Here is a 56,842-nt window from a genome sequence, read left to right as displayed (position 1 = left end):
GGTTTTATCGGCATAGCAAAGGCTGTATGCTTCAAGGCATTCTTGCCGCCATGCTGCGAAATCAGGATGTTCGGCAGTCATGCCGACGCCGATTTTCAACAGGCCGGCTACGCCGTGGCTGGCATACGGGCGGATTTCCGCGATGCTTTTTTCGGGCAGGTTGTGGCGGCGCAATACGGTGTTGAGTGCGCCGCCGAGGTCTAGGGCGGTGTCGGCGAGCGTGCCGTCGAGGTCGAACAATACGGCTTGTATCATGTGTTTTCCTTTGGTGGAGGCCGTCTGAAAGGTTTTCAGACGGCCTTGTTGGTTTAATGGCTGTGGCTGTGATGTGCTTCTGCGTAGGGCGAACACAAAATCTCGTTTTTGTGCGGGTGGCGTTCGCTTTCGATTTGGATGGTGCAGTGCCCGATGTTTTTGTGGGACAACTCGTGTTCGATGCGGTAGGCGATTTGTTCGGATTCGGCAACGGTCATGCCGCCGTCCACAACGATGTGGCAGGATAGGACGTTGATATTGCTGGTAATCGTCCAGACATGTAAGTCGTGGACGGATTTGACGCCGTCGGTGTTGCGGATGACGGCGAGCAGGTCGTCGGTGTGGATGTTTTCGGGCGCGCCTTCCATGAGGATGTGCAGCGTTTGTTTGAGCAGGCTCCAGCCGCTGCGTCCGACCAGTGCGGCAACGAACACGCTGGCGAGCGGGTCCGCCCATTTCCAGCCAAACGCCATCATGAGCACGGCGGCGGCAATCGCGCCGATTGAGCCGACAAGGTCGCTCAAAACGTGCAGATACGCGCCGCGCATGTTGACGTTGGCTTCGGTGTCGCTGTTTTTCAGCATATAAACCGCCACGCCGATGTTGACCAGCAGGCCGACGACGCTGATGACGAGCATCCCCAGCGTGGCAATTTCGGGCGGATAAAGCAGGCGTTTGACGGCTTCGTAGAAAATCAGCACGGCGATGACCACCAGCGACAAGCCGTTGAACATGGCGGTGAGGATTTCAAAACGTTTGTAGCCGAAGGTCTTTTGCAGCGTGGTTTCTTTTTCGCCGAGTTTGAATGCCCACAACGCCACGCCCAAGGAAAATGCGTCGCTGAACATATGCCCCGCGTCGGAAAGCAGCGCGAGCGAGTGGGTCAGCCAGCCGCCGACCGCCTCCAGCAGCATAAAGGCGGCGATGATGACGAACGACACGCGCAATACTTTTTTGTTGGCGGTATGCGTGTGGGCGTGTGCGTGATGATGGTGTTCGTGATGGTGAGACATAACGTTCCTCAACAGAGGTCGTCTGAAAATCCGGATTCAGGGTTTTCAGACGACCTTTTTGCCTTGTTTCAAACTCTGCTCGAAATCTTCCAACATATCCAATTCAAAGCGGCTGAAGCCCGCTTTTTCGCGCGCTTCGATGTTCACATAGCCGCGGAAGATAAACATATCGTAACGGGCAATCAGACTGCGGAACAGGGCGACAGGTTCCAAACCGCGTTCGCGGCAAAGGTGTTGATACCAATGGTTGCCGATGGCGACATGGCCTACTTCGTCGCGATAAATGATGTCCAACACGCCGCAGGTTTCCGAATCGCCGCGCTGTTCCACCTTCGCGCGTATCCCCGGCGTAACGTCCAGCCCGCGCGCTTCCAATACGCGCGGCACCAACGCCATGCGCAACAGCGGGTCGTAGGCGGTTTTATACGCCATGTCCCACAAATGGTTGTGCGCCTCGAAATCGCCGTAATCAAAGCCGAAAGCGCGCAGCCTTTCGCGCATCAGGCGGAAATGGTACACCTCTTCTTTCGCCACCTGCACCCAGTCGCGCACAAACTGAAACGGCAGCGTGCGGAAACGGTATGCCGCGTCCAAAGCCAGATTGATGGCGTTGAACTCGATATGCGCAATCGCGTGCAGCATCGCCGCATAGCCTTCGGTCGTGTTCATCTTGCGCGGCGTCAGTTGCGACGGCGCGACCAAAACAGGCTTCGGCGGCCGTCCCGCGTGGCGGAAGTCCAGCGGCGCAGCGTTTGTTTCAGCACCGTCCATGTTTTGAACAGCGGCAAACGCCTCATCTGTCAGCCGTCCTTTTTCATCGGGGTCGTCTGAAAGCAGGGCAAGTTCCAGCAAGGCATAGATATCAGGTTTCATTCCAAGTCCGCCGTTTTTCAGAAAACAAATATTATAGCGTTTAAAAAAAACAATATAAGGAATATAATCTTTACAATTTGGCGTTGTGCGTCAAAAACCATTAAATACCACAGTTTGCGCAGTCGGCATACATTAAAGAATTGTGAAACCCGATTGTCTTTTCCGCAGGAAAAAATCCCGCAGCTTCAAAAAATTAGCCCCCGGGAAACACTGTTTGCAAAATGTAAACCGCCCATAAGCAGCTTGCATTGTTATTTTGTAACATCGATACTGGGCGCCACACCCCTTCCAACAAGGAAAAATAATGATGAAACAACACAACCTGTTCAAATTCCTCGCCGCTTGTTCCCTGACCGCGACCATCGGTTTCGCACAGGCAGGCGCAGTGGATGCACTCAAGAAATTCAACAACGACGCCGACGGTATCAGCGGCAGCTTCACCCAAACCGTTCAAGGCAAAAAGAAAACCCAAACCGCACACGGTACTTTCAAAATCCTGCGTCCGGGCCTCTTCAAATGGGAATACACCAAACCCTACAAACAAACCATCGTAGGCGACGGTCAAACCATTTGGCTCTACGACGTTGATTTGGCACAAGTGACCAAGTCCGCCCAAGACCAAACCATCGGCGACAGCCCCGCCGCCATCCTCTCCAACAAAAACGCCCTTGACAGCAGCTACTCCCTCAAAGAAGACGGCTCGTCCAACGGCATCGACTACGTCTTGGCAACACCCAAGAAAAACAACGCCGGCTACCAATACATCCGCATCGGCTTCAAAGGCGACAACCTCGCCGCCATGCAGTTGAAAGACAGCTTCGGCAACCAAACCTCCATTACCTTCGGCGGCTTGAATACCAAGCCCAACCTCTCGCGCGGCGCATTCAAGTTCACCCCGCCCAAAGGCGTGGATGTGTTGAGCAACTGATGGTTTGATCATAAAAAGGTCGTCTGAAAGGTTTCAGACGACCTTTTTGTTTTTGGGCTGTTAGTGATGGTGCGTTGGGTGTCAGTTGCCCGCAGTCAACACGATTCAGCTTTTGAAGTGTAACTCGGATGACTGGTGGGCAATATTGGAGACTCTATAAGAAAGCGGATACCAAAAGGTCGTCTGAAAACCTTTCAGACGACCCCGTTCGTTTATGCCTCAGGCTTTTTCGCCAATATGGTAACAAACTTAAACTGTATCGGATTGCCCGCCGCATCTTTCGCGTGCATCGCGCCGAGTTCTTCCTTGTATTCGGCAATCTCCCAGCCGCGGTAGTATTCGCGCAACTCGCCTTCTTTAAATTTAAACGGGAAAGGCATAGGGCAAGGGAAGTCTTCAGTGTCCATCGCCGAAACGATCAGGTTGTAGCCGCCCGGGTTGGTGTGCGCCTGCATATCGGCAATCACTTGCGGCACGAAACGCGGATACAGGAACATAAACACAACCGTCGCCACGATATAGTCGAAATGATCTTGAAGGTTGGCGGCATTCAAATCATATTCTACTGCCCGCACGTCCAAGCCCTCGATGCGCGCCAACTCGTTGACGTTTTGCACCGCCTGCGGATTGTTGTCCACGGCGGTTACGTCAAATCCTTTCAAACCTAAAAACAGCGCATTACGCCCCTGACCGCAGCCCATATCCAAAGCTTTGCCCGCAGGAACGATGTTTTCAGCCGCCACTACCGCCGAATGGGTCGCGCTCATGCCGTATTTCTTATTGAAATAATCCTTTGCCGCGCAATAAAGCGAGAGCTTGATTTCCGTGTCGTCCGTCAAAGGCTCGACCGTAAACTGTTGTTGTGGCGCAATCATGTGATCGCCGTCTTCGGCAGTCAGCTCGACAGAAGCATTATCAGCTTCCGTCAATTTCAGACGACCTTGCAATACGTTCAGGCAAGCCCATTCCCCTTCGTCAAACGCATGACCCGCCCGCAGAGCGTCGGGAATCTCGTCTGCCTGCCAAACCGGCAGTTCTTGATAGCAAAAAAGCGCCATTTGTCCGTCCATTGTCGGTTCCTTCTAATCTGTTTTCGATAAGGTGCATATTATATGCCTGTTTCGATCGGGGCATTGAATTATCGGTTTGCCTGCTGACGCATTTGAAGAATCAGGTCGCTGCAAACTGCTTATTTTCAGTTTGCGTACTGCCCGTCTAACCTGATTTTCAGGCGAGGATGGCAGACCGTCGGATTGGTTTTCAAGAATTTGGTTTTTCGCGGGAAGACTAGTATAAAATCCCACTTTATTTTTTTCTCCCCGTCCTTATCCCATGCGCCTGACCCACATCAAACTCTCCGGCTTCAAATCTTTTACCGATCCGACCACGATTCATGTTCCGGGACAGCTTGTTGCGGTTATCGGGCCGAACGGCTGCGGCAAGTCGAATGTGATTGACGCGGTGCGCTGGGTGTTGGGCGAGGCTTCGGCGAAGCAGCTTCGCGGCGAGAGTATGCAGGACGTGATTTTTAACGGTGCGGCGACGCGCCGTCCTGCGCCGAGGGCTTCGGTGGAGCTGGTGTTTGACAATAGCGACCACAGTTTGCAGGGAGCGTGGGGGCAGTATGCCGAGGTGAGCATCAAGCGGCAGCTGACGCGTCAGGGCGAATCGACGTATTTCATCAATAATCAGACCGTGCGCCGCCGCGACATTACCGATTTGTTTCTGGGGACGGGCGTGGGCGCGCGCGGTTATGCCGTCATCGAGCAGGGGATGATTTCGCGCATCATCGAAGCGCGGCCGGAGGAGTTACGCGCCTATATTGAGGAAGCGGCGGGCGTGTCCAAATATAAGGAACGCCGCAAGGAGACGGAAGGTCGTCTGAAAGACACGCGCGAGCATTTGCAGCGTTTGGGCGATTTGCAGAACGAGTTGGCGCGTCAGGTGGAAAAGCTGGAAAAACAAGCCGAAACCGCCGAACGCTACAAATCCCTGACCGCGCAGTTGAACCAACAACAGGATTTGCTCGATTACGCCCAATGGCAGCAATCGCTTGCCGCCGCCGACAAGGCAACCGCGCAGCATCAGTCTTTGCAGGCGCAGCAGGACGAAACCGCCGCGCAGGTTCAGGCGTTAAACGACGAAGTACACGCCTTGCAGACCGCCGAACAGTCGCAGCAGCAGGCAGTACACGAATTGAGCAACAAACGCGGTGTGTTGCGCGAGCAGATTGCCCGTTTGGAAGAGCAAATCCGTCATCAGCAAAACCTGCACCAACGCATCGAACGCGACAAGCAGGCGGCGCAGGCGCAGATGCAGCGCATCCATCAGGAGCAGCAGCAAATCCGCGTGCAGCTTGAAGAAAACGAGTTGCAGGCCGAAGAAAAGCAAACCGAGTTGGCGGAGTGGGCGATGCAGGTTGCCGAACACGAAGAGCGTCTGCCCGAATTGGAAGAAGCCCAAGCCACGCTCAACGCCGCCTTCCAAACCCAGCAGGACGAGGCAAACCGCATCCGCCGCGAACTGGCGTTGAAGCAGCAGCAGCTTGCCCATGCCGAACAAACCGTTGCCAAGCACGAAGAGCGCAAAGGTCGTCTGAAACAGGAAAACCAAGCCCTGAACCTGCCCGACGAAGCGGAAACCGCCGCCGCGCAGGAAGCTGCCGCCTTGTTGCAAAGCCAGCAAGAGCATTACGAAGAACAAATCATTGCCGCCGAAGAAGCCTTACACGCCGCCCGCGAGGCGTTTCAGACGGCCTCAAACCGCTTCCAAAACCTGAAGCAGCAACACATCACCTTGCAGGCGCAGCAGCAGGCGTTGTCTCAAATCCTGTCGCAACAGCAGGAAGCCGCCGACTTCTGGCAGGCAACCGGCCACGCCGCCGCGCCGCAACTGTGGCAACACATCACCGCGCCCGCCGAGTGGCAACACGCCTTGTCCGTCATCCTTGCCGAACGCCTGCATGCCCGCGCCGTGCCGTCTGGCTTTGTCCCGCCCGCGCCGTTGCCGCAGGGGCAGGCGGCATGGCTTTCAGACGACCTCTCCGGCGGCATCAAAAAATCCCTGCCCGTACAGGCATTGTTGAACCAAATCCAAGCGCAGCCGCCGTTTCAGACGGCATTGCACCACTGGCTCGACGGCGTATTGTGCGCGCCCGATTTGAGCTACGCCCTCGTGCATCAAAGCGATTTGGGCGCACACCAAATCTGGCTCACGCCCGAAGGCCATCAGGTCGACAAAGTCAGCGTCCTGCTCTATGCAAAACCTGCGCAGGAAAGCCTGATTGCCCAAAAAGCGCGCCTTGACGGCATTACGTCCGAGCTGGAAAACCTCGCCCCCGAACTCTCCGCCGCCGAAGCTGCGTTCAAACAGGCGGAGGCTGCCGTGCGCTCGTCCGAAGTGCAGCACAAAAACCTGATGCAGCAGCAACAGAAGCACACGCGCCAATACAGCCAGGCGCAGCAACGCACCGCCGAACTCTTGGCGCGCACCAACCAAGGGCAAATCCGCCGCGAACACATCGAGCGCGAACTGGCGCAGTTGGCGGAAGAACAGACCGTGTTGCAACACACGTCCGACGGGCTTTCAGACGACATCGCTACTTTGCAGGAAGCCGCCGCCGAACTCGAATACCAACAGCAAACCACCGCACACAACCGCCAAGAGCAGCAAGGCCGTCTGAAACAGGCGCAGCTTGCCCTGTTGGAAGCCAACCGCCAATACGGGCTTGCCGAAGTCGCCGTCCACAAGCTCAACCAGCAAAAACAAAACTACCAACAGCAAATCGCCCGACTCGAACAGCAAACCCTCGACTGGCAGGAACGCCAGCAAGAGCTTGCCCTCGCCTATGAAACCGAGTTCCAAAACGACGAGCAGCACATCAAGCTCGATGAGCTGACCGAAGCCGTGCACACGCTGGACGAAGAATACATCGCCGTGCAGGAAAAACTCGCGCAGATTCAGGAGCAGGGCAGGGAACAATACGCCCGCGTACAAGCCCTGCAAACCAAGCTGCCGCAGCTTCAGGCCGCCACCCAAACCGCCCTGTTGCAGCAGCAGGAAGCCCTGATTAACGCCAAACGCTACCATCAAAACCTGACCGAACGCGCCGCCGATTTGGACGCGCTCGAAGCGTTGGCGAAAGAATCGCCGAAAGTATTGAACAGCAGCATCGGCAGCCTCACCCAGCAAATCGAAGCCCTCGGCGCCGTCAACCTCGCCGCCTTGCAAGAACTCGAAGAAGCGCGCGAACGCGACGGCTACTACCGCAGCCAAAGCGAAGACGTGCAGGCCGCCATCACCCTTTTGGAAAAAGCCATCGCCCAAATCGACGACAAAACCAAAGCGCGTTTCAAAGAAACCTTCGATGCCGTCAACGGCAAAGTCCAAACCTTCTTCCCGACCCTGTTCGGCGGTGGCGAAGCCACACTCAAAATGATAGGCGACGACCTCCTGACCGCCGGCGTGTCCATCATGGCGCGCCCGCCCGGCAAGAAAAACAGCACCATCCACCTCCTCTCCGGCGGCGAAAAAGCCCTCACCGCCATGAGCCTCGTGTTTGCCCTGTTCAGCCTCAACCCCGCCCCCTTCTGCCTTTTGGACGAAGTTGATGCCCCGCTGGACGACGCCAACACCTCGCGTTTCTGCAACCTGGTCAAAGAAATGTCGGCGCAAACCCAGTTCCTCTACATCTCCCACAACCGCCTGACCATGGAAATGGCAGAGCAGCTGGTCGGCGTAACCATGCAGGAAAAAGGCGTCTCGCGCGTCGTTGCCGTGGACATCAAGCAGGCGTTGGAAATGGCGGAGCCGTGATGAGGTGGGGGAATTTTGATTGAGTTTGATACGGAAAGGTCGTCTGAAAAACTAAATTAGGTTTCAGACGACCTTTCCGTGAATTGAAATAGGGCGTTGGATTCAGATTTCAAACTGCTATTGTTTGGGGGATTAAATTCGTCTCAATACAAAGATTCAAAAATTGCACCAACCGAGCCAGATTTTATAGGGGTAAAACATGAACGAAACCGAACAAGTTTGTTTTAATGAAAAACGCAGGCAGCATTTTTTGAGTGAGGAAAGATTTAATAAATTTAATAATTATTTTCTGGAAGCTATTCCTGAATATAATAAATGGAAACTCTCAGATGATTTGGCATTAAGATTTTTATCTAGGCAACAAGCAGAAACCTACTGGGATTATTTGAAAATTATATATACAGCAGGTAAACCGATAGAGGATTTAATTCCTATTCTAGAAAAATTTTTAGCTTCAGAGGAAGAGATAACCAAATTCTGGCAGCAAAACAAAGTGAAATTAAACGATATCGGCTACTATACCAGCCCAATGCCGTGGTGTGATGGTGAGCATTACCTTAAAACGCTGCACCTTATCGCGCTTTGCTACCTCCTGCAACGTGAAGACCTGCTCCCGCGCCTGCTCGAAGTCATCCTTGCCAATGCAGAAGATGATTTAGAATCTGACTCCACTATCGAAGACTTTTTGGACTACCATTTTAAAAATCGTCCCGATCCAGATTACGTCCAAATGGGCAAACACGCCATTTTATTCGGCGAAGCGATGCGTGGCGAAACCAAAGAAGAACAATTGGAAGAACTCAATGCCTACCTCAAAGACTGGTATCGCGAAATGGTCGGCATGAGCGACCTTGAATACCAATCCCACCTCGATCCAGAACAGAACGGTTATTGCGGTTACTGGGCATTCGAAGTCGCCGCCATCGCTTATCTTGACGATTTGGACGATACCGAATTGCGCAAATCCCCTTATTATCCTAAAGATATGGTTGACTGGGCGAGGGAACAGAAGCGCAAATGTGAAGACAAAGGTAAAGCTGATTAGTTTGGAAAAGTTTGAAGATTATAGTGGATTAACTTTAAACCAGTACGGCGTTGCCTCGCCTTAGCTCAAAGAGAACGATTCTCTAAGGTGCTGAAGCAGTTCCGTACTATCTGTACTGTCTGCGGCTTCGTCGCCTTGTCCTGATTTAAATTTAATCCACTATAAAAAGGTCGTCTGAAAATCTGTTTTCAGACGACCTTTTTTGTTTGCAGCTAAAGCTCAGCCCGTAAATTTGAAAATCTTGGCGCTCAATCCAGAGTTCTCTTTTTGAACCTTGAATGTACCAAGGAATAAAAGGGATGGGGTTTGTAGTGGGGAGGTTTGCAGTCGGGGAAGGGATTCAATTGGGTATTTGGGTCTTTCCGATGCTTGCAATCTGAACAAGCGGTCTTATATAGTAGGAGCTGCGGTGTCAGCTTCTTTATTTCCAACCTTCAAAGGTTTCTTAATTTACATGAATAAAATTATTCTGCCTGCGCTTTGCGCCCTGCTTCTTGCTTCCTGCGGTAACGATACCGACAAAATCGGACGTGCCAGCACGGTTTTTCATATGCTGGGGAAAAATGACCGTATTGAAGTCGAGGGGTTTGATGATCCTGATGTGCAAGGGGTTGCCTGTTATATTTCTTATGCGAAAAAAGGCGGTTTGAAAGAGACGGTGAATTTGGAGGAAGATGCGAGCGATGCTTCCGTGTCGTGCGTGCAGACGGCGGAGGTCATCCGTTACAACGAGCAAGCCGTCGTTAAGCCGCGGGAGGTGTTTAAGCGCAGCGCGAGCTTGGCGTTCAAGAGCCAGCAGATTATCCGTTATTACGATCCTAAACGTAAGGCGTTTGCGTATTTGGTTTACAGCGACAAAATCGTTCAGGGTTCGCCGAAGAACTCTTTGAGCGCGGTGTCGTGCTTTGGCGGTGCTAAAGCGGATGCGCAGCAAGTTGCCGGCGGTATGGAAGGCAAACAGATTTACGGTGCGTGCGTCGTGGATGCGCCTGTGCCGAACAAGTAAAAGATGAGCGATATGAACCTAACCGACCATTTCCTGATTGCTATGCCCGATATGGACGACCCGTTTTTCGAAAATTCGGTGATTTATGTGTGCGAACACAACGAAGAGGGCGCGTTGGGCATCATCATCAACAAACCGTCGCCGATTACGATGGACATGATTTTTGCGGCGACCGACCGCAATATCCCTTTGCGGATGCAGCACGAACACGTCATGATGGGCGGACCGGTACAGATCGACCGCGGCTATGTCGTGCATACGCCCGTGGGCAACTGGCAAAACAGTATGATTGTTTCAGACGACATTGCGCTGACGTCTTCGCGCGATGTGATTGAAAACTTATCGCGTCAGGGCGCGGTGGACAAGATTTTAATCAGCATAGGCTATTCGAGCTGGAGCAAAGGGCAGCTTGAACGCGAGCTGGCGGACAATGTCTGGCTGACGGTGAAGGCGGATGAGCATATTTTGTTCGATATGCCTTACGAACACCGCTACGCCGCCGCATTCGCCAAGCTGGGTATTCAGCCCGATGCGCTTGTCTGTGGAGCCGGTCATGCATAAAGCACCGGTAGGGACGGTTTTGGCGTTTGATTTCGGCGAGGCGCGTATCGGCGTGGCGCAGGGCGATGCGGAACTTGGCTTGTCGCATCCTTTGGCGACTGTGACCGGCAACAGCAACGACGAGAAATTCAACGCCATCGCCAAGCTGATACGGGAATGGCAGCCCAAGCATCTGGTCGTCGGACTGCCGACCCACGCCGACGGTACGGAACACGAGTTGACCCGCCTCAGCCGCAAATTCGGCCGCCGCCTGCACGGGCGTTTCAACCTGCCCATATATTGGGTGGACGAACGGATGTCCTCGCTATATGCGGAAAGCCTGCTTGCCGAAGCGCAGGTATTCGGGCGCAAACAGAAGGCGGTACTCGACCAAGTGGCTGCTCAGGCGATTTTGCAGGGCTTTTTCGACGGCGGCGCGGTAGAGTATTTCAACGGTAGGGAAGAAGGTTCGGAAGAATAATTTGTTTGAGATAGTTTGAAAAAAGGTCGTCTGAAAGCTGTATTGACGGGATTGAGTCCGGCAACAGGCTTTCAGACGACCTTTTCGCATCAGAACAAGGCTTCAATCCTTAACAGCGCACCGACGCGGTGTTTTTGGTTTTCCTTGCGGTTGTTGTAGTAGTTGACTTCGGTTTGGGTAAACAGCCAGTTGCGCCAAATCGGTTGGCGGTAGGTGGTAAACGGACCGTAGGTATTGAGGGCGGCTTTGCGTTTTTCGATATTGCCGCCGGTGTACACGCCGTAGTTGACGTGGCGGTGTTTGCCGAGGTTGTGTTGGCGGAAGAGGCTGTTGCCCCATGTCCAGTCTTCGGTTTTATCGTGTTCGTATTGCAGGTGTGCCTGATTGGCGATAAAGCTTTTTTCGCTGGGGATGTAGCGCGTTTCCCAGTTGGTACGGACATGGTGTTTGCTCTTGATGCCGTAACGGTAGATTTGCTCCAAACTGGTGTCGATGTTGTCGGTCAGTTGCCAATTGCTCGAGCTTTTGGCGCGGGCGTACAGGTCGCTGCCGGAGCGGATACCGATATCGAAGTCGGTATCGGTGCGCTGTTTGGCGAATACTTCAGACCAGCGTACGGCAAGGGAAGCATTGTTGTCGCGGCTTTGGGATGCGTCGAATATCCTGCCGTTGGTATTGGTACGGTTGCGGTAGGCGTTGGCTTCGTGTTTCAGCTCGTCGTCCAAAGAGTCGTCACCGAAAATCACATGGACTTTTTTCTCCAAGGTCGGCAGTTTCAGACGACCCCGTACGCGGGGCGTCACGGTAAACTTGTCGTCAGGGTTCCATTCGGTATCGAGCATGACGCGCAGGTTGGCGTCGGCAGGGTGGTCTGGATCGGGTTCGCCAAACCAGTCGTCGATGCGGTTGGACCATTTGTCCAAGCGTTTGGAAACGACTTCGTGGCGGTGGTCCACCCAAGTGTCGCCGTCGGCAGGCGGTTCGTCGTTCGCGGCGGCAATCGTCGGAAAGAGGGTGAGCAGGGTGAGTAGGGATAACGTTGTGGTTCGGATAGTCATTGTTTTTCCTTGCTTAATGCATAAAGCTATTATGGACGGTATCTTAGGGATAATGCAAGTCGTCTGAAAAAGGCTGTGATAAAATCTTGCGCGCCCGGTTTGCCGCCGTTCTGTTGTGCAGAAAAGCAGTCAGGCGGGCGCATACCAATACATTAAGGAAAACAGAATGAGTATTTTGTCGAAAATTTTTGGGAACAAGCCGTCCGGCGAAACGGCAGAAGAGCCGCGCAGACTTTCCGCACAGGAAAAAAGCGAAGGCGCGGCGCGGGCGATTTATGCGAAAGATAAAGTGTATGTGCCGCTTTCTGCCATGCAGGCGGATGTATCGGAAGGGACGGGCATCCCTTATATAGGTCGTCTGAAAGACGGGCGGACGGTTTTATATGTGTTTGAAAACTATGAAGCGGCGCGGGCTTTTTCAGACGGACAGGACGGCGCTTTAGACGGCATCGCTTTGGTCGGCGCGTTGGATAAGGCAGACCAGTTCAATAATTTGAGTAATGTTCTGCGTGTCGCGCACTCGCTGGGCATTCAACTGATGGAATACCGAGGACAGGACGGCGAACATTTCGAATGCGCGCTTTCGTGGCTGATGCGTGTGAACGGCGCGGATGGCATGGCGGCTTCCCGAGAAAAAATGGAGGCGTTGTCCATCGGCACCGATGCCAAGCTGCCGCTGCAATTTCATCCGATAGCCATCGTCGGTTTTTCCAATCCCTATAAGGTTACACCCGCGCGGGCGGAGGAGTTGTTCAAGCAGTTTACAAATGTCGAAGATGACGAATTGCTGAGTTTTTTTGCCGGCAACACGCCGCAGGAGAATGTGTTGCTGATCGGGTTGGTGGAAAAATATTCGGCTGATTTGGCGAAATCCGTGAAATATATTGTTTGGAACCAATTGGCGGAGCAGCCGCTTTTTGTCGGGATAAACCGCAAAGACGGCGGGCTTTACGCGCGGGACGGTTATTTATATGTCTTTTACACCGACCGCTTCCAATACATGGGACCTGCCCGCTGCCATCCCGTTTCCGGCAAGGAAGCAGCGTTGGACTTGGTTCGCCGCCACGAACTGAAAGGCATCGCCCTGACCGACGGGCTGCACAATATGGCGCGGTTTGAAAACGACGTGATTTTCCAAGACGGGGAATAGCGGCAACCTCTCTTCCGCCACTTGAGCGAAACGGTTTGCCTGAGCCGCATATTTAAAATACAAAGGTCGTCTGAAAAGGGCTGTGATAAAATCTTTGCGTTTTCACCATCCCTTTCAGACGACCTTTTTATGTTGAACCCATCCCGAAAACTCGCCGAACTTGTCCGTATTTTGGAAGAGGGCGGCTATATTTTTGCCGGCGATCCCGTGCAGGCGACGGAGGCGTTGCGTCATGTCGAGGGCGGCGTGGAAGGAAAAATCATCCACCGCGCGGAGATGATAGACAGAGACCGCCGGCTTCGGCATACCTTGGAACAAGTACGGACCGGGTCGTTTTGGCTGTGGATCGTGGCGGCGACGATGATGTTTAGCGGCGGATTTTCCAGCACTTACCTTCTGATGGACAGCCAAGGGCTGAATTTTTTCCTGATTTTGGCGGGCGTGTTGGGTATGAATACGCTGATGTTGGCGGTATGGCTGGCAACGTTGTTCCTGCGCGTGAAAGTGGGGCGGTTTTTTAGCAGTCCCGCGACGTGGTTTCGGGGTAAAGACCCCGTCAATCAGGCGGTGTTTCGGCTGTATGCGGACGAATGGCGGCAGCCTTCGGCGCGTTGGATCGCCGGCGCGACTTCACACAGTCTATGGCTCTGCACACTGAGCGGGATGTTGGTGTCGGTCTTACTGCTGCTTTTGGTGCGTCAATATACGTTCAACTGGGAAAGCACGCTGTTGAGCAATGCCGCTTCGGTGCGCGCGGTGGAGATGCTGGCATGGCTGCCGTCGAAACTCGGTTTCCCTGCGCCCGACGCGCGGGCGGTGGTCGAAGGTCGTCTGAACGGCAACATCGCCGATGCGCGCGCGTGGTCGGGCTTGTTGGTCGGCAGCATTGCCTGCTACGGCATCCTGCCGCGCCTGCTGGCTTGGGCGGTGTGCAAAATCTTTTTAAAAACAAGCCAAAGCAAGCTGGATTTGGAGAAGCCTTATTATCAGGCGGTCATCCGCCGTTGGCGGAACAAAATCGTCGATGCGGATACGCGTCGGGAAACCGTGTCCACCGTTTCTCCGAAAATCACCTTAAACGACGCGCCCAAGTGGGCAGTCATGCTGGAAACCGAATGGCACGAAGGCACATGGTTTGCGGGCAGGCTGGCACAGGAATGGCTGGATAAAGGCGTGGCGGCGAATCGGGAAGAAGTTGCCGCTTTGGAAGCGGAGTTGAAACAGAAACCTGCCCAGCTCCTCATCGGCGTGCGCGCGGAAGCTGTCCCCGACCGCGGCGTGTTGCGGCAAATTGTCCGGCTTTCGGAAGCAGCGCAGGGCGGGGCGGTGGTACAGCTTTTGACGGAACGGGCGCTTTCAGACGACCTGTCCGAAACATTGGACCACTGGCGCAATGCGCTGGCAGAGTGCGACGTGGCATGGCTGGAACCTGACAAAGCGGCGCAGGAAGGTCGTCTGAAAAACCAATAAACGTACTTGAAATGCCCTGTTAAGCCGCCATCCTGAAAAAGGTCGTCTGAAAATCCATTCTCTCAAAATATGATGAACAACCAACCCCTTTCCCTCGCCGTCGTCGGGCACACCAATACCGGCAAAACTTCGCTCCTGCGCACCCTGTTGCGCGACAGCGGGTTCGGCGAAGTCAAAAACGCCCCGTCCACCACGCGCCATGTCGAAGAAGCCGCGATTACCGACGGCGCCGACACGCTGCTGTACCTGTACGATACGCCCGGACTCGAAGATGCCGGCGGCGTTTTGGATTGGCTGGAAACCCATACGGATGCCCGCGCCGACGGCATCGAGCGGCTGCAACAGTTCCTCGACAGCCACGGCGCGCATCACGATTTCAACCAAGAAGCCAAAGTGCTGCGGCAGCTTTTGCAAAGCGACATGGCGTTGTACGTCATCGACGCGCGCGAACCCGTCCTCGACAAATATCGGGATGAATTGACCATTCTTTCATGGTGCGCCAAGCCGGTCATGCCCGTGTTCAACTTTACCGGCGGACAACTTCCCGAAGCGTGGACGACCATGCTGGCGCGTCGCAACCTGCACGTTTTCGCGGGGTTCGACACCGTCGCTTTCGATTTTGAAGGCGAATTGAACCTCTGGAACAAGCTCGCCACCATGCTGCCGCAACACGACATCATCGACCGCCTGACCGCCTCCCGCCGCCGCGAATGGACGCGTCTGGACAAAGAAGCGCGCCACGAAATCGCAGGTTTCCTGCTCGATGTGGCAGCCTTCACGCAGGAAATCGACGAAAACGACGACCCCGCGCCCGTCCTGCAAACCATGCAGGCAGAAATCCGCCAGCTCGAACGGCAGATGCAGCAGCGGCTGTTTGCCATCTACCGCTTCTACCACAGCGAAATCGACGGCGGCGACTGGGTGCCCAAAGCCTTCCATCAAGACCCGTTCGACAGCGAATTGCTCAAGCAATACGGCATCCGTACCGGCACCGGCGCGGCAACTGGCGCACTCATCGGCTTGGGGCTGGACATCGCCACGCTCGGCGGTTCGCTCGGATTGGGTACGGCAATCGGCGGCTTTTTGGGCGGCATCCTGCCCAATACCCGCACCATTTCCGACAAGCTCACCGGTCGCCAAACCCTGCACACCGACCCCGAAACCCTGACCCTGCTCGCCGCCCGCGCCCTCGATTTGCTCCACATCCTGCAAACGCGCGGCCATGCGGCGCAATCGCAAGTCGAGTTGCACAGCCGCAAAGCGCCCTGGACACCGGACAAACTCCCGTCCGAACTCAACAAAGCGCGCAGCAGGTGGAAATGGTCGTCGCTCAACACCCACCTCCCCGAAACCAGCCGCGCCGAACGCGAGGAATATACGGAAAGTTTGAGTAGGAAATTGGGCGGGTAAGCAGGCGGCGGGCAGTCGGTTCCCAAATTTCCAAAATACGTCAGGACGAAGATGCCCAAACTTTATATGTTCTATCTCGGCGGTAACGCAGGCCGCTCCAATATCGAAGTGCACGACATCCAATTTGCCGTGTGCGACGACTACCGCGAAGCCATCCCCGCGCTTAAAGCTGCATGGTTCGGCGATGCGGACAAAATCCACATCGACGGCTGGCTGGTTGTCGAATGGGTGGACGGTTACGATGTCGATGTATCCGACCACGCCGAGCCGAAGGGGTCGTCTGAAAACGTCCCGCACCTGTATTTCGTCAATGTCGGCGGTTATCGCGCGGGGCAGCTTGCCGAGGCGCACGCTTTCGGACTGTTCGTTGCTGCTACGCCCGCCGAAGCCAAACAAAAAGCCCTGCAAACCCTGTTGACCGACCATATCCAGCAGCATAAAGACAACTTAAAAGACGTGGACAACCTGCTCCGGCTCGACCGCATCGGCAATCACACCATCCGCCTGACCCCGAATCCGCACGGCAAGCCTGCCGAAATCGGCTTTCAGGGCTATTTACCGATTTAAAGTACCCACCATGAAAATTACCAAGATATTCACCTTCGACTCCTCGCACATGCTCGACGGGCATGACGGTAAATGCCAAAACCTGCACGGGCATACCTACAAACTCGAAATCACCGTTTCAGACGACCCCATACGGGGTGGCGCGAAAGACGGCATGGTGATGGATTTCACCGACCTCAAAGCCATTGTGAAAAAACACATTACCGACCCTTTCGACCACGCGTTTATCTACCACGGCGGCAACGGCCGCGAATGCCAAATCGCCGCGCTCTTGGAGGGCTGGAACATGAAAACCCTGTGCCTGCCCTGCCGCACCACTGCCGAAAATATGGCGGTCGAAATGTATGATCGTTTGAAAAACGCGGGGCTGAAAGTGTGCAGCGTGAAATTGTGGGAAACGCCGACATCGTGTGCAGAGTATGAAGGGGAGTAGGGAATATCTTGCACGTATCCGTAGAGTAAATTCAAATAAGGTATGCCCAACTGCGTCATTCCCGCGCAGGCGGGAATCCAGAGATTTGGAATTACTGCAATTTTTAAATATTTCTGAAAAACCAAAGTCTGGATTCCCGCCTGCGCGGGAATGACGGTGTGGGGCGTCCTTATTTGCTTACCGTAAAATGGTTTTTTCTTCTGTACGGATTCCCCGTTTTTTCAGACGGCCTTTCATACCAACACACCCATTAAAAGGAACACCCATGAAACTCCTCTCCACCCTCTTAGTCCTCCTCGTCGCCGCCGAACATTTCTACATCGCCTGGCTTGAAATGACGCAGATTCCCAGCGAAAAAGCGGCGGAAATTTTCAAGCTGCCTTATGAATTTATGGAACAAAAGCGCGTGCAGACCCTGTTCAGCAACCAAGGGCTGTATAACGGCTTTCTCGGCATCGGGCTGGTTTGGTCGCGGTTTGCCGCGCCGGACAATGCCGTTTACGGGGCAACGATTCTGTTTCTCGGCTTCGTATTGATTGCCGCCGCATGGGCGCGTTCTCTTCCGGCAATAAAGGCATACTCGTCAAGCAAGGCCTGCCCGCGATGCTGGCGGCGGCAGCGGTGTTGGCGGTATGAAAAAATCAGTGTCGCCCCCGAAAATCCGCAATACCGCATCGTTGAAATCTTCGAGAGCCTGCAAGGCGAGGGCTGGAACACGGGCATGCCTGCCGTTTTCGTCCGCTTGGGCAAATGCAATCTGGCGTGCGGCTGGTGTGATACCGATTATTTGAAATTCGGCATGATGAGCCTGTCCGACATCTTAGGCCGTCTGAAAACCTACACCGCGCGCAATATCATCATCACCGGCGGCGAGCCGACCATACAGCCGCATCTCGATACGCTGCTGGACGCGCTCAAGGCGGAAGGCTATTTCCTCTGTATCGAAACCAACGGACTCAAGCCCGCACCGCCGCAAATCGACTATGTCGCCACCAGCCCCAAAGCCTGCTACGCCGCCAAATATGAAAATGGCTGTATCTCCGAAGCCGACGAAGTACGCATCGTGGCGGACGGCGATGTCGTTGCGTTCTGCCAAAACATGGAACGCAAAATCCGCGCGCGTCGTTACTACCTTTCGCCCTGCGAACAAAACGGCGTGATGAACATCTACGACACCATCCGCCAAATCGGTCTCTTAAACAGCCGCCCCGATGCGCCCGTGCATTGGCAGTTGAGCGTGCAGACGCACAAATGGGCGGGGATAGAGTAGGTTTCAGACGACATATTGATGTAAGGTTGGGGAGTTAAAAGGTCGTCTGAAAAGATAAAAGGGCCGGGTATGGATATCTGGCCCTTTTGATATGGCAAATGCAAAAAATAAAGCCGATACACAGTATAATCGCCTTATTTTGCCTGACTCTATAAAAACATCATGAAACGTTTCTGGAAATACTTGCTTTGGACGCTGGTCATCCTGCTGCTTGTCATAGCGGTCGTCCTCTACATCGTTCCCTATTATCTGAAACAGCGCGAAATCCAAGCCGCGCAGGAGGATTTGGCGCTGCTCTCCATTCAGTCCACCCCGTCACCGTCTTTGAAAAACGGCATAGATGCCTTGTGGCTGCTGGAATTCAGCACGAAAAATGATGCCGACCGTGCCGATTTGATGAAGCGTTTCGGAAGCGACCTCCAAAGCAATAACAACCAAGATATCCTTAAGCAGAATCAGGAATTGCAAGGCAGGCGGCTTATTGTCCCTGAGTACGATGATAAATCATTGGACTGTGGTACAACGGCGCAAGAGTGCTTGGCTGAAGTGCGTGCCGACTTGCCGAAATCGAAAGCTGGGGTGGAAAAATACGCCGAACTGTTAGCCAATGTAGACAGGCTTGCCGACTACGATATTTTTGTTTCAAGAGATTGGCCTAATGATGATTATGGTATTGCTAATAAACCGCTTCCAAAACTGCAATTCGTGACATACGGTAGAAAACCTGCCGCACTTGATTGGGCGGAAGGGCGGGAAGCCGAGGCATGGAAGCGCGTTTGCCGCAACATCAAGACAGGGCGCAGTATGCTGAATAATGATCCTGAGTTGATTTACGCCATGATAGGGAATGCCGTTATCCGAAGGAATACCGACCTTGCCGCGCAAATGCTGTACGAAAAACCCGAGTGGGCGAACCGTCTGCCTGCCGAATGTGATGGGATGTTTGATGTTCTGACAGCAGAGGAACAAAATATTTGTTTGGCAGTTCAAGAAGAGTTTCGGTTAAGTGCCAATTCACTACGGCGATGGGAATTTGAACAGCAAAGATTATGGTTCTTACAGAAGTGGTACATGAATGTGAATGGATTTTATGAGTTGCTGACATTAATGAACGGAGAAATACAGTATACCGACATAATGTTTTCTCTTCTATTGCGTCCTAATGTGGATGCAGAACATACATTAGCCCACATCTCGCCTTACTTCGCCGCCTACTGCAAACCGGAAAAAATGGCTATTTTGAAAAATGACACTAAGGCGAAATGGATGCCTCCGGAAGATATGAACCAAACATTCGCTAAAAAATGGGCGTGTATGGGCAATAGTGTTGGCTGTATCACTTACGCTATTACTCTTCCTGCCTACGACTCCAACGTCCATCGCCTGCAAGATACCGCCATGCAGCAACGCGCATTCCAAGCCGCTTTAGAGTTATACCGACTGCCTGCCGGTAAACGCCGTGCTGCTTTAGAAAGCGTTTTGGCAAAACATTCCAGCCCTTCCCGTAGATTGCGCTGGAATGAAGAACAGAAGGCTTTGGATTTTGAAATCTATCAGCAAAATGCCTCACCGCTGCTACTTAAATTGAATTTGGAAAATTGATACAACGGTTTTATTTTTCGCATAAATCAGCCAAAGGTCGTCTGAAACTTTTCAGACGACCTTTTTTGCGGCTGTCGGATTTTTTAAAATTGATTGGGTAATCAGAAAATGCCATACTAAATCGTCTGTTATCTGAAACAGTGTAAAATCCAAATTATGCAGAGAGTTGCACATTTTGTTTACAGTATCGTATTTGCCAATAAAGCTTGGGGCAAAAGCTTCAAGTAAGGCTGTTTTAACCTAAAATTAAAGATTTGAAATCATGAGCCACGTTAAATTTCCTTATCATCCGAATATTTATCAACTGGAATTTGGTCCAATTGAGCGCAATCAAGACGGTCTTGTTTGTCAGGTTTGCGGCTGTGTTCCTGATCTTTATTTGGATAGTATGTATGCGACAGAGGAGATTGATTGTCTTTGTTTGGAGTGTGTAGCCAGTGGAGCTGCGGCAGATAAGTTTGATGGTGATTATATTCAAGATGCAGAATCTGAAATGGTCAGCGATCCGGATCGGGTTAAAAACTTTTTCCGTACCACGCCGGGTTATAGCAGCTGGCAGGGGGAATATTGGTTAGCTTGTTGTGATGATTTCTGTAATTTCATTGATCATGTGGGAATGGATGAACTGAACCAGATGCCGGAAAAAGAAGCTATCTTGGCAGATTATGAACTTTCGGATGGATTTGACCGTGATATTTTGGAGGAATGTCTCAGTCGAGATGGCGACATGGCAGGTTATCTTTTTCAATGTCGTCATTGTGGCAAGTATAGACTCCATGTGGATGAAAGTTAGGATTGGATGATAGAAAACTGTCGATTTTGAAACCTATCAGCAAAATGCCTCACCGCTGCCACTTAAGTTGAATTTGGAAAATTGATACAACAGATTTATCTTTCACATAAATCAGCCAAAGGTCGTCTGAAACTTTTCAGACGACTTTTTTGCGGCTGTCAGATTTGTTTGATTGAGAATGAAAGATGGTCATGCAGATGAAAATGATGTATCGGGGACTGTGTAAATTATTTGATTCATGCCCGTCAGTTTCCTATACTCCGACCGTTTTATTTCATCCCATTACAGAAATTTGATAAAAATTCTTATTTAATGCATAAAAAGCCGTTTGCTGCCGAATGGTGCAAGGAGGTTTGGAACTCCGCTGCCGTTCGGACGGCTAAATAATTAGGAGACACCATGCCATTATCTAAATTTCGTCCTGCGCGTTTGCCGGTTGCTGTTGCTGCGGCACTTTTGTCTGCTTACTCCTTAGGTGCAGGGGATGGGGTTGAGCAGGTTGATTTGCCTACTGTCCAAGTACGGGGCATCGGCAAACAGACAACCTCAAACTACACCATTCCGACTTCTTCCGCCGCCACAGGCATCCGCCTGACCCAGCGCGAAACGCCGCAGTCTTTGTCCGTCGTTACCGAAAAACAAATGGACGACCAAGGTTTGGATACCTTGCAGGACGTGTTGAAACAAACACCGGGCGTGTTCCACAGCAAAATGGGCAACAATGTCTCCGGCCACAGCGAGTTTATTTCGCGCAGTCAGGCGATTGACAGCATTTCCGTAGACGGCGCGCCCAAATTCCTTTACGACGGTAAAGCTATACGTCGCGGCACCAATAATCTGGACAGCGCATTGTACGAACAAGTCGTCGTCGTGCGCGGCGCAAGCGGTTTGTCCAACGGCGGTATGGGCGAACCGGGCGGTACGGTTGCTTTGGAACGCAAAAAACCGACTGCCAAACCTGCCGTCAGCGTGGAAGCCGGTGTGGGGTCTTGGAAACACTACCGCTTCGTCCTTGATGCCAATCATCCTCTGAATGCCGATAATACCTTGCGCGGCCGCGCCATTTTGGTCAGCGACCACGGCGGCGATTACTTGCCGAACACTTCGCGCCACAATCACACTTTCTACGGCATTCTGTCCTACGACCTCACGCCGCAAACCCACTGGCGCCTCGGTACGGAAATACACCGTTTCCGCAATACCGGCAGTTCGCCTTTCAGCTATCTGACCGTAGCGGGAAACCCTAGAAACAATCAACCTTTCAAACCGTTTGCAGCCTCACCGCGCAGTAATTCCTCGGCAAAATGGGCTTACGGTAAAGAAAACAGTGCGGAAATCTTCACCTCTATCAATCATGAGTTTGAAAACGGTTGGGCTCTGAACGGCAACTACAGCCATACTTATGGGAAAAGTGATGCAGTTTCCGGCATGGCTGGTCCTTTTACCATTTATCCGGACTATTCCGCTGTATTTGTTGCCGAGCGCGACCAAGCCAAGTACACCGACCAAGATTTTTCTCTGAATTTGGACGGCGATTACCCGCTTTGGGGACGCAAACATGAATTCAATGCCGGCATCAGCTATCAGTACAATAAGGAAACTCCTTCATATTACGAAGAAAATGAAGATGGGATTGTCCCTGATTTGCGCCGTTTTGACGGAAATTTCACAAAACCGGCCATACCCTACATTCGCGACGGCTTTGCCCATATGAAAAACCTCTCTGTTTACGGTTCGACCCGTTTCAAACTGACCGACAGGCTGGCATTGATAGGCGGCGGACGGTTTGTCGATTGGCAATACCGCTACAGTTCCGATCGCAACCATTTTGCCGACAGCAGGCATAAAAACAAGGTATTTATCCCCTATTTGGGCGCAAGTTATGATTTAAACGACAATCTGACAGCCTACACCTCCTATACCACCATATTCCGCCCGCAACCGCGCTATTTGGATCGAAACGGCAAACCGCTCGAACCGCAACGCGGCAAAACATATGAACTCGGCTTAAAAGCCTCGTGGTTTGAAGACCGTTTGAACGCTTCTGCGGCTGCATTTATCAATAAACGCGACCATTTGGGGAAAGAAATTCGCGATGATGAACATCAACGTATTTACTATGAATCTGTTAACAACACAACGACCAAAGGTGTGGAATTGTCCGTCGGCGGACGCTTGAGCGACAAATGGCTGATCAATGCTTCTTATGCGTACTCCAAACTCAAAAACGATGCGGGCAATTTGGTCAACCCTTCTTATCCTATCCACCTTTTCAAACTCTTTACTGCGTATGACGTTACCGACCGCCTAAACTTGGGTGCAAACGTCAACTGGCAAAGCGGTACAAACGCAGTATCTGATGAATACCAGCCCCTCACCGCTGCCGGTAAAGAAGCCTTGACCCAACGCCCATACGCCACGCTAGACTTGACCGCGCATTACAAAATCGGCAAATCCACCCGCATCGGTTTGGATTTTGAAAACGTGTTCAACAAACGCTACCGCCCCATGCCCGACATCCACGTTTACGGCACGCCGCGCAGCCTGACCGCTACGTTGAAACACACGTTCTAAAGCAGGCAGAAGAAAAGGTCGTCTGAAAATCTCGATTTGAGGTTTTTAGACGACCTTTTGGTTTGTATGGCGTGTATCGGGGAGGAAGCGGGTAGATGATTTTCTCTAAAACGGCAATGCTATTGGGACGGGGCGCATTCTTGCAGCAGCAGGTTGTCCGTCATGTTGTCAGGTGTTTCTTCCGAGGCTTCATGATGAACCAGAAAACCGCCGTCTTCCTTGTAGAAATCGGTTTCCGTAAAGTTGCCGATTGTCCAAGTGTATTGACCGTCGCTAAAGGCGTTCAAATCTTCGTTGCTCATTTCGGGGCTGAAAGGTGCGACAAATTCGGCACCTTTAAAGCGTACTTGCGCCGCGGCGCCGTCCTCTGTTTTGAAATAGCGGACTGATACGCTGCCGTTGTCTTTGCAGCGGTAGGTTTGCCATTTTGCCTGATCCAAACCGGTCAGATTTTGTGTGGCGGAAGGCGCGGAGGCTGATGCTGCCTCGGAAGCGGCGGCTTGTGCCGGGGCTTGGGAGGCTGCGGCTGCCGACGCATTTGAAGCTCCGGATGCGCTGGCTTCTGCCGCTTCGTTGCCGGCGCTGCAGGCGCATAGCAATGCAGTCAATGTGGAACACAAAAGGAGCAAAGGTTTGGAAGACATATTTATCACACCTCAAAGATAATCAAAACCTGACGGATTGGAACGGGAATGCCGGTAAAGGTTCATCCGCTCCTTGTCGGATCGGGCGGTTGGCTGCCCGAAATCCTAAAGCAATTTCGGTCATTCCGCTATTGCCGATATGGCAACGGATTATACCCGTGCGGGGGCGAAGGGGGCATTCTAACAGCGTAAACGAAAGACGGGGTCGCACCTGACTTTGTGGCATGAAATATTGGATAAAAGGTATTTTTGTGGGATGATGGGTGCGAAGTTTGTTATTTTGTTAAGATTGCATTTTCAGACGACCCAATAGGGGATGACAGCCGTCAGGACAAGGCGCAGCGAAGCCGTCCGATGAAAGTTGTCCACTCTATCTCTTTTCATTTCTTTAATTGATTCCTAACCCGAAAGCAAAACTATGAGCAAAACCGTCCGTTATCTGAAAGATTACCAAACGCCTGCCTACCGCATCCTCGAAACCGACCTGCATTTTGACATTGCCGAACCGCAAACCGTCGTGAAGTCGCGTTTGACGGTCGAGCCGCAGAGGGTGGGGGAACCGCTGGTGTTGGACGGTTCGGCGAAACTTTTGTCCGTCAAAATCAACGGGGCGGCGGCGGATTATGTGTTGGAAGGCGAGACGCTGACGATTGCGGGCGTGCCGTCCGAACGCTTCACTGTCGAAGTGGAAACCGAAATCCTGCCGGCGGAAAACAAATCGCTGATGGGGCTGTATGCTTCCGGCGGCAATCTGTTTACCCAGTGCGAGCCGGAGGGCTTCCGCAAAATCACGTTCTACATCGACCGTCCGGATGTGATGTCCAAATTCACAACCACCATCGTCGCGGACAAAAAACGCTATCCCGTATTGCTCTCCAACGGCAACAAAATCGACGGCGGCGAGTTTTCAGACGGCCGCCATTGGGTGAAATGGGAAGACCCGTTTGCCAAACCGAGCTATCTGTTTGCTTTGGTCGCGGGCGATTTGGCGGTAACGGAAGACCGTTTCACCACCATGAGCGGCAGAAACGTCAAAATCGAGTTTTACACCACCGAAGCGGACAAGCCCAAGGTCGGCTTTGCCGTGGAATCGTTGAAAAACGCGATGAAGTGGGACGAAACGCGCTTCGGTTTGGAATACGACTTGGATATTTTCATGGTCGTCGCCGTGGGCGATTTCAATATGGGCGCGATGGAAAACAAGGGTTTGAACATCTTTAACACCAAGTTCGTCCTTGCCGACAGCCGTACCGCCACCGATACCGATTTCGAAGGCATCGAATCCGTGGTCGGACACGAATATTTCCACAACTGGACGGGCAACCGCGTGACCTGCCGCGACTGGTTCCAGCTTTCGCTGAAGGAAGGGCTGACCGTGTTCCGCGACCAAGAGTTTTCCGGCGACCGCGCCAGCCGCGCCGTGCGCCGCATTGAAAATATCCGCCTGCTGCGCCAGCACCAGTTCCCCGAAGACGCAGGCCCGACCGCGCATCCGGTGCGCCCCGCCAGCTATGAGGAGATGAACAATTTCTACACCATGACTGTTTATGAAAAAGGCGCGGAAGTGGTGCGGATGTATCACACCCTGCTCGGCGAAGAGGGCTTCCAAAAAGGCATGAAGCTCTATTTCCAACGCCACGACGGACAGGCCGTTACCTGCGACGATTTCCGCGCGGCGATGGCGGACGCGAACGGCATCAATCTCGACCAGTTCGCCTTATGGTACAGCCAGGCGGGCACGCCCGTTTTGGAAGCGGAAGGTCGTCTGAAAAACAATGTTTTCGAGTTGACCATTAAACAAACCGTGCCGCCCACGCCCGATATGGCGGACAAACAGCCGATGATGATTCCGGTCAAAATCGGGCTGTTGAACCGCAACGGCGAAGCGGTGGCATTCGACTATCAGGGCAAACGCGCAACCGAAGCCGTGTTGCTGCTGACCGAAGCCGAACAGACCTTCCCGCTCGAAGGCGTAACCGAAGCCGTCGTTCCCTCGCTGCTGCGCGGGTTCAGCGCGCCGGTGCATCTGAACTATCCGTACAGCGACGACGACCTGCTGCTCCTGCTTGCCCACGACAGCGACGCCTTCACGCGCTGGGAAGCCGCCCAAACGCTCTACCGCCGCGCCGTCGCCGCCAACCTTGCCGCGCTTTCAGGCAGCGTCGAGTTGCCGAAACATGGAAAACTGCTTGCCGCCGTCGAAAAAGTCATTTCAGACGACCTCTTGGACAACGCCTTCAAAGCCCTGCTTTTGGGCGTGCCGTCTGAAGCCGAGCTGTGGGACGGCACAGAAAACATCGACCCGCTGCGCTACCATCAGGCGCGCGAAGCCTTGTTGGATACGCTTGCCGTCCACTTCCTGCCGAAATGGCACGAATTGAACCGTCAGGCGGCGAAGCAGGAAAACCAAAGCTACGAGTACAGCCCCGAAACCGCCGGCTGGCGCACGCTGCGCAACGTCTGCCGCGCCTTCGTCCTGCGCGCCGACCCCGCGCACATCGAAACCGTTGCCGAAAAATACGGCGAAATGGCGCAAAACATGACCCACGAATGGGGCATCCTGTCCGCCGTCAACGGCAACGAAAGCGATACGCGCAACCGCCTGCTGGCGCAGTTTGCCGACAAGTTTTCAGACGACGCGCTGGTCATGGACAAATATTTTGCCCTCGTCGGTTTAAGCCGCCGCAGCGACACCCTGCAACAGGTTCAAACTGCCTTGCAGCATCCGAAATTCAGTCTCGAAAACCCCAACAAAGCCCGTTCGCTCATCGGCAGCTTCAGCCGCAACGTCCCGCATTTTCACGCAGAAGACGGCAGCGGCTACCGCTTCATCGCCGACAAAGTCATCGAAATCGACCGCTTCAACCCGCAGGTCGCCGCCCGCTTAGTACAGGCGTTCAACCTCTGCAACAAGCTCGAGCCGCACCGCAAAAACTTGGTCAAACAAGAATTGCAGCGCATTCGGGCGCAGGAAGGCTTGTCGAAAGACGTGGGCGAAATCGTCGGCAAGATTTTGGATTGAGGTCGTCTGAAATGGTGATGGAAGTTATTATAATGTGATAAAAAAGGTCGCCTGAAACTGTCATTTCAGACGACCTTTTGTGATAGACACATATTCTGCTTCGTCATAAAATGCCATCTGTTTATTATTGATTGAACGATGAGGCTAAAATGAAGAAATATATTCTTGCAGCGTGTGCATTATGGTTTGCAGGTCAAGCATTAGCCGCTGATTTTTCTGGAAATTGGGGGTATGAGCAAGAACTGGAAGATGGTATCTACGGTAAATATTTTAATATTAAACAATCACCGAAATACATTATTTCCGGAGAGTGGAATGAAGGCCGTTCGAATGGTCCGGGCGGCAGCGGCAAGGTAAAAGGCTATGTCAAACGCGGCAAACTGTATTTGAGCTATTGCAGCGAAGGCGACGATTCTTGGTACACGCATTGTCCGAAATATGAAAAAGACCGCGGATATTTCGTGCGGAGAAACGGACAGCTTGTCGAGTATTATAGTTTGCACGGAAAGCGCAATGCTTACAGAAAGGGCGATGTGTTCACCCGACAAAAAGAAAAAGCAGCCGACGCATCCGAATAAGTAAAAGGTCGTCTGAAAACCAATAATAGCGATTTCAGACGGCTTTTTTCTATTAAATATCATTTAATTTCTTGAATTTATAGTGGATTAAATTTAAATCAGAACAAGGCGACGAAGCCGCAGACAGTACAAATAGTACGGCAAGGCGAGGCAACGCCGTACTGGTTTAAATTTAATCCACTATACAATAAAACATCATTCAAGCCCCATCAGCCTTATGGGGTAGCCTTCCTTATCCCTTCATCAAAATGTGCTAAAATCCGCCTTTAAAAACTGCTGTTTCCTACCCATATCCTCTTTATGGACATTACTCAACAACCTTCAAACATCATCGTCGGACTCTCCGGCGGTGTCGATTCCTCCGTAACCGCCGCCCTGCTCAAGCAGCAGGGTTATCAAGTGCGCGGTGTGTTTATGCAAAACTGGGAGGACGACGACAATGACGAATATTGCAGCATCAAGCAAGACTCTTTCGATGCCATTGCCGTCGCCGACATCATCGGTATCGACATCGATATCGTCAATTTTGCCGCCCAATACAAAGACAACGTATTCGCCTATTTCCTCAAAGAATACAGCGCGGGGCGCACGCCGAATCCGGATGTGTTATGTAACGCAGAAATCAAATTCAAATGCTTTTTGGACTACGCCATAGAGCAGGGCGCGGATACCATTGCCACAGGGCATTATGCGCGCAAAGAAGTCCGCAACGGCACTCATTACCTGCTCAAAGGTTTGGATCAAAACAAAGACCAAAGCTATTTCCTCTACCGCCTCAAGCCTTTCCAACTCGAGCGCGCGATTTTCCCGTTGGGCGGTTTGGAAAAACCTGAAGTCCGCCGCCTTGCCGCCGAATTCAATTTGCCGACTGCCGCCAAAAAAGACAGTACCGGCATCTGCTTCATCGGCGAACGTCCGTTCCGCGAGTTCCTGCAAAAATACCTGCCGACCAACAACGGCAAAATGGTCACGCCCGAAGGCAAAACCGTCGGCGAACACGTCGGGCTGATGTTCTACACGCTCGGACAGCGCAAAGGATTGGGCATCGGCGGCGCAGGCGAGCCGTGGTTTGTCGCCGCGAAGGATTTGACAAAAAACGAACTCATCGTCGTACAAGGTCATGACCATCCGCTGCTCTATACCCGCAGCCTCGTCATGAACGATTTGAGTTTCACGCTGCCCGAACGTCCGAAAGAAGGGCGCTACACCTGCAAAACCCGCTACCGCATGGCGGATGCGCCCTGCGAATTGCGTTATCTCGATGATGAAACGGTCGAGCTGGTGTTCGACGAACCGCAATGGGCGGTAACGCCCGGTCAATCCGCCGTGCTGTACGACGGCGACGTCTGCTTGGGCGGCGGTATTATCATGTCCACCGACAAGCCCGTCATTATTACCGCTTGAATAAAAAAGACAAAAGGTCGTCTGAAAACCATTGCGACGGGTTTGTTCCTCCTTTTCAGACGACCTCAAGACAACCATAAAACCAACGAAATAAGATTATTCATATGGAAAAACTCTGGCTCAACAGCTACGAACAAGGTGTCAATGCCGAAATCGACATCACGCAATACAGCTCCATCAGCGACGTATTCCGTCAAAGCGTTGAAAAATTCGCGCACCAACCCGCGTTTCAAAACATGGGCAAAACGCTCACTTACGCCGAAGTCGGCAAGCTGGCGGAAAATTTCGCTTCCTATCTGCAAAACGTCCTGAAGCTGCCGCGCGGCGAGCGCGTGGCGATTATGCTGCCCAACCTGTTGCAATACCCGATTGCGCTTTTCGGCATCCTTCAGGCGGGTCTGGTAGCGGTGAACACCAATCCGCTCTACACCCCGCGCGAGCTGGAGCATCAGTTGAAAGACAGCGGCGCGACCACAATCATCGTTCTGGAAAATTTTGCCAACACGCTGGAGCTGGTGCTGCCGCGCACGCAAATCAAACACGTCATCGTCGCCTCTGTCGGAGAAATGTTCGGTTTCTTCAAAGGCACGCTGATGAATTTCGTGCTGCGCAAAATCAAAAAAATGGTGCCCGAATACCGCATTTCCGGCGCTATCCCTTTTCAGACGACCCTGAAAGAAGGTGCGGCACATACCTTCAGCCCCGTTACCCTGACCCGCGAAGATACCGCGCTGTTGCAATACACGGGCGGCACGACCGGTGTGGCAAAAGGTGCCGTCCTCAGCCACGGCAACATCTGCGCCAATATGCTGCAGGCGAAAGAATGGATTAAGAACCAACTGCGCGAAGGCAAAGAAACCGTCATCGCCGCGCTGCCGCTTTACCACATCTTCGCCCTGACGGTGAACCTGATGATTTTCACCAACGCCGGTTCCAAAATCATCCTGATTACCAACCCGCGCGACATGAAAGGCTTTATCGGCGAACTCAAAAAAGAGCGTATCAGCGTCTTCATCGGCGTGAACACTTTGTTTAACGGCATGGTCAACCAACCCGATTTCTCCACCGTCGATTTCTCCAACCTGCGCCTGACTTTGGGCGGCGGCATGGCGACTCAAAAAGCCGTCGCCGAAAAATGGAAAAAAATCACCGGCACGCCTATCGTTGAAGCCTACGGCCTGACCGAAGCCAGCCCGGGCGTGTGCTGCAACCCGCTCAATATCGAAGCATACAGCGGCGGCATCGGATTGCCCGTTCCCTCCACCGAAGTCGAACTGCGCGATGCAGACGGTAAAGAAGTCGGCATCGGACATCCGGGCGAACTTTGGGTACGCGGCCCGCAAGTGATGAAAGGCTACTGGAACCGTCCCGAAGAAACCGCCAAAACCATAGATGCGCGCGGCTTTTTGGAAACCGGCGACATCGCCGTGATGGACGAAAAAGGCTGGCTGAAACTGGTTGACCGCAAAAAAGACCTCATCGTCGTTTCCGGTTTCAACGTTTATCCGAACGAAATCGAAGAAGTCGTTTCACACAACGATAAAGTCATGGAAGTCGCCTGTATCGGCGTGCCCAACGAAAAAACAGGCGAAGCACTCAAAGTCTTCGTCGTCAAAAAAGACCCGAGCCTGACCAAAGAAGAACTCATCGAATTCTGCCGTACCGAGCTGACCGCTTATAAAGTGCCGAAAGACATCGAGTTCCGCGACGAACTGCCCAAGTCCAACGTCGGCAAAATCCTGCGCCGCGAGCTTCGCGAACAAGCGCAAAACAAATAACACCGAAAGGTCGTCTGAAAAGCATCCCGCACCTTTCAGACGACCTTTAATCATCATGGAAACAAGATATGACCCATACCGTCCATCTTCAATTTGAAGACATCGACAACACCGTCCTCCAACGCCTCTGCGGCGCGCTCGACGGCAACCTCGAAGCCTTGGGCAAAGCCCTCGATATCCAAATCAGCCGCCGCTTCGAACACTTCACCTTCATGGGCGAACTCGCCCACGCCGGCCGCCGCGCATTGCTCGCGCTCGCCGAAGCCGCCGAACAAGGTGATCTGGACGACAACGCCATCCGCCTCGCCGCCGTCGAAGCCAAAACCGCTGACAACAAACACGAAGAAAAGCATCACGACCAACAATATTATTTCCGCACCAAACGCGGCAGCATAGGCGGACGCACCCCGCGTCAAAACGGCTACATCCGCGCGCTGTTAAACCACGACGTCGTCTTCGGGCTGGGGCCTGCCGGTACGGGTAAAACCTATCTCGCCGTTGCTGCCGCCGTCGATGCCATGGAAAAACACCAAATCGAGCGCATCGTCCTCGTCCGCCCCGCCGTCGAAGCAGGCGAAAAACTCGGCTTCCTGCCCGGCGATTTGGCGCAAAAAGTCGACCCCTACCTGCGTCCGCTCTACGACGCGCTCTACGATCTGATGGGCTTCGACCGCGTGACCAAACTGATGGAAAAAGGCTTGATCGAAATCGCCCCGCTCGCCTACATGCGCGGCCGCACGCTCAATGGCGCGTATGTGATTTTGGACGAAGCGCAAAACACCACGCCCGAACAAATGAAAATGTTCCTGACCCGCATCGGCTTCGGCGCGAAAGCCGTCATCACCGGCGACATCAGCCAAATCGACCTTCCGCGCAACATCAAATCCGGCTTGAAAGACGCCCGTGAAAAACTGCGCGACGTGGACGGGCTGTATTTCCACACCTTCACCAGCGAAGACGTTGTCCGTCATCCGCTGGTTCAGAAAATTGTGGAAGCGTATGAAGCGGCAGAAGAGCAAGCCGAAAGAAGCAGCACCGCCGAACGGTAAACGATGAGGTTCAAAAAGGTCGTCTGAAAACCTGAAATACGGGTTTTCAGACGACCTTTTTCATATTTTATAGTGGATTAACTTTAAATCAGGACAAGGCGAGGTAACGCCGTCCTGGTTTAAAGTTAATCCACTATATTAAAGTCAAAATGGATGAAGCAGCCCATCTTGTTATGCCTTATTTTGTGCTGCCGAAAATTGGATATTGTTAACAATATTATCGAGTCTGATATGCGGTCGTTGCTGTTTTTAAAGCATCAGCCTGATGATATAAAATTTCAGACGATTTTTTTAAAAACAAAGGCTTTAGTTTTAGTAGTCGATTTTGGAGGCGATATCGGGCTACGGGGTATCAGGTTTTAGAGGTCGTCTGAAAATAAATTCATATATAAATTAATCAATTTTGAAAATACTGACTACATGCTATTACATTTCATTTGGAAATTGGTTATAGTTACAACTGTGAAGCCCTTAAATTTCAACCAGACATAAGAAGGAAGAGAAATGTCCCAATCCGCCGCAAAAGAAACCCTTAATCCTTTCGAAATCGCCCGCAAACAGGTCAAAACCGCCTGCGACCGACTCAATGCCGACCCTGCGGTGTATGAAATCCTGAAAAGTCCGCAACGCGTTTTGGAAGTTACCTTCCCCGTCAAACTCGACAACGGCACGGTCAAAACCTTCACCGGCTACCGTTCGCAACACAACAACGCCGTCGGCCCGTACAAAGGCGGCGTGCGCTTCCATCCCAATGTGAATTTGGACGAAGTCAAAGCCCTGTCGATTTGGATGACCATCAAATGCTGCGTTTCGGGCATTCCTTACGGCGGCGGCAAAGGCGGCATTACTTTGGATCCGCGCGATTATTCCGAAGCAGAGTTGGAACGCATTGCACGCGCTTATTCCGAAGCCATTTCCCCGCTCATCGGCGAGAAAATCGATATTCCTGCACCTGACGTGAACACCAACGGCAAAATCATGTCGTGGATGGTTGATGCCTACGAAAATGTCGTTAAAAAATCCGCGCCGGGCGTGTTCACCGGTAAACCGGTCGAATTCGGCGGCTCTTTGGCGCGTACCGAAGCGACAGGTTACGGCGTGAACTTCGCTGCCGTTCAAGCTTTGGAAAAACTCGGCAAAGACGTGAAAGGCGCGACCTACGCCATTCAGGGCTTCGGCAATGTGGGCTATCACACAGGCTATTACGCGCATCAATCCGGCGCGAAAGTCGTCGCCGTTTCCACCGTCGATGTCGCCATCTACAACGAAAACGGCTTGGATATGGAAGCCCTCTTCAAAGAGTTCCAAGAAAAAGGCTTCATTACCAACGAAGCGGGTTACGGCAAAGAAATCAGCAACGCCGAACTCTTGGCATTGGATGTGGACGTACTCGCCCCTTGCGCGCTGGAAAACCAATTGACTTCCGAAAACGCAGGCAAAGTTCGCGCTAAAATCGTGGTCGAAGGCGCAAACGGCCCGACTACGCCCGAAGCCGATGCCATCCTGCGTCAAAACGGCGTGCTGGTCGTGCCCGATATTCTGGCGAACTGCGGCGGCGTGGTCGTTTCCTATTTCGAATGGGTGCAAAACCTGCAAGGCTATTACTGGGAATTTGACGAAGTTCAGGAAAAAGAAACCGTTGTCCTGCGCCGCGCGTTCCGCGATATTTGGAATCTGGCGCAAGAGTATGATGTGGACCTGCGTACCGCTTCTTACATGATGAGTATCCGCCGTGTTGAAAAAGCGATGAAGCTGCGCGGTTGGTACTGATCAAATTTTGAAGCGTTAGTTTGAGAAAAGGTCGTCTGAAAAATTTTCAGACGACCTTTTGGTTATGGCGGATAAGGTTAGATCATGGTGGAAGGAAATCCTAGTGTGATTTGATTTTCCCTCAATTGGCTTGCTATTTCTATTCAGAAATTACATGTCTACCATTATTCACGTAGTCTATAGGTGTGAAATGTATGGGTAACTCTGCATTCCTAATAGAAAAAATGTAATTCTTATAAAATAAACTATTTATGGAATGAATGTCTATTTCTAAAATATCTCTTTTAAATTTTTGAGCAATTTTTGTGCATTCTTTCTCATCAACATTTTTCCCAAGGAAGAAAAATAAAATTGACAATAACAAACAATAGCAACATCTAAATTGATGCAAGGAGGAATTAATAAAAATTGGTTCTTTAATATCTGAAATATAAAATGGAATCAGCCATATTTCTTTGTTTTTATTTATCGCAAAGAAACCATTATTATTTCTTCCGAAAACAATAAATTCATCTTTTTTATCGTTCTCAACGAGAACTTCCTCATCTTTAAATTTTATGAATTCAAATTTGTCTTTGTAATAATTTTCCAATTTTGAATATTCATTATTTGCCATGTCATTTAATAATTCAGAAAATGAAAAAATTTTTCTATTAAACTTTTTCGAGATTCTATATTCTGTTCCTTTTAAATCAATCTCGTTAATAATCATATGAATTTATCCTGTAAACTTTTGCATCGACCTAATAATTTTTAGTGAGTTCTCGAAAGTATAATACTCTAAAAACAGTAAGGTAGATTGGTTTAGAAAGACAACTTTTAAAAGGGTCGTCTGAAAACCATTTTTCAGACGACCCCGTATGGTTTGATGATCGATGCGGTAAGGTATGTTTGATGTAACACCTATTACATAAAATCCCCCGAATGTTTCCAATCGGGGGATTGTTCAATGTTGATAAAAAGTTTATTTATTCAACTCATTAGCCAAATACAGCCAAGTTTCGATGACGGTATCCGGATTCAGTGAAACGCTTTCGATGCCTTCTTGAACCAGCCATTTGGCGAAGTCCGGATGGTCTGACGGACCTTGACCGCAGATACCGACGTATTTGTTTTGCTTGCGGCAGGCAGAGATTGCCAAATGCAGCATCACTTTGACGGCAGGGTTGCGTTCGTCAAACGATTCGGACACCAAGCCGCTGTCGCGGTCGAGGCCGAGGGTCAGTTGGGTCATGTCGTTGGAGCCGATAGAGAAGCCGTCGAAGTATTGCAGGAATTGTTCCGCCAATACCGCATTGCTCGGCAGTTCGCACATCATGATCAGGCGCAGGCCGTTTTTGCCGCGTTCCAAACCGTTTTCTTTCAAGGCTTTGACGACGGCTTCGGCTTCGCCCAAAGTGCGGACGAACGGAATCATGATTTCGACGTTGGTCAGCCCCATTTCGTCACGGACGCGTTTGAGGGCTTTGCATTCGAGGGCGAAGCAGTCTTTGAAGCTTTCGGCGACATAACGCGCTGCGCCGCGGAAGCCCAGCATCGGATTTTCTTCGTGCGGTTCGTAAATGCTGCCGCCGACCAAGTTGGCGTATTCGTTGGATTTGAAGTCGGACATACGGACGATGGTTTTACGCGGATAAACCGATGCGGCCAATGTCGCCACGCCTTCGGCGATTTTATCGACGTAGAAGTCGACAGGGGAGGCGTAGCCGGCGATGCGGCGGGTAATTTCCGCTTTCAATTCATCGTCTTGTTTGTCAAATTCCAACAAGGCTTTCGGGTGGATGCCGATTTGGCGGTTGATGATGAATTCCATCCGCGCCAAGCCGATGCCTTCGCTCGGCAGGTTGGCGAAGCTGAATGCGAGTTCGGGGTTGCCGACGTTCATCATGACTTTAACCGGTGCTTTGGGCATATTGTCCAAGGCAACGTCGGTGATTTGTACGTCCAGCAGGCCGGAATAGATGAAGCCTGTATCGCCTTCGGCACAGGATACGGTGACTTCTTGACCGTTGCTCAGCAATTCGGTCGCATTGCCGCAGCCGACTACGGCAGGAATACCCAGTTCGCGCGCGATGATGGCGGCGTGACAGGTACGGCCGCCGCGGTTGGTGACGATGGCGGAAGCGCGTTTCATTACCGGCTCCCAATCCGGGTCGGTCATGTCGGTAACGAGTACGTCGCCTGCTTCAACGGAATCCATTTCGGAGGCGTCTTTCACCAAGCGGACTTTGCCTTGACCGACTTTTTGACCGATGGCGCGGCCTTCGCACAAGACGTTTTTGTCGCCGTTGATGTCGAAGCGGCGCAGGTTGCGGCTGCTTTCTTCTTGGGATTTCACGGTCTCGGGGCGGGCTTGCAGGATGTAGAGTTTGCCGTCCAAGCCGTCACGGCCCCACTCGATATCCATCGGGCGGCCGTAGTGTTTTTCAATCGTCAGCGCGTAGTGTGCCAACTCGGTGATTTCTTCGTCGGTAATGGAGAAGCGGTTGCGGTCTTCTTCGGGAACATCGACGTTCATCACGGATTTACCGGCTTCTGCTTTGTCGGTAAAGATCATTTTGATTTGTTTCGAACCCATGGTTTTGCGCAGGATGGCAGGTTTGCCCGCTTTCAGCGTGGGTTTGAATACATAGAATTCGTCAGGGTTGACCGCACCTTGTACAACGTTTTCGCCCAGACCGTAAGATGAAGTCACGAAAACGACTTGGTCGAAGCCGGATTCGGTGTCGAGGGTGAACATGACGCCGGACGCGCCGCTGTCGGAACGCACCATGCGTTGCACGCCTGCGGAGAGGGCGACGATGTCGTGTTCGAAGCCTTTATGTACGCGGTAGGAGATGGCACGGTCGTTGTACAAAGAGGCGAATACATGGCGCATGGCTTCTTTGACGTTTTCCAAGCCGTTGATATTCAGGAAGGTTTCCTGTTGACCTGCAAACGATGCGTCGGGCAGGTCTTCGGCGGTCGCAGAAGAACGGACGGCAACGGAAATGTCCGCGCCGCCTGCGTCTGCAACCATTTTGTTCCATGCCGTTTCGATTTCGGCATCCAGTTGTTCGGGGAAGGGCGTATCCAAAATCCATTGGCGGATTTCTTTACCGACGCGCGCCAGTTCGGCGACATCTTCCACATCCAGTTGTGCCAGTGCGGCGGAAATACGCTCGCTCAGTCCGTTGTGCGCCAAAAATGCGCGGTAGGCTTCGGCAGTAGTGGCAAAGCCGCCGGGGACGCGGACGCCTTTTTCAGTCAGCTGACTGATCATTTCACCTAGGGAGGCGTTTTTGCCGCCCACGCTTTCAACATCAGTCATACGCAGGTTTTCAAACCAAATTACGTAGTTGTCAGCCATTTGTGTGTCCAATCCAAGATATTTTAAAAAAGAAACGAATACGCTTTGTTATTTTAAGCGATTCAAACGACCGCTGTCATGCTTTTTCTGTCTCGATTTATTTGCGGGTCGTCTGAAAAATTGCGGGCTTCAGGCGTGTAGTCAAATGAAATCTGATGGGAAAACCAGTATTCCTGTTGTCTATTTCTTTGTAAAACATAAGGTTTGAAATAGATTAATGACTGATTGGTAGAGTTTGGAAAGGTTTTGGATGGGTATAAAATTTTAAGATAATTCGATTATTAAAATAAAAATGCGTTTAAAGGTGGGTTTAATTGCGTTGTAGTGGGGTGTAATTTAAGCGTATTCCCTTTATTTAGAAGGTTTCAGCTGCTATGATAACCGTCTGCAACTGTCTTAAATTTCAAAGGATGACTGAATGACCGCCCCGCGCCATGTGTTTTATATTTCCGACCGTACCGGCCTGACTGCTGAAAATATCGGTGAGGCACTGCTGAATCAGTTTGGCAGAATCGAATTCAAACGCCACACCTATCCCTTCATTGATACGCCTGAAAAAGCGCGTACCGTCGTCGAAATAGTCAACCGCAACGCTCAGGAAAACGGTTTGCGCCCGATTGCCTTCGTCAGCGTCGTCAATGACGAAATCCGTGAAATCATCAAAAAAGCGGGCGCTTTCCATATCAATTTTTTCGAAACCTTCCTCGGGCTTTTGGAAAAAGAACTCAACACCGAGGCGGTTGCCGCCGAACAGGGGCACCACAGTATCGGCAATACACAACGCTATGATGCGCGTATGGAGGCGGTCAATTTCTCGCTCAACCATGACGACGGCGTCAGCGATAAAAACCTGAAAGAAGCCGATGTGATCTTGATGGGCGTATCGCGTTCGGGCAAAACGCCGACCTGTCTTTACCTTGCCCTGCAATACGGTATCCGCGCCGCCAATTACCCGCTGATTCCCGACGATTTGGAATCCCCCGACCTGCCGCGCATGGTCAAACCTTACAAAGACAAGCTGTTCGGCCTGACCATTCAACCCGAACGCCTGCAGGCCATCCGTCAAGAGCGCCGTCCGAATTCGACTTATGCCAAAATCGATACCTGCCGCAGTGAGATTGCTGATGCGCAAAATATGTTCAAACGCCACGGCATTCCGTTCACCAATACGACGGATAAATCAGTGGAAGAACTTGCCGTTCATATCCTTCAAGCCTGCAAATTGAAGCGGCGTTTTTGAGGTATAACGCATTGACTATTAATAAAAGGTCGTCTGAAACACGGAAGCGCGTTTCAGACGACCTTTTGCTGTCATGAATGCTTGGATTTACTTACATTTGCTATTATAATGAGCGTTTGGATTGACCGTTTGAGGTCGTCTGAAAAATATAGTTTTTACCAACCGCCGCACACCTGAAACCCTAACTATGCACATTCTCACTTTTAGTGTGCATTATTAGTGTTTTAGCGTGCGGCATTCTGAAAGGAACGAAATGTTCGATAAACACGTTAAAACCTTCCAATACGGCAATCACACCGTTACCTTGGAAACCGGCGAAATCGCGCGCCAAGCCGCAGCGGCTGTTAAAGTATCGATGGGAGATACCGTTGTTTTGGTCGCTGTGACCACCAACAAAGAAGTCAAAGAAGGTCAAGACTTCTTCCCTCTGACTGTCGATTACCTTGAGCGCACTTACGCCGCAGGTAAAATCCCCGGAGGTTTCTTTAAGCGCGAAGGTAAACAAAGCGAAAAAGAAATCCTGACCAGCCGTCTGATTGACCGTCCTATCCGCCCGCTGTTCCCTGAAGGTTTCTACCACGATATCCAAATTGTTGCGATGGTGGTTTCCGTTGACCCTGAAATTGATTCCGATATTCCTGCCATGCTCGGCGCATCCGCTGCGCTGGTGTTGAGCGGCGTACCGTTTGCCGGTCCGATTGGTGCCGCACGCGTAGGTTATGTAAACGGCGTGTACGTATTGAACCCGACCAAAGCCGAATTGGCTAAATCTAAGCTGGACTTGGTGGTTGCGGGTACATCCAAAGCCGTTTTGATGGTGGAATCCGAAGCTAAAATCCTGCCTGAAGACGTGATGTTGGGTGCCGTAGTTTACGGCCACGACCAAATGCAGGTAGCGATTAACGCCATCAACGAGTTCGCCGATGAAGTAAATCCTGAAGTATGGGATTGGAAAGCGCCTGAAACCAATGAAGAATTGGTTGCCAAAGTGCGCGAAATCGCAGGCGAAGCAATTAAAGAAGCGTTCAAAATCCGTCAAAAACAAGCGCGTTCCGCTAAATTGGACGAGGCTTGGAACGCAGTAAAAGACGCGCTGATTACCGAAGAAACCGATACTCTGGCTGCCAACGAAATCAAGGGCATTTTCAAACATTTGGAAGCTGACGTTGTCCGCACCCAAATTTTGGAAGGTCAGCCGCGTATCGACGGTCGCGATACCCGAACCGTCCGTCCTTTGAACATCCAAACCGGCGTATTGCCGCGTACACACGGTTCCGCCCTGTTTACCCGTGGCGAAACCCAAGCCCTTGCCGTAGCGACTTTGGGTACTTCTCGCGACGAGCAAATTATTGACGCACTCTCTGGCGAATACACCGACCGCTTTATGCTGCATTACAACTTCCCACCGTATTCTACCGGCGAAGTGGGCCGCGTCGGCGCGCCGAAACGCCGCGAAATCGGACATGGCCGCTTGGCAAAACGCGCACTGGTTGCCGTATTGCCGTCCCCTGAAGAATTCAGCTACACCATGCGTGTTGTTTCCGAGATTACCGAGTCCAACGGTTCGTCTTCTATGGCTTCCGTCTGCGGTGGCTGTTTGAGCTTGCTGTCTGCCGGCGTGCCTTTGAAAGCACACGTTGCCGGTATCGCAATGGGTCTGATTTTGGACAACAACAAATTCGCCGTGTTGACCGACATCTTGGGTGATGAGGATCACTTGGGCGATATGGACTTTAAAGTTGCCGGTACGACCGAAGGCGTGACTGCGCTGCAAATGGACATCAAAATCCAAGGTATTACCAAAGAAATCATGCAGATTGCTTTGGCGCAAGCCAAAGACGCGCGTCTGCACATCTTGGAACAGATGAAAGCCGCCGTGGCAGGTCCGCAAGAGCTGTCCGCTCACGCTCCGCGTCTGTTCACCATGAAAATCAACCAAGACAAAATCCGCGAAGTCATTGGTAAAGGCGGCGAAACCATCCGCGCGATTACCGCCGAAACCGGTACTGAAATCAATATCGCGGAAGACGGCACCATCACTATTGCCGCAACCACTCAAGAAGCCGGCGACGCTGCGAAAAAACGCATCGAAGAAATCACTGCCGAAGTGGAAGTGGGCAAAGTGTACGAAGGTACTGTGGTTAAAATCCTCGACAACAACGTCGGCGCCATCGTCAGCGTGATGCCGGGCAAAGACGGCTTGGTACACATCAGCCAAATCGCCCACGAGCGCGTACGCAACGTCAGCGACTATCTGCAAGTCGGTCAGGTTGTAAATGTGAAAGCATTGGAAGTGGACGACCGTGGTCGCGTGCGTCTGTCTATCAAAGCATTGACCGAAGCTCCTGTGCGCGAAGAAAAAGCGCCTGAATAATCGTTGGGCCGATTTTGATTGATAAAAGGTCGTCTGAAAAATTTCAGGCGACCTTTTTTACTGAATACGGATAAACAAAGTAGGGAGCAGGAATGTGGAATTATAGTGGATTAACTTTAAACCAGTACGGCATTGCCTCGCCTTAGCTCAAAGAGAACGATTCTCTAAGGTGCTGAAGCACCAAGTGAATCGGTTCCGTACTATCTGTACTGTCTGCGGCTTCGTCGCCTTGTCCTGATTTAAAGTTAATCCACTATAAGTTGTCTTGGATCGGAACTTTGATTTATCGTTCTTTCTTTTTGAACAGCAATTAGATTGAATGTTGAAGAGGTCGTCTGAAAATCATTTTCCTTGGTTTTCAGACGACCTCTTTTTTATAGGCAACATTTGCCGAAACGCAGTTTTTTATTCAGGCCGGAGGCGTAAGTAAGCTGCTTGATGACCAGTATATTGGTGTGGTCTTGTAGGGCGCGTATGCTGTGGGTTTCGTTGGGTTCAAGGCGGACGACTTGAAGTCCTTGTGTGGAGAGGGTTTCGGTTTGAGTGATGATTTTGGCGCTGCCGTTGAGTACCAGCAGGAGAATAATGGCATCGGCTTGATAGTCGGGGATTTCATTATCCTTTTGCAGGGAGAGTTGAACGATTTCTTGGTCGATATCGCTATGGATAACGCCACCAAGCAAGGCTTGGGGATCTAGGGTGTATTGTTGCATGATGACTCCTTGAAAAGAAAAGCTTTGAGAAAGATTTCAAAAGACGGAAATGTCTTGAGGGTCGTCTGAAAAATACTGGAGACGGCAATAAGTTTGATTGTACGGGTGTATCGGCGGGAGAAATTCAATATAAGTCAATATTATTGTGAATTGGGGCGGTTGGCTTTTGTATAGTGGATTAAATTTAAATCAGGACAAGGCGACGAAGCCGCAGACAGTACAGATAGTACGGCAAGGCGAGGCAACGCCGTACTGGTTTAAAGTTAATCCAATATATTTGAAAATAAAAACCGCCCAATTGGGGCGGTTTTGTATGGTATTGATTTTAAAATGCAACGTAGTTTGCAGGGTTGACCGGTTTGCCGTTTTGGCGCACTTCAAAATGCAGTTGCGTGCGGCTGGCGTCTGTGTTGCCCATGTTTGCAATGGTTTGGCCGCGTTTGACTTGTTGTCCTTCATTGACCAGCAAGCGTTGGTTGTGACCGTATGCGCTCAGATAAGATGAGTTGTGTTGGATGATGACCAGGTTGCCGTAACCGCGCAAACCTGAGCCGGCATAGACGACTTTGCCGTCAGCAGCGGCAACGACGGGTTGACCGGCTGTACCGCCGATATCTACGCCTTTGTTGCTGCCGCCGAAGTTGCTGATGACGTTACCGACGGTCGGACGTTGCCATGTGATGCCGCTGACTGTGCGGGTACCGCCTGTGGAAACGGTCGGGGTGTTAAGTGGTGCAGGAGTCGGTTTGGGAGAGGCGGTGTGTGTCGGAGGAGGTGTCGGAACGGACGCGGTAGCGGCCGGAGCGCTGTAGCCGTTCGGTTTGACGCGGAGGGTTTGTCCGACGCTGATGGTGTTGTCTGCCAAGCCGTTCCATGCGCGGAGGTTGTCTTGCGTAATTTGGTAACGTTTGGAAATGTTATAGACGGTATCGCCGCGCACTACGGTGTGTGTTGCAGCATTGATGTCCACTGGCGCGTAAGAAGGCGTGTAAGAGCCGGTAGGGCCGGAAGGGTAGCTGCTGTTGGCAGAAGGAGTGGAGGCGGGAGGGGTATAAGGGGCGTCGTTGTTGGCCGCATTGGTTTCGTAAGGCGCTGCACCATATGGATTGTTGGAGGCTGTGTTTGCAGAACCGGAATTGCTGCCGGAATTGCCTACGACGACGGGCGCAGGTTGTTGGCTGGCGCATGCGCTGAGTATGAGGGCGAGGGCTGCCGACCCTGCGTAAAATGCGGTTTTTTTCAACATGATTGGATGACCTTTATATCGGGTTGTTGTTTTATTGGGACATATCATAATAAAAATACGCCCTGTTCTCAAGTATTGCAGCCGTTAGTAACTGTTAAAGTGCCTGATTTTGACTGGTTCGCCTGTTTGAAAATCTGACGGACAGCGGGTATGGGCTTAATGTAGGGTTTCATTTCAAAATAACTGTTTATAGTGGATTAACTTTAAACCAGGATGGCATTGCCTCGCCTTAGCTCAAAGAGAACGATTCTCTAAGGTGCTGAAGCACCAAGTGAATCGGTTCCGTACTATCTGTACTGTCTGCGGCTTCGTCGCCTTGTCCTGATTTAAAGTTAATCCACTATATCAGAAGCAGGTCGTCTGAAAAGGTTATGTGTTTGAGGGTTTTATGCCTTGCCAAAACTCCCTGACACTTTGGAGTTGGTTGTAGGCTGTTAGGTCGATTTGCAGGGGGGTGATGGTGATGAACCCTGCTTCGCACTCTCCAAAGTCGGTGCCTTTCTCTTGGTCGGAAATGTTGCCGACCGGCCCTATCCAGTAAATCGGTTCTCCGCGCGGATTGTGCATGGGGACGATACTTTGCTCGTGGTGTCTTCTGCCCAATCGCGTGATTTTAATGCCCTGTATGTCTTCAGGCATGACTGCGGGGATGTTGATATTCCACAGGATGGGCTCTTTAGGAGGATTTTTTAACAAATATTCTAGCAACATCCAAACGGATTTTTCAGCGGTTTTCCAGTAGCGGCCGCGTGAATCATTCAATGAAAAAGCGATGGCGGGAATACCCATCAAATAGGCTTCGGTTGCTGCAGCGACTGTACCTGAGTAGAGGGTGTCGTCCCCCATGTTGGCGCCATTGTTTATTCCGGATAAAACCAAATCGGGTTTGAAATCGGGCAGGGCGTGTTGTCCGACATGGATACAGTCGGTTGGCGTTCCGCTGACATAGTAAAAACCGTTTGAGGCTTCTTTTATTTGCAGCGGGCGGTCAAGTGTTAAAGAATTGCTGACGCCGCTGCGGTCGCGTTCGGGTGCAACTACGCGGACATTGGCAAATTCTGCTGCAACGCGTGCCAAAATAGCAATGCCGGGGGCTAGGTAGCCGTCGTCGTTGGAAATTAAGATATTCATAAGCGTATCCGTAACATAATCTGGGCAGTCTAACGGTTGATGATAAAGTTTGTCTATTTTTCAGATGATTTTATGTGTGTGGCGAATTGCAGGTCGTCTGAAAGAGAGAGTTCATACAATTTGCTTTATAACAATATTTGAAGTCGTGCGGTGAGAGGGAATTTTTGTAAAAGAAGGGGTGATTTATTTCTTATCAGATAATCCGCAATGCATTACAATAACAAATCGTAATCCTTATTTACAAACTACTTTCGGGAGTTATTGAAATGCGCCGTTTTTCTTATCTAATCGCTTTGTCTTCAGTATTAGCCATTTCTGCATGTGCTAGTAACCAATCAAAATCGGAGTCTTCTGTCGGAAATTCAGGCTCGGCTTCATCTCATGAACAACATGCCGGGAAAGATTCAGGAGCATGCCGCAGTGTGGGTGAAGGGCATAAAGTGAATGGCAAAGGAAAAAATGACGTTTATATGTGTAAGGCAAGTGTTGCACTGAATTCCGATGAAGCGAAATCTGTTCTGAATCCTAATATCAAAGTTTCTTACGGCAGCACCGGTAATACCACTTTGGTCTCCCGTCAAATTGCCAACATGGTCGGTAAAAGTCCGGAGGAATCCTGCCAGCGTGCTTTCTTGAGTACAGTGAAACGCTTCCAAAGCACTGCGGTACAAAGAAAAGCGAAATCCGTCCGCTTAGTCAGCTATTTTGACAAAAAAACCGTTGGCGGCAATGAGTATGAATGCCATGTTGCTACTTGGAACAGCCGAGTGGTCTTAAAAGGAAGCTTGCATTAAAAGTGTAACGACCAAATTATGGTTTGGCGGTAATTTGGTCTAACTGTTATCTTTAAATGGTAGCTTGATGCTTGCAATGTGTTGAAATGAGCCGGTGGGTATATGCTGCCGGCTCATTTTGGTTTTAGAAAATTTTGTTTTGGATATCCGATGAAGAAGCATTTGTATTGCCTGCTCGGAGATGAGCTTCTTGCCGAAACTTATTGTGATGATTCTTTAAGTCAACATGATAGGCAGAGGATAGCCCAATCACCGCAATTGTCGGAAAGAATAGATTGGAAAGTCAGTCGCGCCCTTAAGCAAAAATCAAAACATCCAATCGTTTCGCTCAGCCATAGTCACGGCATTGCTACGGTGTTGTGTACATCAAATAGTCTGTCCGCCGGTGTGGATGTTGAGAAAATCCGTTTTCGTGATTTTCAGGCGTTGGCGGAGTGGGTATGTGCTGAGTGGGAAAAGGAATATTTGGTATCCAGGGATTGGGATAAGGAAGAATTTTATCGGCTATGGTGCATTAAAGAAGCACTGTTGAAGGCGGCGGATTTGGATTTTCCCGAGGATATGCGCAAGGTTGGCTATCGATTTACGGCAGATGGAAAAAGGGAAATACAGGTGTGCGGATGTTCGGATTGGCATGGGATGACAGCGATGTTGTCTGATGGATTTGCTGTTGCCTGTGTTTGGCAGGGGAATGATGTTGAAGTTTATCTGGAATGTCACGGCGGGATAAATAAGGATGATTTGATGAGGATAGAGGTCGTCTGAAAACAGAATATTTTCAGACAGCATTGTCTGCTTGTGACAGGCTTGAATTTCGGTTATAATTCGACGCTTTCAACCTTGCCTTTTGCTTTCGCATGGCAAAAGGCTGTATTTAATCATCCATAAGGAGATAACATGCGTCATTATGAGATCGTGTTTATCGTTCATCCTGATCAAAGCGAGCAAGTGCCTGCTATGGTTGAACGTTACAAAACCATGATTGCCGAAGCTGGCGGCAAAATCCACCGCTTGGAAGACTGGGGCCGCCGTCAACTGGCTTACCCGATTAACAAAATCCACAAAGCACACTATGTTTTGATGAACATCGAAACTACTCCTGAAGTAGTTGAAGAGCTGGAAACCGCTTTCCGCTTTAACGATGCCGTACTGCGCCATCTGACCATCAAAACAAAACATGCTGTAACCGAAGCCTCTCCTATGCTGGGCGGCGAAAAAGCAAAAAACTTGCTGAACGGTGCGGCTGAAGAAGTTGCAGCAGCCGAATAAGATTGGATAATCTTACAAAGCTTACTGCCCTGATTTACAAGGTTGAATCCTTGAGATACACGCCGGCAGGAATTCCTGTTTTGGATATTATGTTAAAGCATGAATCTTGGCAGGAAGAAAACGGGCAAAAATGCCTGGTCAGTTTTGAAATTCCCGCGCGTATTTTAGGTAAGCAGGCTGAAGAATGGCAGTATCGGCAAGATACGATGGTTGAAGCAGAAGGCTTTCTCGCACAGCGAAGCAAACGCTTCCCAAGGCCGATACTCCGCATACAGAACATTAAAGAATATAAAGGTTAAACGACAATGGCTCGTCAATCATTCAAACGTAGAAAATTCTGCCGCTTTACGGCTGAAAAAATCCAAGAAGTCGATTACAAACAAGTTGATTTGCTGAAAGACTTCATTTCTGAAAACGGCAAGATCATCCCTGCCCGCATCACCGGCACCAAAGCACATTACCAACGCCAATTGGCTACTGCAGTCAAACGCGCACGTTTCCTGGCTCTGCTGCCTTACACCGATCAACACAAATAATTTTGGAGTTTAAATCATGCAAATTATTCTGTTAGAGAAAATCGGCGGTTTGGGCAACCTGGGCGACATCGTTACCGTGAAAAACGGTTACGCCCGCAACTTCCTGATTCCTGCCGGCAAAGCCAAACGCGCTACTGAAGCCAACATGAAAGAATTCGAAGCACGCCGTGCCGAATTGGAAGCCAAACAAGCCGAAATCTTGGCCGATGCTAAAGCACGTCAAGAAAAACTGGACGGTCAAACCATCACTATCGCTCAAAAATCCGGTGTGGACGGTCGTCTGTTCGGTTCCGTTACCAATGCCGATATCGCTGCTGCGATTGTTGCTTCAGGCGTTGAAGCTGCAAAATCCAACGTCCGCCTGCCTAACGGCCCTCTGAAAGCCGTAGGCGAGTACGAAGTTGAAGTGGCTCTGCACACTGACGCTGTTGCTGCGATTACCGTTGCTGTTGTTGCGGCTGCCGAGTAATAGACAGTCTTAAAAGGTCGTCTGAAAGGAAAGGGAATGTATATTCCTACCGTCTTTCAGACGACCTTTTTGCATAATTAAGACTGCTTCCTTAGTGACTATAAATTCAGATATGAAAAAACTTATCCCTTTCATCGCAATATCAACCGCGTTGCTGCTTGTTGCTTGCAATACAACCAAAACAAACGTTGAGTCTGCTAAAACGGTTGAGCCGATCAATCAAAGCAAAAACCAACGTCCTGCTTTTGATTCTGCTGCGGAATCGGTTGCCAGCAGCGGCTTTAATGCCAATACCAATGTCCGCCAGTTTATCCGTTATGAGGCAGCGAAAAAGCAGTTTACAGAAGCCGAGCTGCAAAACTTTTTTAATGGCGTGGTTTACAAGGGCAATATCATCAATATCATGTACCGCCCGTCAACTTCCCGCCCTTGGTATGAATTCCGCACGGGCAACTCCGGCTCGACGAAATTTAACGGCGGCAAACAGTTTTACGCCGCCAACCGTGCCGTTATCGATGATGTGGCACGCAAATACGGTGTACCTGCCGAGCTGATTGTGGCGATTATCGGCATTGAAACCAACTACGGTAAAAACACGGGCAGCTTCCGTGTCGCCGATGCTTTGAGTACCTTGGGTTTTGATTATCCGCGCCGCGCCGAATTTTTCCAAAACGAGCTGATTGAGCTTTTGCTGATGGCAAAAGAAGAAAAAGAGAACGTTTTTGACTTCAAAGGCAGCTATGCGGGCGCGATGGGGATGCCACAATTCATGCCTTCGAGCTATCGCAAATGGGCGGTCGATTATGATGGCGACGGACACCGCGATATTTGGAACAATATCGGCGACGTTGCCGCTTCTGTTGCCAATTATATGAAACAACACGGCTGGAAAACAGGCGGCAAAATGATTGTTCCCGTCAATCTGACAATTACGCCCGATTTAAAAGCCATCATTGATGAAAAAACCGCATTGAACCGTACCGTTGCCGATTTCAAAGCAATGGGCGTGGTTCCGCAAAAAGCGGTTGCCGACAATGAGAAAGCCGTTTTATTCAGCTTGGAAACCAGTCCGGGCGTATTTGAATATTATCTCGGTCTGAATAATTTCTATACGGTTTGGCAGTATAACAACAGCCGGATGTATGTTACCGCCGTGCGCGACATTGCGAATGCAATCAACAACAACGGTTTGTAATGTTTAAAAACCACCTTCTCCAAGGTGGTTTTTTATTTGAGGGTCTGAAACAAATCCACTCCAAATTCAAGCAATCAAACGGATTTTCATGCCGTAACGCTTTTTGCCATGCCCCGAGACAAACTGCCCACCGCGCGCAGGCGATAAAAAGGCGTTGCCTTCGGCGGTAGGCTCGGCGCAGGTGTATTGTCCGTTGCGGTCGCTCCAAAGGGCGTAAACGGGCAGGTTTTGCGTTCGGATGTCGAGTTTCAGTCCGTCAAACGCAACATGTGTATCCGACGGTGAAGCGACAAATTCCGTGTGTGCGATATAGTCGGCGTCGTAGGGCGCGCCGTTGAAATCGAATTGGGTGCCGACGGCGGGGAAATAGGGATGGAAACCGGGCGAAGTGCGCACGGGTGCGTCGCCGTAATTGCAGACGGTCAGCGTGGCGACTGCTTCGTTTTCGTTCGGCAGGCTGTAATCCAGCAGCCATTCGACGTTTTCGTAGCCCTTTGCCGTACTGATTAATCTCAAGCCGACATCCGATTCGTTTTGATAACGGATTCGCCAAGTTGAGGTTCTGCCGAAACCGTGTTGCGCCAAATGGTTTTTACCGTCCGGTCCGAACTGCGGCAGGCAGACGTGCATCCCACCGCGTAATTTTGTATCAGTACCGACTTGGACGTTGGTTTTCGGGAATAACACTTCCCGACCGTGTAAAACCAAATTGTCCACATATGCGCCCAGGGTGTTTATCTGCATGGATGCGGAATGATTGCGTAAGATGATTTCAGACATAGTAATTTGTTCTTCAAGATATTTTAGATTTTGTAATATTCTAACGATTATACACGCGCCTTTCCTGATATGCAGACAGAAAATCCTTAATAAAAATCAAAAAAATGCTAAAATACCCGTCATCTTCCAAGGTCGTCTGAAAGGCGTTCAACCACTTTTCAGACGACCTTCCGATTTATTTCCAGCAGAGAAAACCTTATGGCTTATCAAGTTCTTGCCCGTAAATGGCGTCCGAAAACCTTTGCCGATTTAGTCGGTCAGGAACACGTCGTCAAAGCCTTGCGCAACGCACTGGACGAAGGCCGCCTGCACCATGCCTACCTGCTGACCGGTACGCGCGGGGTGGGGAAAACCACCATCGCCCGTATTTTGGCGAAAAGCCTGAACTGCGAAAACGCGCAACACGGCGAGCCTTGCGGCGTGTGCCAAAGCTGTACACAAATCGACACCGGACGCTACGTTGACCTGCTGGAAATCGACGCCGCCTCCAATACCGGCATCGACAACATCCGCGAAGTATTGGAAAACGCCCAATACGCGCCGACCGCCGGCAAATACAAAGTCTATATCATCGACGAAGTGCATATGCTCTCCAAAAGCGCGTTCAACGCCATGCTGAAAACGCTGGAAGAGCCGCCCGAACACGTCAAATTCATTCTTGCCACCACCGATCCGCACAAAGTCCCCATTACCGTTTTGAGCCGCTGCCTGCAATTTGTCTTACGCAACATGACTTCGCAACAGGTTGCCGACCACCTTGCCCATGTTTTAAACAACGAAAACATCGCCTACGAACCCGCCGCCCTGCAACTCTTGGGCCGTGCCGCCGCAGGCTCGATGCGCGATGCCTTAAGCCTGCTCGACCAAGCCATCGCCATGGGTTCGGGCAGCGTTGCCGAACAAGACGTCCGCCAAATGATAGGCGCGGTGGACAAGCAATATCTCTACGAGCTGCTGGCGGGCATCGTCAACCAAGACGGCGAAGCCCTGCTGGCGAAAGCGCAGGAAATGGCGGCGCGCGCCATCGGCTTTGACAGCGCGTTGGGCGAACTTGCCATGCTGTTGCAACGCCTCGCCTTGATACAGGCGGTTCCTTCCGCTTTGGCACACGACGACCCTGAGCGCGAAACCCTGTTGCAACTGAGCCAGGCACTCAGCGGCGAACAAATCCAGCTTTATTATCAATGCGCTATCCACGGCAAACAGGATTTGAGCCTTGCGCCCGACGAATACGCCGGCTTCGTCATGACCCTGCTGCGTATGCTTGCGTTTGCGCCGCTGGCAGCGGATGCGCACGACGTTGGCGGACATATCGAAAATACCGAGCTGCATTCTGCTGAAACGGGTGTCCATACCGCAAAAAAGCCCTTTCAACTTCCCCAGTCTGAAGCCGCCAAACCACCCGTTCAGATGACCCCTGAGCCTGCTACGTCGTCTGAAAACAAAGTTGCCGAACCGGTTTTGACTCAAGGAAACAACGACGTCCCACCTTGGGAAGACGCGCCGAGCGAGGCAGAAACCGTAACAGAAACGCCTGCGCAAAAGGCGGATGCGAGCGTTCAGACGACCTCTGACGCAGCAGAGACAAACACTCCGTCCGCAAACGAAGCAGAAACGCCGTTTCAGACGACCCCTCAAGCCGAAACGTCGTCTGAAAATCAAGTTTCCGATAACGAGGCAGCAAACAACGACACCGAGGTTTCCTTGCCTGAGACGTCGTCTGAAAACCCCATTCAGACGACCCCGATTGAAGAAGCCGTGGATGCAGAATCGTTTGCGCATGAAGCTTCCGCAGAGCCTTTCTACGATTACAGTCCGCCCGAGCATGACTACCCCGTAGCAGACAGCGCGGAAATGCCACCGCCGCCGGATTGGGAACACGCCGTCCCTGCCGATACGGCAGAAGCAGAATCGGAAGCCGAAGAAGACGGCGACGAAGACGAAGACACGCAGTTCGCCCCATTGCCCGAGTTTTCCACCGAAAACTGGGCGGCAATCGTCCGACATTTCGCCCGCAAGCTTGGCGCCGCGCAAATGCTGGCGCAACACGCCGCATGGACGCACTACGACGCAGGCAGCCATCTGATGATGCTGTCGCTGACCGATGAAGCCCGCGCCACCGCCAACAAAGAGCGGCTCGACAAAATCAAAAACACGCTTGCCGAAGCCTACGGCCTGCCGTTGAAATTGCAAACCGAACCGTGGCGCGACGACGCCGGCTGGGAAACCCCAACTATGCGCCGCCAACGCCTCCAGCTTGAAGGCAGGCAGCAGGCACAGGATTTGCTCGAAGCCGACGAAACCGCGCGTCAGGTTTTAAAGGTTTTCGAAGCCCAATGGCAGCCCGATTCTTTGGAACTGGCGGAGCAGGCGGAATAACGGCAATCGAGAATTTCCGTTTCCCTTCGGATACATAAACATTCAGGTCGTCTGAAAACCGTCAACCCGCTTTCAGACGACCCTTCACACCAAACGGTATGACCCCATAACCTTAACGATTCAACCACAGGAGTTTTAAATATGTTCGGAAAAGCCGGATTAGGCGGCCTGATGAAACAGGCGCAGCAAATGCAGGAAAACATGAAAAAAGCGCAAGCGAAACTTGCCGAGACCGAAGTAGAAGGCGAAGCAGGCAACGGCTTGGTTAAGGTTGTGATGACCTGCGCCCACGTCGTGCGCAAACTCGAAATCAGCCCCGACCTGATTCAAGAAGCCGCAGACGACAAAGAAATGCTCGAAGATTTGGTGCTCGCCGCCATCAACGCCGCATCTGAAAAAGCCGAAGAAACCACCAACAAAACCATGGGCGCATTCACCCAAGGTCTGCCCGCAGGCATGGGCGACTTCTTCCGCTAAACCCGCGCCGCAAAGCAAATAAAGGTCGTCTGAAACGCCAAAAAGCAGTTTTCAGACGACCTTCGGATTATCTGTTTTGTCGGATTGAAATCAACATATCGGCAGTCATTCCGCCACAGGTATTATTGAGTGCGTCATTGCATTCAAACCCACTCAATCAAGATTAAAAAACCAACCGATACACCAAACAAAAAATGAAACCGTCCCTTCCCATCCGCTCACTTCTTTTAAGCTGTGTGTTCGCCGCAGCAAGCGCAAACAGCCTTGCCGCCGCAACCGTCATTACTTCTCCGGACAAACAGTTCAGCGTCAGAAAAGTCTGCAACCATAAAACTCAAGAATGCTCTTTCTTTGCAAGCAAAAAAGCCATTGCAAAAAATCTTCCCGAAGACAGGACGAGCTATGAATGGCTTGGCAATACCTTTGCATTAAGGATCAGCTTCGGATCGTATGATTCCTACACCACCTTCGCCGACCGTACCCACAAGCCCCATACGCTTTCCTCTGTCATCGCCACCGACAGCAAAACGCAATGCGCCGTGACCGCAGATAATAAAGGCGTGTCTTTCTACTCGCTGTTTCATGAAAAACCAGTCAAATTCATTTCCGCAAAAGACAAAAAATTCGGCTTCATCCAAGATGTCGCCACGTTGGAATCCGTCGTCAAGGCAGAATTCAAAGGCAGGAAAGTCCACATGACGTATATGAACAAAGCCGAACGCGATGTCTCGGTCGTTTTGGACAATCCGTGTGTGAAATGATGTGCCAAGTTTGATGGACGAGGTCGTCTGAAAAGATGCCGTTCATTCAAAAACGAAGCAGCCCGAAACCTGACTGAAAAAAGGTTTCGGGCTGTTTGCGCCTGTTTGGCAAGCCGAAGCGGGTAGGGTGCAAGGCGTGCCGGTTGGGCGGATTGTTTCTTTTAGCGTTTGGGCGAGAGCTGATCCACCAAGCCGCCGTCGGCAAAATATTTCTTCATGATTTCCGGCCATGTGCCGAATTTTTCATTCGGATTGAACGTTTCGATATCTGGAAAATCAGCTTTGTGTGCGGCGAGGACTTCACTGTCGCGCGGACGCAGATAAAGCTTGGCGGCAAGCTCTTGGGCAGGTTTGCTCCAGAGGTAGGACAGATATTCCTGCGCTGCCTGCTGCGTGCCTTTTTTATCCGCCACGCTGTCCACGACGGCAACCGGCGTTTCCGACAAAATCGTGTAGCTCGGGTAAACAATCTCAAATTGATCCTGAGTCAGTTTTTTGCTGACGTGGTTTGCCTCGTTTTCAAAAGTAATCAAAACATCGCCGATATTGCGCTGGCTGAATGTCGTCGTTGCCGCCCTGCCGCCGCTTTCAAATACCGGCGTGTTTTTCAACAAAGCAGCGACAAATTCTTTGGTTTTGCCTTCATCTCCGCCAAACGCCTTCAAACCGTAGCCGTATGCACCCAAAAAGGCGTAGCGGCCGTTGCCCGTGGTTTTCGGGTTGGCGAGTACGATTTTTACCCCGTCTTTGGTCAAATCGTTCCAATCCTTGATTTGCTTCGGATTGCCTTTGCGGACGAGGAAAACTGTCGTACTGGTATAAGGCACGGCTTGGTCGGGCAGGCGTTTTGCCCAGTCGGATTTGACCAAGCCTTTTTGTTCGAGCAGCTCGATGTCGGAAGTCTGATTCATGGTCACCACGTCCGCCACCAAACCGTTCGCCACAGATAAAGCCTGCTTGCTGGAGCCGCCGTGAGACTGCTGGATTTCAATAGACTCGCCATGATGTTTTGCCTGATATTCTTTAATAAATAACGGGTTGTATTCTTTGTAAAAATCCCGTGCCACATCATAAGACACATTTAAAAGCGTAATGCCCTTGCCGTTTGCCGCCGGCGCAGCCGCCTTGTCGGCAGCCTGTTCGGACTTGGGCGAGCAGGCGGAAAGGGCAATGACGGCAGCCAGCGACAGTATGCGGATATTCATTCGATACTCCTGAAAAATTCGGAAAACAATTCGCCCGATTCATTGCCGATAAGGACGTAACGCACCAAGCATGAACAGGCAGTGATTACAAAGCACTTTATCTCGAAAGAATAAAAAGCGGAAATAATGTTTGCTTCGGCGGATATCAATTTTGGTTATAAGGTCGTCTGAAAAGCAGGCTTCATTTTCAGACGACCGCCGCCGAGACGGAATCTTGTTTTGATTATAGTGGATTAACTTTAAACCAGTACGGCGTTACCTCGCCTTGTCCTGATTTAGTTAATCCATTATATCCGGCGAAAACGTAAAAAAGGTCGTCTGAAAACGGCTGATTCGGTTCTATATGAACCGGAATCCGTTTTCAGACGACCTTTTCGCAAGCAATCACAAAGCCGCGTCGTATCCGCCGTCTTCCACAGCGTCAATCAACGCTGCCGCATTGGTTTTCGCCGGATCGAATTCAATAACGGCATTTTTGTTTTCCAAACTGACTTCGGCTTTGGCTACGCCTTCGATGCCGGTCAAAATGCGGGTAACACTTTTGACGCAACCGCCGCAAGTCATCCCGTCGATATGAAGCGTGAGGGTTTCCATAGGGTTTCCTTTCTGTGGGCAAATATCGTGAAATCCGACAAACCGCTGCAACACTTCAACGCAAACGATGCGCCCAAATATCGAAACACAAATGCTTGTAGGATTTCATCCTAGATTGTAGAAAATATCCAAGACCGTACTGTAAACCCTCAAGAGGCAAAGTCAAGCGGGTCGTCTGAAAAAAGCCGCCCGCTACTGTTGTCGTGCCGCAGCGGCAGGCAAATATAGTGGATTAACTTTAAACCAGTACGGCGTTGCCTCGCCTTGCCGTACTATCTGTACTGTCTGCGGCTTCGTCGCCTTGTCCTGATTTAAATTTAATCCACTATAATATGCTGCCAAACAGTTTAAAAGGTTGGGTAAATGAGCGCAGCTAGAGCGAGCCGCAGGCGTAAAACCCCAAAACACCGAAACTTCAAACCAAAGGTCGTCTGAAAACAAGCGTGAAGCATTTTCAGACGACCTTTCTTATGGGAAACGGTGTGTTTTTGGGTTTTGTTCGAGGATGGTTTCAGGGCTTGCCGAATTTTATAGTGGATTAAAATAAAAATGAGACAAGGCGGCAACGCCCGCCGTGTACGGGTAGTACATAAGGGCGTTGGCAACGCCGTATCATTGCAATTTTAATCCACTATATTGAAACCCAAAGGCTTCGTTTGAATAGGCTTGTCGGCTGTATCAGGTATCCGTATGGATGTTTCGGACCGGATTGTGTTTGGGAACGGGTATGCGGGTTTGTACGGACGGGTGCTTGATTCGTTCGGGTCAGATTTTGGCTTCCAGCATCGGTTTTAAGGCTTCCCAAGCCTGCGGCAGTTCTGTAAAGCCGTCGGATGCCATCAGGTGTCCGCCTTGGGCAATGTGGGTGACGGGGCTTTTGAGTTTGTCCGCCATGTCCAGGGTCAGTTCGGGCGGGACGTGGGTGTCGTCGTCGGAGACGATGCAGTGTTTGGGCATTTGGATTTTGCGCAGGATGTCGAATTCGGGCGCGGCGCCTTTGATGTAGGCGTCAAGGGCGGGCAGCGGGGGCAGGGGGTCGGCGAATCCCGCCGCCAGGACCAAGCCGCCGATTTTTTCGGGCTGCTGACGGCTGAGGAAGTGCAGAAGGGTAATGCAGCCTAGGCTGTGTCCGACTAAGAAGGTATTTTCGTCGGGCTTGCCGATGACTTGGTCGAGGGCGAACTGCCACGAAGAAACCGTCGGCCGTTCGGGATTGGGCATCGCCAGCGAGTCGGCTTGGAAGCCTGCGGCGCGGACTTGTGCCGAGAGCCAGTCAAACCAGTTGCCGTGCGGATTGCCTTCAAAACCGTGTACGATAAAGACGCGTCGGGGCATATCGATTACTCCTTTTCAGACGACCTGTCGGGTGTGTCGGTTTACTTATTATAACACTCATTGTTTGTTTCAGTTTTATCGTTATCCTGTGTACGGCGGGTAAATGGGAATCGGGACGGGCGGTAAAACCGAAGGCAAAAAAGGGGATACGCGGCTTCCGCGTCGGAATCAAACGCTCGCTTTGGGCTTGGGTGCGGGGCATTGTTTGGTTAAAGTTCATGTGTGATGCAAATAGTTTTTTTAGATTTGTATCAATAAAAGGTCGTCTGAAATCGGTTTCAGACGACCTTGGGCAGGGAAACATTCAGATGTAAATATTGTGAATGCCGCGGGTTTGGTCGGATTGCTCCGCTCAAAAATACCCCGCCTTTTTACGCTCTTCCATCGCTGCTTCCGACACGCGGTCGTCCATGCGCGTGGCGCTGCGTTCGGAAATGGTGGCCGCTGCGGTTTCGGCGATGATGTCTTCGGGCGTGGCGGCGGTGCTGGCGACGGGGCAGGTGCAGGAAATGTCGCCGACAGTACGGAAGCGCACGTCGCGGATTTGGGAAACTTCGCCTTCGTGTTTCGGCGTCAGCGGGGTAACGGGGACGAGCAGCCCGCCGCGTTCGACGACTTCGCGTTTGTGGCTGTAATAAATCGGCGGCAGCGCGAGTTTTTCGCGGGCGATGTATTGCCAGATGTCGAGTTCCGTCCAGTTTGAAATGGGGAATACGCGCATGTTTTCGCCGCTAAAGAGCCGCGTATTGTAGAGCGACCAGAGTTCGGGACGCTGGCTTTTCGGGTCCCATTGTCCGAATTCGTCGCGGAACGAGAAAATCCGCTCCTTCGCCCGCGCTTTTTCCTCATCGCGCCGCGCGCCGCCCATCAGCGCGTCAAAGCCTTGTTCTTCAATGGTTTCCACCAGCGTAACCGCCTGCGCGGCGTTGCGCGAATCGGTTTCGCGGCGTAGGACGACCGTGCCTTTTTTGATGGAGTCTTCAACGCTGCCGACCACCAGTTGCACGCCCGTGCGCGCCACGGTTTCATCGCGGAACTGAATCACTTCGGGGTAATTGTGCCCCGTATCGACGTGCAGCAGCTTGAACGGCAGCTTGAGCGGGCGGCCTTCGAGTTTGAACGCTTTGACCGCCAGCGCCAGCAAAACGACGGAATCCTTGCCGCCGGAAAACAGCAGCGCGGGATTTTTCGCCTCGGCGACGACTTCGCGGATGATGTAGATGGATTCGGCTTCGAGCCAGTCTAGGTGGTGGTTTTGAATAGACATATTGTTCTCTTTAGCAAAACTCGGATAGGCGGTACTCTAAAGAGGTCGTCTGAAAAACGGAAGAATGGTTTGTTTGAAGCAAAGATGATTTCGTTATATTGGCGGGGTCGTCTGAAAAGGGATTGGCGTTTTCAGACGACCCCTTTGCCGCGCGGCAACGGAAACGGCACATATAGTGGATTAACTTTAAACCAGTACGG

At 51.4% G+C, this 56,842-nt stretch carries 49 protein-coding genes and 6 pseudogenes (1 of these 55 cut by a window edge); 36 read left to right on the top strand and 19 right to left on the bottom strand.

All coding sequences use genetic code 11. From position 1 onward, the window contains the following. The 3 genes in view from HMPREF1028_RS07720 to HMPREF1028_RS07710 are tightly spaced (at most 53 nt apart) and all read right to left on the bottom strand, a layout consistent with a single transcriptional unit that may run on beyond the window. On the bottom strand, positions 1-255 hold the beginning of the coding sequence (locus tag HMPREF1028_RS07720; protein WP_009312258.1) for an HAD family hydrolase. The gene continues 393 nt to the left of window position 1, outside the view; only the first 255 of its 648 coding nucleotides appear in the window; the start codon lies at positions 253-255; the stop codon falls past the left edge of the window. Between the two features lie 53 nt (positions 256-308). Then, complete coding sequence (locus HMPREF1028_RS07715; RefSeq protein WP_009312257.1) at positions 309-1,268, bottom strand: cation diffusion facilitator family transporter; 960 nt, start codon at positions 1,266-1,268, stop codon at positions 309-311. 45 nt (positions 1,269-1,313) lie between these two features. Next, the gene (locus tag HMPREF1028_RS07710; RefSeq protein WP_009312256.1) at positions 1,314-2,141 is read right to left on the bottom strand and encodes a ferritin-like domain-containing protein; all 828 of its coding nucleotides are present in this window, start codon (positions 2,139-2,141) and stop codon (positions 1,314-1,316) included. A 304-nt stretch (positions 2,142-2,445) separates the two neighbouring features. Here HMPREF1028_RS07710 and lolA point away from each other — a divergent pair, with 304 nt between their 5' ends. Further along, positions 2,446-3,069 (top strand): outer membrane lipoprotein chaperone LolA, encoded by a 624-nt coding sequence (gene lolA, locus HMPREF1028_RS07705; protein WP_009312255.1) that lies wholly within the window; start codon positions 2,446-2,448, stop codon positions 3,067-3,069. Positions 3,070-3,281: 212 nt separating this feature from the next. Here the strand turns inward: lolA and tehB are convergent, their stop codons facing one another. Continuing rightward, positions 3,282-4,139 carry an SAM-dependent methyltransferase TehB gene (gene tehB / locus HMPREF1028_RS07700; RefSeq protein WP_009312254.1) on the bottom strand — a complete coding sequence of 286 codons (858 nt, stop codon included), beginning with the start codon at positions 4,137-4,139 and terminating at the stop codon, positions 3,282-3,284. A gap of 262 nt (positions 4,140-4,401) precedes the next feature. Between tehB and smc the strand changes: the two genes are divergently transcribed. Further along, positions 4,402-7,884, top strand: a complete 3,483-nt coding sequence (gene smc / locus HMPREF1028_RS07695) for a chromosome segregation protein SMC (RefSeq protein ID WP_009312253.1) — start codon at positions 4,402-4,404, stop codon at positions 7,882-7,884. A 199-nt stretch (positions 7,885-8,083) separates the two neighbouring features. Next, positions 8,084-8,929 carry a PoNe immunity protein domain-containing protein gene (locus HMPREF1028_RS07690; protein ID WP_009312252.1) on the top strand — a complete coding sequence of 282 codons (846 nt, stop codon included), beginning with the start codon at positions 8,084-8,086 and terminating at the stop codon, positions 8,927-8,929. A gap of 101 nt (positions 8,930-9,030) precedes the next feature. On the opposite strand, the pseudogene HMPREF1028_RS15515 reads toward HMPREF1028_RS07690, so the two are convergent. Continuing rightward, positions 9,031-9,093, bottom strand: a pseudogene (locus tag HMPREF1028_RS15515) (transposase); the annotation flags it as partial. A 290-nt stretch (positions 9,094-9,383) separates the two neighbouring features. Between HMPREF1028_RS15515 and HMPREF1028_RS07685 the strand changes: the two are divergent. From HMPREF1028_RS07685 to ruvX, 3 genes are read left to right on the top strand one after another with little or no spacing between them, the layout of a single operon-like run. Next, positions 9,384-9,935: a CreA family protein gene (locus HMPREF1028_RS07685; protein WP_003763874.1), complete on the top strand. Its 552-nt coding sequence runs from the start codon at positions 9,384-9,386 to the stop codon at positions 9,933-9,935. Between the two features lie 12 nt (positions 9,936-9,947). After that, positions 9,948-10,496, top strand: a complete 549-nt coding sequence (locus tag HMPREF1028_RS07680) for a YqgE/AlgH family protein (protein ID WP_019271440.1) — start codon at positions 9,948-9,950, stop codon at positions 10,494-10,496. Beyond that, entirely contained in the window at positions 10,489-10,956 is a 468-nt protein-coding gene (gene ruvX / locus HMPREF1028_RS07675) for a Holliday junction resolvase RuvX (protein WP_009312251.1), read from the top strand. Before HMPREF1028_RS07680 ends, ruvX begins: the two co-directional genes overlap by 8 nt. An 89-nt stretch (positions 10,957-11,045) precedes the next feature. On the opposite strand, the gene HMPREF1028_RS07670 is transcribed toward ruvX, so the two are convergent. Further along, positions 11,046-12,014 carry a hypothetical protein gene (locus tag HMPREF1028_RS07670; RefSeq protein ID WP_009312249.1) on the bottom strand — a complete coding sequence of 323 codons (969 nt, stop codon included), beginning with the start codon at positions 12,012-12,014 and terminating at the stop codon, positions 11,046-11,048. Between the two features lie 166 nt (positions 12,015-12,180). Between HMPREF1028_RS07670 and HMPREF1028_RS07665 the strand changes: the two genes are divergently transcribed. The 10 genes and pseudogenes from HMPREF1028_RS07665 to HMPREF1028_RS07625 all read left to right on the top strand — a co-directional run bounded on the left by HMPREF1028_RS07665 (position 12,181) and on the right by HMPREF1028_RS07625 (position 23,283). Beyond that, positions 12,181-13,164, top strand: coding sequence for a hypothetical protein (locus HMPREF1028_RS07665; protein WP_009312248.1), 984 nt, complete (start codon positions 12,181-12,183; stop codon positions 13,162-13,164). Between the two features lie 129 nt (positions 13,165-13,293). Continuing rightward, the gene (locus HMPREF1028_RS07660; RefSeq protein ID WP_009312247.1) at positions 13,294-14,634 is read left to right on the top strand and encodes a DUF2868 domain-containing protein; all 1,341 of its coding nucleotides are present in this window, start codon (positions 13,294-13,296) and stop codon (positions 14,632-14,634) included. 72 nt (positions 14,635-14,706) lie between these two features. Next, on the top strand, positions 14,707-16,044 hold the full coding sequence (locus HMPREF1028_RS07655; RefSeq protein WP_156798101.1) for a DUF3482 domain-containing protein: 1,338 nt from the start codon (positions 14,707-14,709) through the stop codon (positions 16,042-16,044). A 51-nt stretch (positions 16,045-16,095) separates the two neighbouring features. After that, positions 16,096-16,611, top strand: coding sequence for a DUF1543 domain-containing protein (locus HMPREF1028_RS07650; RefSeq protein WP_009312245.1), 516 nt, complete (start codon positions 16,096-16,098; stop codon positions 16,609-16,611). Between the two features lie 10 nt (positions 16,612-16,621). Then, complete coding sequence (gene queD / locus HMPREF1028_RS07645) at positions 16,622-17,044, top strand: 6-carboxytetrahydropterin synthase QueD (protein ID WP_003777269.1); 423 nt, start codon at positions 16,622-16,624, stop codon at positions 17,042-17,044. Positions 17,045-17,309: 265 nt separating this feature from the next. Next, positions 17,310-17,680, top strand: a pseudogene (locus HMPREF1028_RS13635) (DUF1304 domain-containing protein). A gap of 4 nt (positions 17,681-17,684) precedes the next feature. After that, positions 17,685-18,314 (top strand): 7-carboxy-7-deazaguanine synthase QueE, encoded by a 630-nt coding sequence (locus tag HMPREF1028_RS07640; protein ID WP_036529503.1) that lies wholly within the window; start codon positions 17,685-17,687, stop codon positions 18,312-18,314. Between the two features lie 162 nt (positions 18,315-18,476). Beyond that, entirely contained in the window at positions 18,477-19,916 is a 1,440-nt protein-coding gene (locus HMPREF1028_RS07635; RefSeq protein ID WP_009312243.1) for a hypothetical protein, read from the top strand. Between the two features lie 262 nt (positions 19,917-20,178). Beyond that, positions 20,179-20,709: a CbrC family protein gene (locus tag HMPREF1028_RS07630; protein WP_003757316.1), complete on the top strand. Its 531-nt coding sequence runs from the start codon at positions 20,179-20,181 to the stop codon at positions 20,707-20,709. Positions 20,710-21,108: 399 nt separating this feature from the next. After that, a complete protein-coding gene (locus HMPREF1028_RS07625; RefSeq protein WP_009312242.1) occupies positions 21,109-23,283 on the top strand; it encodes a TonB-dependent siderophore receptor in 2,175 nt (724 codons plus the stop codon). A 119-nt stretch (positions 23,284-23,402) separates the two neighbouring features. Here the strand turns inward: HMPREF1028_RS07625 and HMPREF1028_RS07620 are convergent, their stop codons facing one another. Further along, entirely contained in the window at positions 23,403-23,927 is a 525-nt protein-coding gene (locus tag HMPREF1028_RS07620; RefSeq protein WP_009312241.1) for a hypothetical protein, read from the bottom strand. 418 nt (positions 23,928-24,345) lie between these two features. Here HMPREF1028_RS07620 and pepN point away from each other — a divergent pair, with 418 nt between their 5' ends. The 7 genes and pseudogenes from pepN (at position 24,346) to HMPREF1028_RS07585 (ending at position 33,528) form a co-directional block, all read left to right on the top strand. Then, positions 24,346-26,949: an aminopeptidase N gene (gene pepN / locus HMPREF1028_RS07615; protein ID WP_009312240.1), complete on the top strand. Its 2,604-nt coding sequence runs from the start codon at positions 24,346-24,348 to the stop codon at positions 26,947-26,949. A 149-nt stretch (positions 26,950-27,098) separates the two neighbouring features. Further along, complete coding sequence (locus HMPREF1028_RS07610; protein ID WP_003764307.1) at positions 27,099-27,527, top strand: hypothetical protein; 429 nt, start codon at positions 27,099-27,101, stop codon at positions 27,525-27,527. Positions 27,528-27,605: 78 nt separating this feature from the next. Then, a pseudogene (locus HMPREF1028_RS14715) lies at positions 27,606-27,713 on the top strand (IS5/IS1182 family transposase); the annotation flags it as partial. A gap of 114 nt (positions 27,714-27,827) precedes the next feature. After that, on the top strand, positions 27,828-28,931 hold the full coding sequence (gene mnmA / locus HMPREF1028_RS07605; RefSeq protein ID WP_009312239.1) for a tRNA 2-thiouridine(34) synthase MnmA: 1,104 nt from the start codon (positions 27,828-27,830) through the stop codon (positions 28,929-28,931). A 104-nt stretch (positions 28,932-29,035) separates the two neighbouring features. Next, complete coding sequence (locus HMPREF1028_RS07600; protein WP_009312238.1) at positions 29,036-30,709, top strand: AMP-binding protein; 1,674 nt, start codon at positions 29,036-29,038, stop codon at positions 30,707-30,709. A gap of 68 nt (positions 30,710-30,777) precedes the next feature. Then, entirely contained in the window at positions 30,778-31,758 is a 981-nt protein-coding gene (locus HMPREF1028_RS07595) for a PhoH family protein (RefSeq protein WP_009312237.1), read from the top strand. A gap of 504 nt (positions 31,759-32,262) precedes the next feature. After that, entirely contained in the window at positions 32,263-33,528 is a 1,266-nt protein-coding gene (locus HMPREF1028_RS07585) for a Glu/Leu/Phe/Val dehydrogenase (RefSeq protein WP_009312236.1), read from the top strand. 139 nt (positions 33,529-33,667) lie between these two features. On the opposite strand, the gene HMPREF1028_RS07580 is transcribed toward HMPREF1028_RS07585, so the two are convergent. Both HMPREF1028_RS07580 and ppsA read right to left on the bottom strand, forming a co-directional pair. Further along, complete coding sequence (locus tag HMPREF1028_RS07580) at positions 33,668-34,240, bottom strand: hypothetical protein (RefSeq protein WP_009312235.1); 573 nt, start codon at positions 34,238-34,240, stop codon at positions 33,668-33,670. A gap of 252 nt (positions 34,241-34,492) precedes the next feature. Beyond that, positions 34,493-36,877, bottom strand: a complete 2,385-nt coding sequence (ppsA, locus tag HMPREF1028_RS07575) for a phosphoenolpyruvate synthase (protein WP_003757353.1) — start codon at positions 36,875-36,877, stop codon at positions 34,493-34,495. A gap of 418 nt (positions 36,878-37,295) precedes the next feature. On the opposite strand from ppsA, the gene HMPREF1028_RS07570 reads away from it, so the two are divergent. Together HMPREF1028_RS07570 and pnp are read left to right on the top strand one after the other, a co-directional pair. Beyond that, the gene (locus HMPREF1028_RS07570; RefSeq protein ID WP_009312234.1) at positions 37,296-38,117 is read left to right on the top strand and encodes a pyruvate, water dikinase regulatory protein; all 822 of its coding nucleotides are present in this window, start codon (positions 37,296-37,298) and stop codon (positions 38,115-38,117) included. A 253-nt stretch (positions 38,118-38,370) separates the two neighbouring features. Continuing rightward, positions 38,371-40,491 carry a polyribonucleotide nucleotidyltransferase gene (pnp, locus tag HMPREF1028_RS07565; RefSeq protein ID WP_009312233.1) on the top strand — a complete coding sequence of 707 codons (2,121 nt, stop codon included), beginning with the start codon at positions 38,371-38,373 and terminating at the stop codon, positions 40,489-40,491. Positions 40,492-40,865: 374 nt separating this feature from the next. Here the strand turns inward: pnp and HMPREF1028_RS07560 are convergent, their stop codons facing one another. Then, positions 40,866-41,204 carry a hypothetical protein gene (locus HMPREF1028_RS07560; protein WP_009312232.1) on the bottom strand — a complete coding sequence of 113 codons (339 nt, stop codon included), beginning with the start codon at positions 41,202-41,204 and terminating at the stop codon, positions 40,866-40,868. 169 nt (positions 41,205-41,373) lie between these two features. Between HMPREF1028_RS07560 and HMPREF1028_RS14710 the strand changes: the two are divergent. Then, positions 41,374-41,481 (top strand): annotated as a pseudogene (locus HMPREF1028_RS14710) (IS5/IS1182 family transposase); the annotation flags it as partial. A 48-nt stretch (positions 41,482-41,529) separates the two neighbouring features. On the opposite strand, the gene HMPREF1028_RS07555 reads toward HMPREF1028_RS14710, so the two are convergent. Continuing rightward, positions 41,530-42,450 (bottom strand): peptidoglycan DD-metalloendopeptidase family protein, encoded by a 921-nt coding sequence (locus HMPREF1028_RS07555; RefSeq protein ID WP_009312231.1) that lies wholly within the window; start codon positions 42,448-42,450, stop codon positions 41,530-41,532. A 369-nt stretch (positions 42,451-42,819) separates the two neighbouring features. Continuing rightward, positions 42,820-43,581 (bottom strand): 5'/3'-nucleotidase SurE, encoded by a 762-nt coding sequence (gene surE, locus HMPREF1028_RS07550; protein WP_009312230.1) that lies wholly within the window; start codon positions 43,579-43,581, stop codon positions 42,820-42,822. Between the two features lie 266 nt (positions 43,582-43,847). Between surE and HMPREF1028_RS07545 the strand changes: the two genes are divergently transcribed. The 7 genes from HMPREF1028_RS07545 (at position 43,848) to mltB (ending at position 47,844) form a co-directional block, all read left to right on the top strand. Next, on the top strand, positions 43,848-44,375 hold the full coding sequence (locus HMPREF1028_RS07545) for a hypothetical protein (protein ID WP_009312229.1): 528 nt from the start codon (positions 43,848-43,850) through the stop codon (positions 44,373-44,375). Positions 44,376-44,477: 102 nt separating this feature from the next. Continuing rightward, on the top strand, positions 44,478-45,140 hold the full coding sequence (locus tag HMPREF1028_RS07540; RefSeq protein WP_232203826.1) for a 4'-phosphopantetheinyl transferase superfamily protein: 663 nt from the start codon (positions 44,478-44,480) through the stop codon (positions 45,138-45,140). A gap of 132 nt (positions 45,141-45,272) precedes the next feature. After that, complete coding sequence (gene rpsF, locus HMPREF1028_RS07535) at positions 45,273-45,644, top strand: 30S ribosomal protein S6 (RefSeq protein ID WP_003757376.1); 372 nt, start codon at positions 45,273-45,275, stop codon at positions 45,642-45,644. Continuing rightward, entirely contained in the window at positions 45,641-45,943 is a 303-nt protein-coding gene (gene priB / locus HMPREF1028_RS07530; RefSeq protein WP_176662357.1) for a primosomal replication protein N, read from the top strand. The genes rpsF and priB overlap by 4 nt, the downstream gene beginning before the upstream one ends. A gap of 6 nt (positions 45,944-45,949) precedes the next feature. Further along, positions 45,950-46,180, top strand: coding sequence for a 30S ribosomal protein S18 (gene rpsR, locus HMPREF1028_RS07525; protein WP_003678863.1), 231 nt, complete (start codon positions 45,950-45,952; stop codon positions 46,178-46,180). Positions 46,181-46,196: 16 nt separating this feature from the next. After that, entirely contained in the window at positions 46,197-46,649 is a 453-nt protein-coding gene (rplI, locus tag HMPREF1028_RS07520) for a 50S ribosomal protein L9 (RefSeq protein WP_009312227.1), read from the top strand. A 112-nt stretch (positions 46,650-46,761) separates the two neighbouring features. After that, the gene (mltB, locus tag HMPREF1028_RS07515; protein ID WP_009312226.1) at positions 46,762-47,844 is read left to right on the top strand and encodes a lytic murein transglycosylase B; all 1,083 of its coding nucleotides are present in this window, start codon (positions 46,762-46,764) and stop codon (positions 47,842-47,844) included. Between the two features lie 66 nt (positions 47,845-47,910). On the opposite strand, the gene HMPREF1028_RS07510 is transcribed toward mltB, so the two are convergent. Then, positions 47,911-48,624: an aldose 1-epimerase gene (locus HMPREF1028_RS07510; protein WP_009312225.1), complete on the bottom strand. Its 714-nt coding sequence runs from the start codon at positions 48,622-48,624 to the stop codon at positions 47,911-47,913. A gap of 198 nt (positions 48,625-48,822) precedes the next feature. Between HMPREF1028_RS07510 and dnaX the strand changes: the two genes are divergently transcribed. The 3 genes from dnaX to HMPREF1028_RS07495 all read left to right on the top strand — a co-directional run bounded on the left by dnaX (position 48,823) and on the right by HMPREF1028_RS07495 (position 52,241). Then, positions 48,823-51,003 carry a DNA polymerase III subunit gamma/tau gene (dnaX, locus tag HMPREF1028_RS07505; RefSeq protein WP_009312224.1) on the top strand — a complete coding sequence of 727 codons (2,181 nt, stop codon included), beginning with the start codon at positions 48,823-48,825 and terminating at the stop codon, positions 51,001-51,003. A 141-nt stretch (positions 51,004-51,144) separates the two neighbouring features. Then, a complete protein-coding gene (locus HMPREF1028_RS07500; protein WP_003744574.1) occupies positions 51,145-51,480 on the top strand; it encodes a YbaB/EbfC family nucleoid-associated protein in 336 nt (111 codons plus the stop codon). 194 nt (positions 51,481-51,674) lie between these two features. Continuing rightward, on the top strand, positions 51,675-52,241 hold the full coding sequence (locus tag HMPREF1028_RS07495) for a hypothetical protein (protein WP_009312223.1): 567 nt from the start codon (positions 51,675-51,677) through the stop codon (positions 52,239-52,241). 161 nt (positions 52,242-52,402) lie between these two features. Here the strand turns inward: HMPREF1028_RS07495 and HMPREF1028_RS07490 are convergent, their stop codons facing one another. The 6 genes and pseudogenes from HMPREF1028_RS07490 to HMPREF1028_RS15510 form a co-directional block, all read right to left on the bottom strand. After that, the gene (locus HMPREF1028_RS07490; protein WP_009312222.1) at positions 52,403-53,446 is read right to left on the bottom strand and encodes a sulfate ABC transporter substrate-binding protein; all 1,044 of its coding nucleotides are present in this window, start codon (positions 53,444-53,446) and stop codon (positions 52,403-52,405) included. A gap of 384 nt (positions 53,447-53,830) precedes the next feature. After that, a complete protein-coding gene (locus tag HMPREF1028_RS07485) occupies positions 53,831-54,040 on the bottom strand; it encodes a heavy-metal-associated domain-containing protein (protein WP_009312221.1) in 210 nt (69 codons plus the stop codon). Between the two features lie 219 nt (positions 54,041-54,259). Next, positions 54,260-54,370 (bottom strand): annotated as a pseudogene (locus HMPREF1028_RS14705) (IS5/IS1182 family transposase); the annotation flags it as partial. Positions 54,371-54,805: 435 nt separating this feature from the next. Next, a complete protein-coding gene (locus HMPREF1028_RS07480; protein WP_009312220.1) occupies positions 54,806-55,375 on the bottom strand; it encodes an alpha/beta hydrolase in 570 nt (189 codons plus the stop codon). A gap of 352 nt (positions 55,376-55,727) precedes the next feature. Continuing rightward, the gene (gene cysD / locus HMPREF1028_RS07475) at positions 55,728-56,642 is read right to left on the bottom strand and encodes a sulfate adenylyltransferase subunit CysD (RefSeq protein ID WP_009312219.1); all 915 of its coding nucleotides are present in this window, start codon (positions 56,640-56,642) and stop codon (positions 55,728-55,730) included. 10 nt (positions 56,643-56,652) lie between these two features. Further along, positions 56,653-56,842, bottom strand: a pseudogene (locus tag HMPREF1028_RS15510) (hypothetical protein); the annotation flags it as partial.

The organism is Neisseria sp. GT4A_CT1 (assembly GCF_000227275.1).
Classification (GTDB): Bacteria; Pseudomonadota; Gammaproteobacteria; order Burkholderiales; family Neisseriaceae; genus Neisseria.
Note: the sequence above shows the minus strand (reverse complement) of the source record. Positions and strands in the feature narration are given on the sequence as shown.

What these genes read in the sequence shown, in the direction of transcription:
- HMPREF1028_RS07610 (WP_003764307.1), top strand. Translation starts at nt 27,099, where the DNA reads ATGAAGAAATATATTCTTGCAGCGTGTGCATTATGGTTTGCAGGTCAA.
- ruvX (WP_009312251.1), top strand. Translation starts at nt 10,489, where the DNA reads ATGCATAAAGCACCGGTAGGGACGGTTTTGGCGTTTGATTTCGGCGAG.
- cysD (WP_009312219.1), bottom strand. Translation starts at nt 56,642, where the DNA reads ATGTCTATTCAAAACCACCACCTAGACTGGCTCGAAGCCGAATCCATC.
- smc (WP_009312253.1), top strand. Translation starts at nt 4,402, where the DNA reads ATGCGCCTGACCCACATCAAACTCTCCGGCTTCAAATCTTTTACCGAT.
- HMPREF1028_RS07620 (WP_009312241.1), bottom strand. Translation starts at nt 23,927, where the DNA reads ATGTCTTCCAAACCTTTGCTCCTTTTGTGTTCCACATTGACTGCATTG.
- pnp (WP_009312233.1), top strand. Translation starts at nt 38,371, where the DNA reads ATGTTCGATAAACACGTTAAAACCTTCCAATACGGCAATCACACCGTT.
- HMPREF1028_RS07580 (WP_009312235.1), bottom strand. Translation starts at nt 34,240, where the DNA reads ATGATTATTAACGAGATTGATTTAAAAGGAACAGAATATAGAATCTCG.
- HMPREF1028_RS07480 (WP_009312220.1), bottom strand. Translation starts at nt 55,375, where the DNA reads ATGCCCCGACGCGTCTTTATCGTACACGGTTTTGAAGGCAATCCGCAC.
- mltB (WP_009312226.1), top strand. Translation starts at nt 46,762, where the DNA reads ATGAAAAAACTTATCCCTTTCATCGCAATATCAACCGCGTTGCTGCTT.
- HMPREF1028_RS07630 (WP_003757316.1), top strand. Translation starts at nt 20,179, where the DNA reads ATGAGCCACGTTAAATTTCCTTATCATCCGAATATTTATCAACTGGAA.
- HMPREF1028_RS07670 (WP_009312249.1), bottom strand. Translation starts at nt 12,014, where the DNA reads ATGACTATCCGAACCACAACGTTATCCCTACTCACCCTGCTCACCCTC.
- mnmA (WP_009312239.1), top strand. Translation starts at nt 27,828, where the DNA reads ATGGACATTACTCAACAACCTTCAAACATCATCGTCGGACTCTCCGGC.
- HMPREF1028_RS07585 (WP_009312236.1), top strand. Translation starts at nt 32,263, where the DNA reads ATGTCCCAATCCGCCGCAAAAGAAACCCTTAATCCTTTCGAAATCGCC.
- HMPREF1028_RS07680 (WP_019271440.1), top strand. Translation starts at nt 9,948, where the DNA reads ATGAACCTAACCGACCATTTCCTGATTGCTATGCCCGATATGGACGAC.
- HMPREF1028_RS07510 (WP_009312225.1), bottom strand. Translation starts at nt 48,624, where the DNA reads ATGTCTGAAATCATCTTACGCAATCATTCCGCATCCATGCAGATAAAC.
- pepN (WP_009312240.1), top strand. Translation starts at nt 24,346, where the DNA reads ATGAGCAAAACCGTCCGTTATCTGAAAGATTACCAAACGCCTGCCTAC.
- HMPREF1028_RS07715 (WP_009312257.1), bottom strand. Translation starts at nt 1,268, where the DNA reads ATGTCTCACCATCACGAACACCATCATCACGCACACGCCCACACGCAT.
- HMPREF1028_RS07495 (WP_009312223.1), top strand. Translation starts at nt 51,675, where the DNA reads ATGAAACCGTCCCTTCCCATCCGCTCACTTCTTTTAAGCTGTGTGTTC.
- HMPREF1028_RS07540 (WP_232203826.1), top strand. Translation starts at nt 44,478, where the DNA reads ATGCTGCCGGCTCATTTTGGTTTTAGAAAATTTTGTTTTGGATATCCG.
- HMPREF1028_RS07595 (WP_009312237.1), top strand. Translation starts at nt 30,778, where the DNA reads ATGACCCATACCGTCCATCTTCAATTTGAAGACATCGACAACACCGTC.
- HMPREF1028_RS07710 (WP_009312256.1), bottom strand. Translation starts at nt 2,141, where the DNA reads ATGAAACCTGATATCTATGCCTTGCTGGAACTTGCCCTGCTTTCAGAC.
- rplI (WP_009312227.1), top strand. Translation starts at nt 46,197, where the DNA reads ATGCAAATTATTCTGTTAGAGAAAATCGGCGGTTTGGGCAACCTGGGC.
- queD (WP_003777269.1), top strand. Translation starts at nt 16,622, where the DNA reads ATGAAAATTACCAAGATATTCACCTTCGACTCCTCGCACATGCTCGAC.
- HMPREF1028_RS07685 (WP_003763874.1), top strand. Translation starts at nt 9,384, where the DNA reads ATGAATAAAATTATTCTGCCTGCGCTTTGCGCCCTGCTTCTTGCTTCC.
- HMPREF1028_RS07485 (WP_009312221.1), bottom strand. Translation starts at nt 54,040, where the DNA reads ATGGAAACCCTCACGCTTCATATCGACGGGATGACTTGCGGCGGTTGC.
- HMPREF1028_RS07635 (WP_009312243.1), top strand. Translation starts at nt 18,477, where the DNA reads ATGAAACGTTTCTGGAAATACTTGCTTTGGACGCTGGTCATCCTGCTG.
- rpsR (WP_003678863.1), top strand. Translation starts at nt 45,950, where the DNA reads ATGGCTCGTCAATCATTCAAACGTAGAAAATTCTGCCGCTTTACGGCT.
- tehB (WP_009312254.1), bottom strand. Translation starts at nt 4,139, where the DNA reads ATGGACGGACAAATGGCGCTTTTTTGCTATCAAGAACTGCCGGTTTGG.
- HMPREF1028_RS07560 (WP_009312232.1), bottom strand. Translation starts at nt 41,204, where the DNA reads ATGCAACAATACACCCTAGATCCCCAAGCCTTGCTTGGTGGCGTTATC.
- dnaX (WP_009312224.1), top strand. Translation starts at nt 48,823, where the DNA reads ATGGCTTATCAAGTTCTTGCCCGTAAATGGCGTCCGAAAACCTTTGCC.
- HMPREF1028_RS07655 (WP_156798101.1), top strand. Translation starts at nt 14,707, where the DNA reads ATGAACAACCAACCCCTTTCCCTCGCCGTCGTCGGGCACACCAATACC.
- HMPREF1028_RS07600 (WP_009312238.1), top strand. Translation starts at nt 29,036, where the DNA reads ATGGAAAAACTCTGGCTCAACAGCTACGAACAAGGTGTCAATGCCGAA.
- HMPREF1028_RS07660 (WP_009312247.1), top strand. Translation starts at nt 13,294, where the DNA reads ATGTTGAACCCATCCCGAAAACTCGCCGAACTTGTCCGTATTTTGGAA.
- HMPREF1028_RS07555 (WP_009312231.1), bottom strand. Translation starts at nt 42,450, where the DNA reads ATGTTGAAAAAAACCGCATTTTACGCAGGGTCGGCAGCCCTCGCCCTC.
- HMPREF1028_RS07490 (WP_009312222.1), bottom strand. Translation starts at nt 53,446, where the DNA reads ATGAATATCCGCATACTGTCGCTGGCTGCCGTCATTGCCCTTTCCGCC.
- HMPREF1028_RS07570 (WP_009312234.1), top strand. Translation starts at nt 37,296, where the DNA reads ATGACCGCCCCGCGCCATGTGTTTTATATTTCCGACCGTACCGGCCTG.
- HMPREF1028_RS07545 (WP_009312229.1), top strand. Translation starts at nt 43,848, where the DNA reads ATGCGCCGTTTTTCTTATCTAATCGCTTTGTCTTCAGTATTAGCCATT.
- HMPREF1028_RS07650 (WP_009312245.1), top strand. Translation starts at nt 16,096, where the DNA reads ATGCCCAAACTTTATATGTTCTATCTCGGCGGTAACGCAGGCCGCTCC.
- HMPREF1028_RS07690 (WP_009312252.1), top strand. Translation starts at nt 8,084, where the DNA reads ATGAACGAAACCGAACAAGTTTGTTTTAATGAAAAACGCAGGCAGCAT.
- HMPREF1028_RS07665 (WP_009312248.1), top strand. Translation starts at nt 12,181, where the DNA reads ATGAGTATTTTGTCGAAAATTTTTGGGAACAAGCCGTCCGGCGAAACG.
- surE (WP_009312230.1), bottom strand. Translation starts at nt 43,581, where the DNA reads ATGAATATCTTAATTTCCAACGACGACGGCTACCTAGCCCCCGGCATT.
- rpsF (WP_003757376.1), top strand. Translation starts at nt 45,273, where the DNA reads ATGCGTCATTATGAGATCGTGTTTATCGTTCATCCTGATCAAAGCGAG.
- ppsA (WP_003757353.1), bottom strand. Translation starts at nt 36,877, where the DNA reads ATGGCTGACAACTACGTAATTTGGTTTGAAAACCTGCGTATGACTGAT.
- lolA (WP_009312255.1), top strand. Translation starts at nt 2,446, where the DNA reads ATGATGAAACAACACAACCTGTTCAAATTCCTCGCCGCTTGTTCCCTG.
- HMPREF1028_RS07500 (WP_003744574.1), top strand. Translation starts at nt 51,145, where the DNA reads ATGTTCGGAAAAGCCGGATTAGGCGGCCTGATGAAACAGGCGCAGCAA.
- HMPREF1028_RS07625 (WP_009312242.1), top strand. Translation starts at nt 21,109, where the DNA reads ATGCCATTATCTAAATTTCGTCCTGCGCGTTTGCCGGTTGCTGTTGCT.